The 55,878-nt window shown below is 70.7% G+C and carries 50 protein-coding genes, 5 tRNA genes and 1 pseudogene (1 of these 56 only partly in view); 20 read left to right on the top strand and 36 right to left on the bottom strand.

Annotation, left to right across the window (positions count from 1 at the left end):
• Positions 1–367, bottom strand: partial view of a lysophospholipid acyltransferase family protein gene (locus ACFYYJ_RS24185; protein WP_389135300.1) — the 5' end (the start) only. Its footprint begins 386 nt before the window's first position; 367 of the gene's 753 nt are visible here — the first part of the coding sequence; its start codon is at positions 365–367; the stop codon falls past the left edge of the window.
• A 208-nt stretch (positions 368–575) separates the two neighbouring features.
• On the opposite strand from ACFYYJ_RS24185, the pseudogene cofC reads away from it, so the two are divergent.
• Positions 576–1,163: pseudogene (gene cofC / locus ACFYYJ_RS24180) on the top strand (2-phospho-L-lactate guanylyltransferase); the annotation flags it as partial.
• Between the two features lie 333 nt (positions 1,164–1,496).
• Here the strand turns inward: cofC and ACFYYJ_RS24175 are convergent.
• From ACFYYJ_RS24175 to leuC, 4 genes are all read right to left on the bottom strand, one after another.
• The gene (locus tag ACFYYJ_RS24175; protein WP_384590586.1) at positions 1,497–2,168 is read right to left on the bottom strand and encodes an HU family DNA-binding protein; all 672 of its coding nucleotides are present in this window, start codon (positions 2,166–2,168) and stop codon (positions 1,497–1,499) included.
• Between the two features lie 144 nt (positions 2,169–2,312).
• Positions 2,313–2,540, bottom strand: a complete 228-nt coding sequence (locus tag ACFYYJ_RS24170) for a hypothetical protein (protein ID WP_384756201.1) — start codon at positions 2,538–2,540, stop codon at positions 2,313–2,315.
• 137 nt (positions 2,541–2,677) lie between these two features.
• A complete protein-coding gene (leuD, locus tag ACFYYJ_RS24165; RefSeq protein ID WP_385365954.1) occupies positions 2,678–3,271 on the bottom strand; it encodes a 3-isopropylmalate dehydratase small subunit in 594 nt (197 codons plus the stop codon).
• 3 nt (positions 3,272–3,274) lie between these two features.
• Complete coding sequence (gene leuC / locus ACFYYJ_RS24160) at positions 3,275–4,699, bottom strand: 3-isopropylmalate dehydratase large subunit (protein ID WP_384756206.1); 1,425 nt, start codon at positions 4,697–4,699, stop codon at positions 3,275–3,277.
• Positions 4,700–4,883: 184 nt separating this feature from the next.
• Here leuC and ndgR point away from each other — a divergent pair, with 184 nt between their 5' ends.
• On the top strand, positions 4,884–5,600 hold the full coding sequence (gene ndgR, locus ACFYYJ_RS24155) for an IclR family transcriptional regulator NdgR (RefSeq protein WP_073911130.1): 717 nt from the start codon (positions 4,884–4,886) through the stop codon (positions 5,598–5,600).
• A 159-nt stretch (positions 5,601–5,759) separates the two neighbouring features.
• Here the strand turns inward: ndgR and ACFYYJ_RS24150 are convergent.
• The 11 genes from ACFYYJ_RS24150 to ACFYYJ_RS24100 all read right to left on the bottom strand — a co-directional run bounded on the left by ACFYYJ_RS24150 (position 5,760) and on the right by ACFYYJ_RS24100 (position 10,440).
• Positions 5,760–5,832 (bottom strand) — tRNA-Glu (locus ACFYYJ_RS24150).
• A gap of 14 nt (positions 5,833–5,846) precedes the next feature.
• Positions 5,847–5,918 (bottom strand) — tRNA-Gln (locus ACFYYJ_RS24145).
• A gap of 24 nt (positions 5,919–5,942) precedes the next feature.
• Positions 5,943–6,015: transfer RNA gene (locus tag ACFYYJ_RS24140), tRNA-Glu, on the bottom strand.
• Between the two features lie 61 nt (positions 6,016–6,076).
• Positions 6,077–6,149 (bottom strand) — tRNA-Glu (locus tag ACFYYJ_RS24135).
• Between the two features lie 27 nt (positions 6,150–6,176).
• Positions 6,177–6,248, bottom strand: a tRNA-Gln gene (locus ACFYYJ_RS24130).
• Between the two features lie 85 nt (positions 6,249–6,333).
• Positions 6,334–7,062 (bottom strand): HAD family hydrolase, encoded by a 729-nt coding sequence (locus ACFYYJ_RS24125; protein WP_389135294.1) that lies wholly within the window; start codon positions 7,060–7,062, stop codon positions 6,334–6,336.
• Between the two features lie 10 nt (positions 7,063–7,072).
• Positions 7,073–7,285, bottom strand: a complete 213-nt coding sequence (locus ACFYYJ_RS24120; RefSeq protein ID WP_389135291.1) for a DUF4241 domain-containing protein — start codon at positions 7,283–7,285, stop codon at positions 7,073–7,075.
• Position 7,286: 1 nt separating this feature from the next.
• On the bottom strand, positions 7,287–7,748 hold the full coding sequence (locus ACFYYJ_RS24115; protein ID WP_389135288.1) for a DUF4241 domain-containing protein: 462 nt from the start codon (positions 7,746–7,748) through the stop codon (positions 7,287–7,289).
• A gap of 131 nt (positions 7,749–7,879) precedes the next feature.
• Positions 7,880–9,355: a glutamate--tRNA ligase gene (gltX, locus tag ACFYYJ_RS24110; RefSeq protein ID WP_385133654.1), complete on the bottom strand. Its 1,476-nt coding sequence runs from the start codon at positions 9,353–9,355 to the stop codon at positions 7,880–7,882.
• Complete coding sequence (locus ACFYYJ_RS24105; RefSeq protein WP_385133651.1) at positions 9,348–10,154, bottom strand: fumarylacetoacetate hydrolase family protein; 807 nt, start codon at positions 10,152–10,154, stop codon at positions 9,348–9,350. Before ACFYYJ_RS24105 ends, gltX begins: the two co-directional genes overlap by 8 nt.
• 97 nt (positions 10,155–10,251) lie before the next feature.
• The gene (locus ACFYYJ_RS24100) at positions 10,252–10,440 is read right to left on the bottom strand and encodes a hypothetical protein (RefSeq protein WP_384756289.1); all 189 of its coding nucleotides are present in this window, start codon (positions 10,438–10,440) and stop codon (positions 10,252–10,254) included.
• A gap of 564 nt (positions 10,441–11,004) precedes the next feature.
• Between ACFYYJ_RS24100 and ACFYYJ_RS24095 the strand changes: the two genes are divergently transcribed.
• The 8 genes from ACFYYJ_RS24095 to ACFYYJ_RS24060 all read left to right on the top strand — a co-directional run bounded on the left by ACFYYJ_RS24095 (position 11,005) and on the right by ACFYYJ_RS24060 (position 21,416).
• Positions 11,005–14,727 (top strand): nitrate- and nitrite sensing domain-containing protein, encoded by a 3,723-nt coding sequence (locus ACFYYJ_RS24095; RefSeq protein WP_389135283.1) that lies wholly within the window; start codon positions 11,005–11,007, stop codon positions 14,725–14,727.
• A gap of 9 nt (positions 14,728–14,736) precedes the next feature.
• Positions 14,737–15,150: a roadblock/LC7 domain-containing protein gene (locus ACFYYJ_RS24090; protein WP_008739864.1), complete on the top strand. Its 414-nt coding sequence runs from the start codon at positions 14,737–14,739 to the stop codon at positions 15,148–15,150.
• A 152-nt stretch (positions 15,151–15,302) separates the two neighbouring features.
• Positions 15,303–15,695 carry a DUF742 domain-containing protein gene (locus ACFYYJ_RS24085; protein ID WP_365166228.1) on the top strand — a complete coding sequence of 131 codons (393 nt, stop codon included), beginning with the start codon at positions 15,303–15,305 and terminating at the stop codon, positions 15,693–15,695.
• Positions 15,676–16,263, top strand: coding sequence for an ATP/GTP-binding protein (locus ACFYYJ_RS24080; RefSeq protein WP_254385735.1), 588 nt, complete (start codon positions 15,676–15,678; stop codon positions 16,261–16,263). Before ACFYYJ_RS24085 ends, ACFYYJ_RS24080 begins: the two co-directional genes overlap by 20 nt.
• Positions 16,264–16,554: 291 nt before the next feature.
• Positions 16,555–19,770, top strand: a complete 3,216-nt coding sequence (locus tag ACFYYJ_RS24075; protein WP_389135278.1) for a nitrate- and nitrite sensing domain-containing protein — start codon at positions 16,555–16,557, stop codon at positions 19,768–19,770.
• A gap of 10 nt (positions 19,771–19,780) precedes the next feature.
• Entirely contained in the window at positions 19,781–20,194 is a 414-nt protein-coding gene (locus ACFYYJ_RS24070) for a roadblock/LC7 domain-containing protein (RefSeq protein ID WP_030037347.1), read from the top strand.
• Between the two features lie 93 nt (positions 20,195–20,287).
• The gene (locus ACFYYJ_RS24065; RefSeq protein WP_385133643.1) at positions 20,288–20,848 is read left to right on the top strand and encodes a DUF742 domain-containing protein; all 561 of its coding nucleotides are present in this window, start codon (positions 20,288–20,290) and stop codon (positions 20,846–20,848) included.
• Entirely contained in the window at positions 20,829–21,416 is a 588-nt protein-coding gene (locus tag ACFYYJ_RS24060; RefSeq protein WP_073911148.1) for an ATP/GTP-binding protein, read from the top strand. Before ACFYYJ_RS24065 ends, ACFYYJ_RS24060 begins: the two co-directional genes overlap by 20 nt.
• Before the next feature lie 162 nt (positions 21,417–21,578).
• Here ACFYYJ_RS24060 and ACFYYJ_RS24055 read toward each other — a convergent pair whose 3' ends face one another.
• Together ACFYYJ_RS24055 and ACFYYJ_RS24050 are read right to left on the bottom strand one after the other, a co-directional pair.
• Positions 21,579–21,770, bottom strand: coding sequence for an acyl-CoA carboxylase subunit epsilon (locus tag ACFYYJ_RS24055; RefSeq protein ID WP_376656562.1), 192 nt, complete (start codon positions 21,768–21,770; stop codon positions 21,579–21,581).
• Positions 21,771–21,787: 17 nt separating this feature from the next.
• On the bottom strand, positions 21,788–23,371 hold the full coding sequence (locus ACFYYJ_RS24050) for an acyl-CoA carboxylase subunit beta (protein WP_384584871.1): 1,584 nt from the start codon (positions 23,369–23,371) through the stop codon (positions 21,788–21,790).
• Positions 23,372–23,645: 274 nt separating this feature from the next.
• On the opposite strand from ACFYYJ_RS24050, the gene ACFYYJ_RS24045 reads away from it, so the two are divergent.
• Positions 23,646–24,257 carry a YceI family protein gene (locus tag ACFYYJ_RS24045; protein ID WP_385132819.1) on the top strand — a complete coding sequence of 204 codons (612 nt, stop codon included), beginning with the start codon at positions 23,646–23,648 and terminating at the stop codon, positions 24,255–24,257.
• Between the two features lie 17 nt (positions 24,258–24,274).
• On the opposite strand, the gene ACFYYJ_RS24040 is transcribed toward ACFYYJ_RS24045, so the two are convergent.
• From ACFYYJ_RS24040 to ureA, 6 genes are all read right to left on the bottom strand, one after another.
• Entirely contained in the window at positions 24,275–25,639 is a 1,365-nt protein-coding gene (locus ACFYYJ_RS24040) for a hypothetical protein (protein ID WP_389135272.1), read from the bottom strand.
• 76 nt (positions 25,640–25,715) lie between these two features.
• Entirely contained in the window at positions 25,716–27,344 is a 1,629-nt protein-coding gene (gene cimA, locus ACFYYJ_RS24035) for a citramalate synthase (protein ID WP_385132824.1), read from the bottom strand.
• 430 nt (positions 27,345–27,774) lie between these two features.
• Entirely contained in the window at positions 27,775–28,395 is a 621-nt protein-coding gene (locus ACFYYJ_RS24030) for a TetR/AcrR family transcriptional regulator (protein ID WP_385132827.1), read from the bottom strand.
• A gap of 29 nt (positions 28,396–28,424) precedes the next feature.
• Positions 28,425–29,477: an agmatine/peptidylarginine deiminase gene (locus tag ACFYYJ_RS24025; RefSeq protein ID WP_389135268.1), complete on the bottom strand. Its 1,053-nt coding sequence runs from the start codon at positions 29,475–29,477 to the stop codon at positions 28,425–28,427.
• Positions 29,478–29,510: 33 nt separating this feature from the next.
• Positions 29,511–31,193 carry an urease subunit alpha gene (locus ACFYYJ_RS24020; RefSeq protein WP_389135594.1) on the bottom strand — a complete coding sequence of 561 codons (1,683 nt, stop codon included), beginning with the start codon at positions 31,191–31,193 and terminating at the stop codon, positions 29,511–29,513.
• A gap of 56 nt (positions 31,194–31,249) precedes the next feature.
• Positions 31,250–31,969: an urease subunit gamma gene (gene ureA, locus ACFYYJ_RS24015; RefSeq protein ID WP_385132831.1), complete on the bottom strand. Its 720-nt coding sequence runs from the start codon at positions 31,967–31,969 to the stop codon at positions 31,250–31,252.
• Between the two features lie 157 nt (positions 31,970–32,126).
• On the opposite strand from ureA, the gene ACFYYJ_RS24010 reads away from it, so the two are divergent.
• Complete coding sequence (locus tag ACFYYJ_RS24010; protein WP_389135263.1) at positions 32,127–33,563, top strand: cytosine permease; 1,437 nt, start codon at positions 32,127–32,129, stop codon at positions 33,561–33,563.
• 71 nt (positions 33,564–33,634) lie between these two features.
• Here the strand turns inward: ACFYYJ_RS24010 and ACFYYJ_RS24005 are convergent, their stop codons facing one another.
• The 4 genes from ACFYYJ_RS24005 to ACFYYJ_RS23990 form a co-directional block, all read right to left on the bottom strand.
• Positions 33,635–34,720 (bottom strand): branched-chain amino acid aminotransferase, encoded by a 1,086-nt coding sequence (locus ACFYYJ_RS24005; protein WP_389135260.1) that lies wholly within the window; start codon positions 34,718–34,720, stop codon positions 33,635–33,637.
• A gap of 226 nt (positions 34,721–34,946) precedes the next feature.
• Entirely contained in the window at positions 34,947–35,987 is a 1,041-nt protein-coding gene (locus ACFYYJ_RS24000; RefSeq protein WP_384754010.1) for a 3-isopropylmalate dehydrogenase, read from the bottom strand.
• An 89-nt stretch (positions 35,988–36,076) separates the two neighbouring features.
• A complete protein-coding gene (locus ACFYYJ_RS23995) occupies positions 36,077–36,208 on the bottom strand; it encodes a hypothetical protein (protein WP_385132839.1) in 132 nt (43 codons plus the stop codon).
• A 260-nt stretch (positions 36,209–36,468) separates the two neighbouring features.
• A complete protein-coding gene (locus ACFYYJ_RS23990; RefSeq protein ID WP_389135256.1) occupies positions 36,469–37,350 on the bottom strand; it encodes a LysR family transcriptional regulator in 882 nt (293 codons plus the stop codon).
• A gap of 98 nt (positions 37,351–37,448) precedes the next feature.
• Here ACFYYJ_RS23990 and ACFYYJ_RS23985 point away from each other — a divergent pair, with 98 nt between their 5' ends.
• Both ACFYYJ_RS23985 and ACFYYJ_RS23980 read left to right on the top strand, forming a co-directional pair.
• Positions 37,449–38,465, top strand: coding sequence for an NADP-dependent oxidoreductase (locus ACFYYJ_RS23985; RefSeq protein WP_389135253.1), 1,017 nt, complete (start codon positions 37,449–37,451; stop codon positions 38,463–38,465).
• A gap of 119 nt (positions 38,466–38,584) precedes the next feature.
• Positions 38,585–40,615: a phosphocholine-specific phospholipase C gene (locus tag ACFYYJ_RS23980; RefSeq protein ID WP_389135250.1), complete on the top strand. Its 2,031-nt coding sequence runs from the start codon at positions 38,585–38,587 to the stop codon at positions 40,613–40,615.
• 24 nt (positions 40,616–40,639) lie between these two features.
• On the opposite strand, the gene ACFYYJ_RS23975 is transcribed toward ACFYYJ_RS23980, so the two are convergent.
• Positions 40,640–41,206, bottom strand: coding sequence for a GNAT family N-acetyltransferase (locus tag ACFYYJ_RS23975; RefSeq protein WP_385510331.1), 567 nt, complete (start codon positions 41,204–41,206; stop codon positions 40,640–40,642).
• A gap of 85 nt (positions 41,207–41,291) precedes the next feature.
• On the opposite strand from ACFYYJ_RS23975, the gene ACFYYJ_RS23970 reads away from it, so the two are divergent.
• Both ACFYYJ_RS23970 and ACFYYJ_RS23965 read left to right on the top strand, forming a co-directional pair.
• Positions 41,292–41,993 carry a nitroreductase family protein gene (locus ACFYYJ_RS23970; RefSeq protein ID WP_385133494.1) on the top strand — a complete coding sequence of 234 codons (702 nt, stop codon included), beginning with the start codon at positions 41,292–41,294 and terminating at the stop codon, positions 41,991–41,993.
• A 46-nt stretch (positions 41,994–42,039) separates the two neighbouring features.
• Positions 42,040–42,963: a zinc-binding alcohol dehydrogenase family protein gene (locus tag ACFYYJ_RS23965; protein ID WP_389135246.1), complete on the top strand. Its 924-nt coding sequence runs from the start codon at positions 42,040–42,042 to the stop codon at positions 42,961–42,963.
• Between the two features lie 71 nt (positions 42,964–43,034).
• Here the strand turns inward: ACFYYJ_RS23965 and pruA are convergent, their stop codons facing one another.
• Together pruA and ACFYYJ_RS23955 are read right to left on the bottom strand one after the other, a co-directional pair.
• Positions 43,035–44,666: an L-glutamate gamma-semialdehyde dehydrogenase gene (gene pruA, locus ACFYYJ_RS23960; RefSeq protein WP_385365675.1), complete on the bottom strand. Its 1,632-nt coding sequence runs from the start codon at positions 44,664–44,666 to the stop codon at positions 43,035–43,037.
• 31 nt (positions 44,667–44,697) lie between these two features.
• Positions 44,698–45,624, bottom strand: a complete 927-nt coding sequence (locus ACFYYJ_RS23955) for a proline dehydrogenase family protein (RefSeq protein WP_385133500.1) — start codon at positions 45,622–45,624, stop codon at positions 44,698–44,700.
• Between the two features lie 160 nt (positions 45,625–45,784).
• Between ACFYYJ_RS23955 and ACFYYJ_RS23950 the strand changes: the two genes are divergently transcribed.
• Entirely contained in the window at positions 45,785–47,014 is a 1,230-nt protein-coding gene (locus tag ACFYYJ_RS23950; protein ID WP_389135241.1) for a PucR family transcriptional regulator, read from the top strand.
• 283 nt (positions 47,015–47,297) lie between these two features.
• Positions 47,298–48,272 (top strand): NAD(P)-dependent alcohol dehydrogenase, encoded by a 975-nt coding sequence (locus ACFYYJ_RS23945; RefSeq protein WP_385365679.1) that lies wholly within the window; start codon positions 47,298–47,300, stop codon positions 48,270–48,272.
• A 7-nt stretch (positions 48,273–48,279) separates the two neighbouring features.
• Here the strand turns inward: ACFYYJ_RS23945 and ACFYYJ_RS23940 are convergent, their stop codons facing one another.
• Entirely contained in the window at positions 48,280–49,197 is a 918-nt protein-coding gene (locus ACFYYJ_RS23940; RefSeq protein ID WP_389135238.1) for a hypothetical protein, read from the bottom strand.
• Between the two features lie 88 nt (positions 49,198–49,285).
• Entirely contained in the window at positions 49,286–49,867 is a 582-nt protein-coding gene (locus ACFYYJ_RS23935; RefSeq protein WP_389135235.1) for a TetR/AcrR family transcriptional regulator, read from the bottom strand.
• A gap of 102 nt (positions 49,868–49,969) precedes the next feature.
• Between ACFYYJ_RS23935 and ACFYYJ_RS23930 the strand changes: the two genes are divergently transcribed.
• Positions 49,970–51,520 carry an MFS transporter gene (locus ACFYYJ_RS23930; protein WP_389135233.1) on the top strand — a complete coding sequence of 517 codons (1,551 nt, stop codon included), beginning with the start codon at positions 49,970–49,972 and terminating at the stop codon, positions 51,518–51,520.
• Positions 51,521–51,752: 232 nt separating this feature from the next.
• Positions 51,753–51,971, top strand: a complete 219-nt coding sequence (locus ACFYYJ_RS23925) for a hypothetical protein (protein ID WP_385365684.1) — start codon at positions 51,753–51,755, stop codon at positions 51,969–51,971.
• A 425-nt stretch (positions 51,972–52,396) separates the two neighbouring features.
• Here ACFYYJ_RS23925 and serA read toward each other — a convergent pair whose 3' ends face one another.
• From serA to ilvN, 3 genes are all read right to left on the bottom strand, one after another.
• Positions 52,397–53,986, bottom strand: coding sequence for a phosphoglycerate dehydrogenase (gene serA, locus ACFYYJ_RS23920; RefSeq protein ID WP_385365685.1), 1,590 nt, complete (start codon positions 53,984–53,986; stop codon positions 52,397–52,399).
• Positions 53,987–54,252: 266 nt separating this feature from the next.
• On the bottom strand, positions 54,253–55,254 hold the full coding sequence (ilvC, locus tag ACFYYJ_RS23915; protein ID WP_384589487.1) for a ketol-acid reductoisomerase: 1,002 nt from the start codon (positions 55,252–55,254) through the stop codon (positions 54,253–54,255).
• Between the two features lie 99 nt (positions 55,255–55,353).
• Positions 55,354–55,878, bottom strand: a 525-nt coding sequence (gene ilvN, locus ACFYYJ_RS23910) for an acetolactate synthase small subunit (protein ID WP_376656536.1), incomplete at its 5' end; no start/stop codon positions are given.

The following is a 55,878-nucleotide window of genomic DNA, read 5'->3' as shown; positions in this document are numbered from 1 at the left end:
CCTCCGGGTAAAAGGCCACGCATTCGCCGCGCTCGATGGCGTCCACGGCGGCCCGGAATGCGTCCAGGGCGTTGGTGCTCTCGCGGTAGACCGGGATCTGCCCGCTGCCGCGCAGGATCGAGCCGACAAAAGGCACCTTGAAGAGGGCGGCCTTCGCGAGCAATCGGGGCACCCGGCCGGTGTTGTACTGGAAGTGCGCGTAGGAGAGCGGGTCCAGATACGAGTTGTGATTGACGGCGGTGATAAATCCGCCCTCGGCCGGAATGTGCTCCATTCCCCGCCAGTCCCGCTTGAAGAGCACTACCAGCGGCGGTTTTGCGATGACCGCAGCCAGGCGGTACCAGAAGCCGATTCTGCGGCGGGACACTCGGACACCTTCCTCTAGGACCGGTGCGCGGCTTGGGCACCTCGTCGGCCGGACAAGTGTGGCCCCCGGTCCGGTCTCTGTCGAGAACACCGTACGCCCCGCTCACGGCACACGACCCCGGGGCCGCCTCGGCCGAGGTGACAATGGTGGCCGAGCGCGCCGGAGGGAAACCCGAGGGAAGGGGGCGGCCACGAACGCCGTCTGGAGTCTGGTGGTCCCGCTGAAGCCTCTGGCGGTGGCCAAGAGCCGTCTCGCCGCGTCCGTGGGCGCGGCCCGTCCCGGACTGGCCCTGGCCTTCGCCCTGGACACCGTCGCCGGGGCGCTGGCCTGCGCCGCCGTCGCGGATGTGGTGGTCGTCACGGACGACGCGGCGGCCGGGGCGGAACTCGCGGGACTGGGGGCCAGGATCGTCCCGGACACCCCGGGGGCCGGTCTCAACGCGGCCCTGGCCCATGGGGTCCGGGCGGTGCGGGCGGGACGGCCGGGGGCGGCGGTGGCCGCGATGAACGCCGATCTGCCGGCGCTGCGGCCCCCCGAATTGCTACGCGTGCTCGATACGGCCGCCGCATTTCCCCGGGCATTTCTGGCGGATGCCGCCGGAATCGGGACGACCTTGCTTTCGGCGGCCCGGGACGTGGAATTGGCACCCTCGTTCGGGGGGCCGTCCCGGGCCAGGCATTCGGCCTCGGGAGCGGTGGAAATCGCACTGGCGGGCGTCGACAGCGTGCGGCGCGACGTGGACACGGCGGCGGATCTGCGGACCGCCCTCGCCCTCGGCGTGGGCCGTCACACGGCCCGATACAGTTCCGCTATGCAGGCGACCGCGTACACGTACGATTCCGAGACCCGAAGCGGCAGTGTGCTGCTGGACGACGGCACCCCGGTGCCCTTCGAGACAGCGGCCTTCGACGCGGGGGGCCTGCGGATGCTGAGGCCCGGGCAGCGGGTCCGGATCGAGACGGACGGCGAGGGCCCGGCGTTGCGGATCACCCTGGTCACTCTGCAGACCTTCTGAATTCCACTTCACCCACGCCCCTGACCTGCGAGAACGACGAGCAGCAGGGGTAACGCACCGCGGGCCGGCTCCCCCATGGGGAACCGGCCCGGCGTGTGTGACTCGTACCCCTGGTTACTTCTTGCGGGCGGTCGTCTTCTTCGCGGTGGCCTTGCGCGTCGTCGTCTTCTTGGCGGGCGCGGTCGTCTTCGCGGTGGCCTTCTTGGCCGCCGGAGCGGTCTTCTTGGCGGCGGCGGTGGTCTTCTTCGCCGCCGTCGCGGCCTTCTTGACCGCGGTGGCCTTCTTCGCCGGGGTGGCCTTCTTGGCCACGGCGGTCTTGGCGACGGCCTTCTTCGCGGTCGCGGTGGTCTTCTTCGCCACGACCTTCTTTGCGACCGCGGTCTTTGCCGCGGCCTTCTTGGCGGTGGTGGCCTTCTTCGCGGCGGCCTTCTTCACCGTCGCGGAGGCACCCCCGGTGAGGCTGCCCTTGGGCGCCTTCTTCACCGAGACCTCGCCGCCCTTGGGGAGCTTCTTGGTGCCGCTGACCAGGTCCTTGAAGCCCTGGCCCGCGCGGAAGCGGGGCACCGAGGTCTTCTTGACCCGGACGCGCTCACCCGTCTGGGGGTTGCGGGCGTAACGGGCCGGCCGGTCGACTTTCTCGAACGAGCCGAAGCCCGTGACCGAGACCCGGTCGCCCGCGACGGTAGCGCGGACGATCGCGTCCAGTACCGCGTCGACAGCGTCCGCGGCCTGCTGGCGGCCGCCCAGCTTGTCGGCAATCGCTTCTACGAGCTGCGCCTTGTTCACGTCTTCCCCTTCGGAGACTTCGCCAGAACGAATGTGTTCAAGCTTATTTCGCACGTTAGGCGGATATATACCGCAAATCAAACACGAAACGGGCTAATCACCCTAGTGCCGCAACGCCGGAGGACGTTACGGAGTTCCTTCGCATCAGTCGCCTTCAGGGAATCGACCCTCGTCGAGGTCCTTCATCAACCTGTCCAGGCGCCTTGCCGCATCGGCGAGATCGTGCTTCGCCGCGGCCGTGACGACCAACAGCTTCCGGGACAGCGCCATCCTTACGCCCTCCGGGACTTGCAGTGAGCGCACCCGTGTGTGTGCTTCTTTCAATCGGTCCGCGACGAGTTCGTAGAGCTCAAGTTGAGTGTCGCGTTCCATGCACAGATTGTGCCATCTGGGGCGAGTTGTCGCCTCACGGGGCCTCAACACACAGCTGTGCCCCCCACCATCCGGTGGGGGGCACAGTGTTGTCGATGTGATCACCCAAAGGCGAATAAGCGCTGATCAGGCAGGAATCAGGCCTGAACCGTGCGGGGCTTGAAGGCCGGGCGGGCGCTTTCGTACGTGGCGATGTCCGCTTCGTTCTGAAGGGTGAGCGAGATGTCGTCCAGCCCCTCCAGCAGTCGCCAGCGGGCGTTGTCGTCGAGCTCGAACTCCGCTGTGACGCCCTCCGCTCGGACCTCGCGGGCGACCAGGTCGACCGTGATCTCGGCGGTCGGGTCGGCCTCGGTCAGCTCCCACAGCTTCTCGACGGTCTCCTGCGGGAGAACCACGGTCAGCAGGCCGTTCTTCAGCGAGTTCCCGCGGAAGATGTCGGCGAAGCGGGCGGAGATGACCGTCTTGAAGCCGAAGTTCTGCAGGGCCCAGACGGCGTGCTCGCGCGAGGAACCCGTACCGAAGTCGGGACCGGCGACCAGTACGGTCGCGCCGGCGCGCTCCGGGCGGTTCGTGACGAACTCCGGGTCCTTGCGCCAGGCCTCGAAGAGCCCGTCCTCGAACCCGTCGCGGGTGATCTTCTTCAGCCAGTGGGCCGGGATGATCTGGTCGGTGTCGACGTTGCTGCGGCGCAGCGGGACGGCCCGGCCGGTGTGGGTGGTGAAGGCTTCCATGGTTCAGACTCCGGCGGTCGCGTCGGCGGCGGACAGGTCGGCGGGCGAGGCCAGGTGGCCCAGCACGGCGGTGGCGGCGGCCACCTGCGGGGAGACCAGGTGGGTGCGTCCACCCTTGCCCTGCCGGCCCTCGAAGTTGCGGTTGGAGGTGGACGCGGAGCGCTCACCGGGCGCCAGTTGGTCGGGGTTCATGCCCAGACACATCGAGCAGCCCGCGTGCCGCCACTCGGCGCCGGCCTCCTTGAAGACCTTGTCCAGGCCCTCTTCCACGGCCTGCAGGGCGACCCGGACCGAGCCCGGGACGACCAGCATCCGTACGCCGTCGGCGACTTTGCGGCCCTCGACGATCCCGGCGACGGCGCGCAGGTCCTCGATGCGGCCGTTGGTGCAGGAACCTACGAAGACGGTGTCGACCTTGATGTCGCGCAGCGGCTGCCCGGCGGTCAAACCCATGTACTCCAGGGCCTTTTCGGCGGCCAGGCGCTCCGAAGCGTCCTCGTACGAAGCCGGGTCGGGGACGTTGGCCGACAGCGGCGCGCCCTGGCCCGGGTTGGTGCCCCAGGTGACGAACGGGGACAGCGAGGCGCCGTCGATGACGACCTCCGCGTCGAAGACCGCGTCGTCGTCGGTGCGCAGCGTCCGCCAGTACGCGACGGCGGCGTCCCAGTCCTCGCCCGCGGGGGCGTGGTCGCGGCCCTCGAGGTAGTCGAAGGTGGTCTGGTCGGGGGCGATCATGCCCGCGCGGGCGCCGGCCTCGATCGACATGTTGCAGATGGTCATGCGGGCTTCCATCGAGAGCTTCTCGATGGCCTCGCCGCGGTATTCCAGGACATAGCCCTGGCCGCCGCCCGTGCCGATCTTGGCGATGATGGCCAGGATCAGGTCCTTGGCGGTGACGCCCTCGGCCAGCGCGCCGGTGACGGTGATCGCCATCGTCTTCGGGCGGGCCAGCGGCAGCGTCTGGGTGGCCAGCACGTGCTCGACCTGGCTGGTGCCGATGCCGAAGGCCAGCGCACCGAACGCGCCGTGCGTGGAGGTGTGCGAGTCACCGCAGACCACGGTGGTACCGGGCTGGGTCAGACCCAGCTGCGGGCCCACGACGTGCACGACACCCTGCTCGACATCACCCAGCGAGTGCAGCCGTACGCCGAACTCGGCGCAGTTCCTGCGCAGCGTCTCCAGCTGAGCCCGGGAGACCGGGTCGGCGATCGGCTTGTCGATGTCCAGGGTGGGGGTGTTGTGGTCCTCGGTCGCGATGGTGAGGTCGAGGCGTCGGACCTTGCGGCCGGCCTGGCGCAAGCCCTCGAAGGCCTGCGGGCTGGTCACCTCGTGCAGCAGGTGCAGATCGATGAAGAGGAGGTCGGGCTCGCCTTCGGCGCGCCGGACGACATGGTCGTCCCAGACCTTCTCCGCGAGTGTCCTACCCATCGCTTTCCCTCCGACCGGCCGGTTGTGCCGGCACTTCATAGAGATCTGTTGTGCCTGATCGCCCGTACCGCACGTCTCGGACAACGGCTCGGACCCAGTGGTTCGTGGACCCGCACATACAGACTCGCTTGTTCTTGGAAAATTTGAACTTGCGTTTCACAGTGTGAGACGCGAATATCGTTTCATGGACAACTCTAGCGGCGTCGGCGTTCTCGACAAGGCAGCTCTCGTATTGAGCGCACTGGAGTCCGGTCCGGCCACCCTCGCCGGGCTGGTCGCGGCGACAGGGCTCGCACGACCCACGGCACACCGGCTGGCCGTGGCACTGGAACACCACCGGATGGTGGCGAGGGACATGCAGGGCCGGTTCATCCTCGGTCCGCGGTTGGCGGAACTCGCCGCCGCGGCCGGCGAGGACCGACTGCTGGCCACGGCGGGACCGGTACTGACCCACCTGCGCGACGTGACGGGCGAGAGCGCTCAGCTCTATCGCCGTCAGGGAGACATGCGCATCTGCGTGGCGGCCGCCGAGCGGCTGTCGGGCCTGCGGGACACCGTCCCGGTGGGCTCCACGCTCCCCATGAAGGCCGGTTCGGCCGCGCAGATCCTGATGGCCTGGGAGGAGCCCGAGCGGCTCCACCGCGGCCTCCAGGGCGCGCGTTTCACGGCGACGGCCCTGTCGGGCGTACGGCGCCGCGGCTGGGCGCAGTCGATCGGCGAGCGGGAGCCCGGCGTGGCCTCCGTCTCGGCGCCCGTACGCGGGCCGTCGAACCGCGTGGTGGCCTCCGTGTCGGTCTCCGGACCGATCGAGCGCCTGACCCGCCACCCGGGCCGCATGCACGCCCAGGCCGTCATCGACGCGGCCGCCCGACTGTCGGAGGCCCTGCGCCGCTCCGGCTGATACCTGCCCTGTTTCATCCAACCCCCGGGCCCGGGGGCGCGTACGACGCCGCACACGTCCGAACACGCGCCTCCGGGCCCGTACTTGTAGGCATGCGGGCCGTGCCCGGACACAGCGAAGAGGCCCTCCGCGATGAACGCGGAGGGCCTCTTCTGTGCGTACCCCCGACCGGATTCGAACCGGCGCTACCGCCTTGAGAGGGCGGCGTGCTAGGCCGCTACACAACGGGGGCTTGCAGGTACTGCGCTGGGCTACCAGGACTCGAACCTAGAACAAAGGAACCAGAAACCTTCGTGTTGCCAATTACACCATAGCCCAAGGGTGGTCTAGACCAGACCACAGTACCCCCGACCGGATTCGAACCGGCGCTACCGCCTTGAGAGGGCGGCGTGCTAGGCCGCTACACAACGGGGGCCCTAGCGATCCTGCATCAAAATGTCCGGGTGCGACCCTGGAGATCTCGCGGGAAGGATCTGTACCCCCGACCGGATTCGAACCGGCGCTACCGCCTTGAGAGGGCGGCGTGCTAGGCCGCTACACAACGGGGGCTAAGCACTGCGTTACTGCTGCACTGCGCTGGGGTACCAGGACTCGAACCTAGAATAAGGGAACCAGAAACCCTCGTGTTGCCAATTACACTATACCCCACCGAAAGTCAAGCCCTTGGGGGATTTTCTTTCGAGTGGCGCCTCCGTCCGGCCTTTCGGCCCGCTCCGGCGGCGCAGAAAGAACATTACCGGATGCCTGACCGTGCTCCAAAACGGGTATCTGCGGCCAGCAGCTCCGGGAGCCGATCGAGGCCCTCGATCCTGTGTGCGCCATCGGGTCCCGGGCCCCGGCCGCCGTCCCGGTCGAGCCAGAAGGCCACCAGCCCGGCGTCGCGGGCGCCCCGCGCGTCGATCTCCGGCTGGTCCCCCACGTACGCCACTTCGCCCGGAGCCAGGCCCAGCGCCTCGCAGCCGGCGAGGAAGGCCGCCGCCTCGGGCTTGCTGACCCCGAGTTCGACGGCGCAGAGCAACACCTCGAAGCGGTCGCGCAGACCGAGGTCGCGAAGCTTGGGGTCCTGGTTGACGAGGGAGGAGTTGGAGAGCACCCCGTGTCGGTAGTCGACGGCGAGGGCGTCGAGCACGGGCACCACGTCGGGGAAGACCGTCCAGGCGGCCTTGTAGTGCGCGACGTACTGGTCGAACCAGGCGTCGGCCTGGCCGTCGGTCATCGCGGGCCGCCCCAGGAACTCCCGCACCCGGTCCCGCCGCTGCCCCTGGAAGGTGCCCTCGCCGGCCGCGAAGCGGGCCCAGTGCAGGTCCGTGATGCGCCGCCAGAGCGCGAGCGCCTCGACGGGGGTTCCGTACCGCTCGGCGATCCCCTCCGCCTCCAGGTGTCGCGCGAGCCCCGCGGCGTCGGCCCCGGTGTAGTCGAACAGGGTGTCGTCGATGTCCCAGAGCACGGCGCGGATCGGCATGGGGCCGAGGCTACGCCGCTTCCGTCTCCCGCGGAGGCACGACGAAGAAGTCCGTGACGAAGCAGGTGATCTCCCCGTCGGCGTCGCGCCCCACCCAGGTCGGGTACGAGCCGTCGCCCCAGCCGGAGGAGAAGGCCACGAGGTCGTGCCCCGCCTCGCCCTCGACGCGGTGGGCGCCGGGGGCGTGGCCCGTCTTCTCGAAGGCGTCCCACAGCGACCCCACGTCACCCTCGCAGTCGGGGAAGGACGCGTCGGCGGCGGCTTCGTAGAAGCAGCCCGATACCGGCGTCCACGCCGTAGCCGAAGTACTCGTCCTCCCCCAGCCCCGAGGGGTCCTGACCGCCCCGCAGGGCGAGCTCCCAGGAGGCGGCCGGGGTGTCGCGGATCACCAGCCGGGCCGCGGCCACCCTGCGGTGCCCCTCGCCGGGCGCGGGCGCGGGCTCCCCGGGCCCGGTGAGGGTGGCCATGGCGGCCTCCGCGCGGTGGCGGCCGGGCTCCACCTGCGCGGTGAAGGCCGACGGGTCGCCGCCGATGTAGACGAAGGGGTCGCAGGCCACGACGCGGCCGGTGGGCAGCCACAGGGAGCCCCCTTCGGCCACCGCGAGGGTGCCGCCGGACCCGTCCTCGTACGAGAAGGTGGCGCCGGGGGTGAAGTACCCGGCGAGGTCCGGGGCGGTCAGCGCCATGTCAGGGCCTTTCGTCCGGCTTCGGGGCGCCGTTCGGTCTTCGGGCGTGGACGACCCTGACGGTGGCCCCCGACAACGCCGCGGGGGCGGCGGCCGGAGGTCCGGCCGCCGCCCCCCGGGACGTACGGGTGTTACGCGGCGAGCTTCGCCAGGGCCGCGTCGATGCGGGCCAGGGAGCGCTCCTTGCCCAGGATCTCCAGGGACTCGAAGAGCGGCAGGCCGACCGTGCGGCCGGTGACGGCCACGCGGACCGGGGCCTGGGCCTTGCCGAGCTTGAGGCCGTGCGCCTCGCCGGCGGTCAGGACGGCCTGCTTGAGGGACTCCGGGTCGGACCAGTCGGCCGACTCCAGGTTCTCGCGCGCCGTGGTCAGCAGGGCCGCCGGCTCGCCCTTCATCGCCTTGTCCCAGGACGCCTGGTCCTCCACCGGCTCCTTCAGGAACAGGAAGTCGACGTTGGCGGTGATCTCGGAGAGGACCGTCACGCGGGTCTGGGCGTACGGCGCGATGCGCTCCCAGGCCTCGGCGTCGAACTCCTCGGGCGCCCAGTTGGCGTGCGGCGCCTGCAGCCACGGGGCGCAGCGGTCCGCGAAGACCTTCGGGTCGAGCAGGCGGATGTGGTCGCCGTTGATCGACTCGGCCTTCTTGAGGTCGAAGCGCGCCGGGTTGGCGTTGACGCCGTCGATGTCGAACTTCGCCACCATCTCCTCGATCGAGAAGACGTCCTGGTCCTTGGAGAAGGACCAGCCGAGCAGCGAGAGGTAGTTCAGCAGGCCCTCGGGGAGGAAGCCGCGCTCGCGGTACAGGTTGAGCGAGGCCTCGGGGTCGCGCTTGGAGAGCTTCTTGTTGCCCTCGCCCATCACGTACGGCAGGTGGCCGAAGGCGGGGGTGGTCTTGGCGACGCCCAGCTCGATCAGCGCCTTGTACAGGGCGATCTGGCGGGGGGTGGAGGAGAGCAGGTCCTCGCCGCGCAGGACGTGCGTGATCTCCATCAGCGCGTCGTCGACCGGGTTGACCAGCGTGTACAGCGGGGCGCCGTTGGCCCGGACGATGCCGAAGTCCGGCACGTTGTCGGGGGTGAAGGTGAGCTCGCCGCGGACGAGGTCCGTGAAGGTGATCGGCTCGTCGGGCATCCGGAAGCGGACGATGGAGGCGCGGTGCTCGCCCTCGTACGCCTCGACCTGCACGGTGGTCAGCTCGCGGCAGTGGCCGTCGTACCCGGAGGGCTTGCCGGCGGCGCGGGCGGCCGCGCGGCGGGCGTCGAGCTCCTCGGTGGTGCAGTAGCACCGGTAGGCGTAGCCGCCGTCGAGGAGCTTGGCCGCGACGTCCTTGTAGATGTCCATGCGCTCGGACTGGCGGTAGGGCGCGTGCGGGCCGCCGACCTCGGGGCCCTCGTCCCAGGTGAAGCCGAGCCAGCGCAGCGAGTCGAGCAGCTGGCCGTACGACTCCTCGGAGTCGCGGGCCGCGTCGGTGTCCTCGATGCGGAAGACGAACGTGCCGCCGTGGTGGCGGGCGAACGCCCAGTTGAAGAGGGCGGTTCGGACCAGGCCCACGTGGGGGTTGCCGGTCGGGGAGGGACAGAAACGTACGCGGGGGGTCGCGTTAGCCACGCTTGATCACCTTGTTGGTGAGAGTGCCGATGCCTTCGATGGTGACGGCGACCTCGTCGCCGACGTGTAGGGGGCCGACTCCGGCCGGGGTCCCCGTGAGGATGACGTCGCCCGGGAGCAGCGTCATGGCCTCGCTGATGTGCACGACCAGGTCCTCGATGGAGCGGACCATGTCGCTGGTGCGGCCGAGCTGGCGTTGTTCGCCGTTGACCGTGCACTGGATGGTCAGGTCGCTCGGGTCCAGATCGGTCTCGATCCAGGGGCCGAGGGGGCAGGAGCTGTCGAAGCCCTTGGCCCGCGCCCACTGCTTCTCGCGCTGCTGGACGTCGCGCGCGGTGACGTCGTTGGCGCAGGTGTAGCCGAGGATGACGTCCTTGACGCGCTCGCGCGGGACCTCGCGGCACATGCGGCCGATGACCACGGCCAGCTCGGCCTCGTGGTGGACGTCCTCGGAGAAGGAGGGGTACGCGATCGGGTCGCCGGGCCCGACCACCGAGGTGGAGGGCTTGAAGAAGGTGATCGGCGCGTCGAGACGGCCTTGATCGTCGACGATGGCGTTGCCGAGCTCTGCCGCGTGCTCCGCGTAGTTGCGGCCGATGGCCACGACCTTGTTGGGGAGCACGGGCGGGAGCAGCCGGACCTTGCTCAGCGGGACCTTCGTACCGGAGAGCTCGAAGTCCGCGAACGGGATGCCCTTGATGATGTCGAGGACGAGCTCGCCCTCGGCGCCCGGGGCTGCGTCGCCCTCGACCGCGCCGAAGGCGACATTTCCGTCGATCGAGAACCTGGCGATGCGCACGTGTTGCGTCTGCCCCTCTGTATTTCCGCCTGCTGGAGTCTGCGGACCCCAGGCTAACGCGGTGGGCAGCGGCGCTCCTCGCTGTTTCGCGCGGGCGCTACTGCGCCGGGGTGACGACCGGGGCGTCCATGAGGACCGTGCGGCGCGGGTTGGCCGTCTGGGTCGGCAGCTCGACGGCGTGCTCCGGCGCGGCCGGGGCCGCCTGCAGCTCCTCGGCGTCCTTGAGGTGCGCGAGGGTGGTGCGGCGGGGGTTGGCTATGTTGCGGAACATCGTGGTCGTCTTCATGGGGGTTTCAGGCCTCAGCTGGTCTGTGGGTGCCGGTTGACGCGGCCGTCAACCCTGTAAAGGGCAAGGCTAAACATCTAAATCCCTCGCCGAACCGGTAAGTAATGGCCACGACTATGTGAGTTTGCTCACCAGCGACCCGACAATACAGGCATAACGGGCAGTCAAAATGGGCCGAAGAAACGGACATTGCGCCACTGAATGTTCCATTCCGCTGCTGATCATCTCGACTGGGACACCTTGACAGCCCTGACGTTTGGGCGGTGTAAGTCCGGTTTCGACCGAAAGGGACTCCACGTCGCGTAGTGCCGCCGTCACATGCCGTCACCGACTCTCCGGGCCGACACGCGCACCTTGTTGGAGATCCGCCACTGTGCTGGAATTCGCGGGACCACCGCGGGAATCAACCGGCGCGCAGGTGGCGCGACTGGCGCCGAGCGCGGTGGCAGTCAGTAGGAGACGCGCCGGTCACCGACGACCGCCATGGGGCCGTTAGTGCCCCACGACTCGACACCGTTCCGCCGGTCTCCCGGTGGGGCGCCTGGTCCAGAGGTTGCGACGCTAGTGCAGGGACGATTCAAGAGGGACGGCAAGGGGTCTCCCCAGGCCCGCCAGGGCCGTGGAGATGCCGCCGCCGAGCAGGAGCCGCGCGGGACCGACCGTGGCACCTCGCCCCAGCACGCCCAGAACCGCGGGCCGGCTGTCGAAGGCGCGGGCCACGACGCCTCCGCCACGGTGAAGGCGAAGGGCCGCGGGAAGTCCGCCAAGGCCGCCAAGGCCGGTCAGACCGGTCAGGCCGAGCCGCAGGACACGGCGATACCGAAGGCCCCCAGCGGGCCCGGTTCCCGTCTCGCCATGCAGAACTGGCGAATCAGCACGCGACTGGTGTCGCTGCTGACCCTGCCGGTCGTCGCCGCCACCACGCTCGGTGGCTTCCGCATCAACGACTCGCTCAACGACATCGCGCAGCTCGAACACATGCAGCTGCTGACGACGATGACCCGGCAGGCCACCCACCTGGCCGCCCAGCTCCAGGAGGAGCGGGACATCTCGGCGGGTCCGCTCACGCTCTCCAGGGGCAAGAGCAACACCACGGTCGACGCCAAGCGCCAGGACACCGACAACGCGGTCAAGGCCTTCGCCGCCGCGACGGAGAAGGTCGACGACGTCGAGGGCAAGGACGACACCCTCAAGTCGATCCGCAACAACATCCTGCAGATCGGTCGTCAGATCGCGAACATCGGCGAGATCCGCGAGCACGCGTACGCCAGCGGTGCCCAGCAGACCGTCACCGAGTACAACGCGATCATCGTCTCGCTCCTCTCCCTCTCCCAGGACATGGCGCAGGCCACCTCCAACCCGGAGATGATCAAGCGTACGCGCGCCCTGGCGGCCTTCTCGGCCTCCAAGGAGTACGCCTCCATCCAGCGCGCGATCATCGCCGCCTCGCTCCCCGAGGGCACGGGCGGTCAGGGCTCGCTGAGGGAGAACGACCGCCTCTACGCGCTCTCCGCGCAGCGCGGTGAGGCGCAGGCGAAGAAGACCTTCGAACTCGTCTACCAGGGCCGGTCCGAGGAGCTCCTCGCCGCTCTCGGCGACGGCAACGCCGAAATCGCCAGCGCCGACCACTACGCGCGCCGCGTCCTCGGCAGTGAGACCCAGTTCGCCAAGGAGACGCAGTACCGCTCCTGGCTGGACTGGTACGACGCCGACGGCATCAAGCTCTCGGCCATGAAGCAGATCGAGCTCAGCCTCCTCGAGGACATGGAGCAGAAGGCCCGCGAGCTCAAGCAGGAGTCGCAGCAGGACGCCATCATCAACGGTGCCCTGATCCTCCTCGTGCTCGGCGTCTCCCTCGTCGGCGCCTTCGTCATGGCCCGCTCTATGATCCGCTCGCTGCGCCGCCTCCAGGACACCGCGACCCGCGTCGCCCAGGACCGTCTGCCCGAGCTCGTCAAGCAGCTCTCCGAGTCCGACCCGCAGGACGTCGACACGTCCGTGGAGTCGGTCGGCGTGCACACCCGCGACGAGATCGGCCAGGTGGCCGCGGCATTCGACGACGTGCACCGCGAGGCCGTCCGCCTCGCCGCCGAGCAGGCCCTCCTGCGAGGCAACGTCAACGCGATGTTCACCAACCTCTCGCGCCGTTCGCAGGGCCTCATCCAGCGTCAGCTCTCGCTCATCTCCGAGCTGGAGTCGCGCGAGGCCGACCCGGACCAGCTGTCCTCGCTCTTCAAGCTCGACCACCTCGCGACCCGCATGCGCCGTAACGGCGAAAACCTCCTCGTCCTCGCGGGCGAGGAGCCGGGTCGCCGGTGGACCCGCCCCGTCCCGCTCGTCGACGTGCTCCGCGCCGCCGCGTCCGAGGTGGAGCAGTACGAGCGCATCGAACTGGCCTCGGTGCCGGGCACCGATGTCGCCGGCCGAGTCGTCAACGACCTCGTGCACCTCCTCGCCGAGCTGCTGGAGAACGCCACCTCGTTCTCCTCGCCGCAGACCAAGGTCAGGGTCACCGGTCACGCGCTTCCCGACGGCCGTGTGCTCGTCGAGATCCACGACACCGGCATCGGCCTCTCCCCCGAGGACCTCGCCGCGATCAACGAGCGCCTCGCGGCGCCGCCGACCGTGGACGTCTCCGTCTCCCGCCGCATGGGCCTGTTCGTGGTCGGCCGCCTGTCCCTGCGACACGGCATCCGCATCCAGCTGCGCCCCTCCGACTCGGGTGGTACGACGGCCCTCGTCATGCTTCCGGTGGACGTCGCCCAGGGCGGCAAGAAGCCGGGCGGTCCGGGTGCTCCGGGCGGCCAGGCTCCGGCCGGTGGCCCGGCCTCGGCCGGACAGGGCTCCGTCCCCGGTGCGGCCGGGCGTCAGCCCGTCGGTGCCGCTCCGCAGCGCGGCCAGGTCGGCGCGGGCGGTCAGCGCGCCGCGCTGCCGGGTCGTGACGGTGCCTCCGGCCCGCAGCGTCCGCAGGGCGGCCGGCCGCAGCAGCCGGGCGGCCCGGGTCAGGGACAGGGCGGCTTCGGCGGCGGTGCCCCGACCGGTCCGACCGGCCAGGGTCAGGGACAGGGCGGCTTCGGCGGCAATGCGCCGCTCCCGGGTCGCGGTACGGCGGCCGGCGCGGGCGCCGGCACCGCGAACTTCGCGGGTGCCGGACTGTCCGGCGGCCCCCAGGCCCGACCGACCGCTCCCTCGGGATTCCAGCAGGGCAACGGCTTCGAGCGCCCGCAGCCGCCCCAGCAGCCGCAGCCGCCCCAGGCCCATCAGCCCCAGCAGCAGCCGCAGTCCTTCCAGCAGCCGGTCGCCCCCGCGGCGCCCGCGCAGAACGGTGGGCGGCCGCAGCTCCCGCCGCGCGGCGGTGCCCCGCGTGCGGAGCTTCCCGCCCCGCAGACCACCAGCTGGGGGGCCGACCAGGCACGCGGCCACGACGAGCTGTCGGGCCCCGGCTCCACGTCCGAGTTCGCCCGCCCCGACTTCAACGCCCCGCTCCCCCAGGGGAACGGCGGCAACAGCACGACCGGGCAGTTCGAGCGTCCCGACGTTCGGGGCTACCAGGACCAGTCGACCACCGGCCAGTTCGAGCGCCCGGGCGGTTTCCAGCCCCAGCGTCCGGGCGGCCCGGGTGTGGGCGGGTTCCCCCGTTCGCCGCAAGCCCCGCAGCAGCAGCCGCAGGCCCCGCAGCCCGGCGGCGACTACCTGCCCGTACCGCCTCCGCGTCCCGAGGCCCCGAGCCTGCCGCAGGCCCCGCAGCCCGAGGCCCTGCCTCCGGCGCCGGGCCACGGCCAGGACCGCAGCCCGATCTTCGACACGCTGGAGTCGAACTGGTTCCGCGAGGAGGGGCAGCAGCCCGCCACGCAGGTACCCGCCGTTCCCCAGCAGCCTCAGCAGTCCGCTCCGGCGGCCCCGCAGCAGCACCAGCTGCCGCAGCGCGGCCAGGAGCTCGCGGCCGAGCCCGCCCAGGCGACGACCGGCGCCATGCCGACCGTCAGCTGGAAGTCCTCACCGAACGACGAGCTGATGCGCCAGGCCGAGCGCGTGCGCCAGCCCGCCGCCGGCGGCATCACCACCTCGGGTCTGCCCCGCCGGGTTCCGCGGGCCAACCTCGTGGCCGGTACCGCGCAGCAGCAGGCGGACGCCCAGGCCGGCCCCCAGGTTTCGCGGGCACCCGATGATGTCCGCGGCCGTCTGACCAACCTCCGACGGGGTATCCAGCAGGGTCGCCAGGCCGGCAACAGTGGTCCGGCGACCGGCAGTTACCACATCGACCCCACTTACCAGCAGGAGCGTTAGTTGAGTTCGATGAGCCAGGCGGCACAGAATCTGAACTGGTTGATCACCAACTTCGTGGACAACACCCCCGGGGTGTCCCACACGGTGGTGGTCTCCGCCGACGGCCTCCTTCTGGCGATGTCCGAAGGCTTCCCGCGCGACCGCGCCGATCAGCTGGCGGCCGTGGCCTCCGGTCTGACGTCGCTGACCGCCGGAGCCTCCCGCATCTTCGAGGGCGGCGCCGTCAACCAGACCGTGGTCGAGATGGACCGGGGATTCCTCTTCCTCATGTCCGTCTCCGACGGATCCTCGCTGGCCGTGCTGGCGCACCCCGAGTGCGACATCGGCCTCGTGGGCTACGAGATGGCCCTCCTCGTGGACCGCGCCGGCAGTGTCCTCACCCCGGACCTGCGCGCGGAGCTGCAGGGAAGCCTGCTCATCTGACCGTCCATCTCCCGGTCGGCCGGTACTGCCGGCCGGGAGACCGGGGCTCCCCGCCCCGGTACCCAGTACCCCCAACAGGCCGTCATACCGTCCCCCCACCGGCCGCCCCGTCAGACGGCACGCTGACCACTGCTGTCCAGCCCGGAGGATCAATGACCCCGCCCCCCGCCTACCCCGATGCGTACGGAGATTCGTACTCGGAAGGCGAACAGCCGCTGGTGCGTCCGTACGCGATGACCGGCGGCCGTACCCGGCCCCGCTACCAGCTCGCCATCGAGGCCCTGGTCAGCACCACGGCCGATCCGATGCACCTGTCCGGCCTGCTCCCGGAGCACCAGCGCATCTGCACCCTGTGCCGTGAGGTCAAGTCGGTCGCGGAAGTCTCCGCGCTCCTGTCGATGCCGCTCGGTGTGGCCCGGATCCTCGTCGCCGACCTGGCGGAGGCCGGCATGGTGGCCATCCACCAGCCGGGCAATGGAGAGGCCGGCGGCACGCCGGACGTCACGCTGCTGGAAAGGGTGCTCAGTGGACTTCGCAAGCTCTAACGGCGGAGCGGCTCCCGCCCGCTCGACCACCTCGGCGAAGATCGTGGTGGCGGGTGGCTTCGGCGTGGGCAAGACCACGTTCGTCGGCGCCGTGTCCGAGATCAACCCGCTGCGCACCGAAGCCGTCATGACCAGCGCCTCCGCCGGGATCGACGACCTGACCCACACCGGGGACAAGACGACCACCACGGTCGCCATGGACTTCGGCCGCATCACGCTGGACCAGGACCTGATCCTGTACCTCTTCGGTACCCCCGGACAGGACCGCTTCTGGTTCATGTGGGACGACCTCGTCCGCGGCGCCATCGGCGCGATCGTGCTGGTCGACACCCGCCGCCTGGCGGACTGCTTCCCGGCCGTGGACTACTTCGAGAACAGCGGCCTGCCGTTCGTCGTGGCGCTCAACGGTTTCGAGGGGCACCAGCCGTACACGCCGGAGGAAGTCCGCGAGGCCCTGCAGATCGGCCCGGACGCCCCCATCATCACCACCGACGCCCGCCACCGCGCGGACGCCAAGAGCGCGCTCATCACGCTCGTCGAGCACGCGCTGATGGCGCGGCTCAAGTAAGACCGCTTCAACCACCGCCGGAGGGGCGGGCTGTGTCCTACGACACGGCCCGCCCCTTCGGTTCATAACGTTTCGACAGAGAATTGGGGGCAGTTGGCGACTGGGCGCGTTCGGTCGGTGCCGCTACGCGCACAACTGCCCCTATTTTTGCCGCAGGAAGCTCTTTATGTCCGATTTATGTGAGGCGTAGGTCTCGGGGAAAGGCCGGTTTCAACTGTTTGGAACACGGCCGTTAACCGTGCTGGAATTCAACGAACTAGCTAGTAGTACCGCCGAGAGGTTGTTGGTCGAGTGAGGCGAAGCAACGCAAGCCCCGCGGATGAACCCGCGCGCGGCAACTTCACCCCGCCGCCGCGAGCGGCCGCGTCGGTCGACGTTCCCGTGGCCCCGCCCGTGAGCAGCGGGAGCACCAGCAGGTTCTCCCCCCGCAACTGGCGCGTGCCGACCCGTCTGAACGCGATCCTGCTCGTACCCGCCCTCGTCGGGCTGGTCATGGGCGGTTTCCAGGTGAAGGGCTCGATCGACACCTGGAACGAGGCCAAGGACGCCGAGAAGATAGCCAGGGTCGTCCAGGCCGCCTCGGAATACAGCCAGGCGCTGCTCAACGAGCGTGACCTCACCGCCGAGCCCCTGCTGAGCGGCGACAACAAGAACGAAGTCATCTCCAAGGTCCGCGGGACGACCGACGCGGCCAAGGTGAAGTTCGACCGGGCCGTCAAGGACCTGCCCGAGAACCAGGGCATGGAACGTCGTCTGGACCTCTTCCGCGCGGAGGAGCCCAAGCTGACGCAGGTCCGCGAGAAGGCCTACCAGCAGGCACTCGAGACCGCGAAGAAGAACCTCCAGGCCGGCCAGCCGGGTCCCATCCCGACTGAAGAGGGTTACGTGCTCGTCGAGCACTACCTGATGCAGTTCTCGAACGAACTCGGCCTCGGTACCGGCAACGTGACCTCGTACGGCCGCATGGTCTACGCGATCGAGCTCGCCAAGGCGGCGAACTCGCTGCAGCGCTCCGTCGGCACCCACCTGCTGGTCCGCCCGAACCCCGACGAGAACATACGCAAGGGCCAGATCGTCGCCTTCTCCTCCTACGCGTACCTCGAGGAAATCGCCATCGGCGAGTACGTCGCGGCCGGTACCGAGGAGGACGTGAACCGCCTCAAGGAGGTCATGGCGGAGAAGTCGAAGGCGGGCGAGGCCCGGCTCACCGAGGCCAAGCGCCAGGCCGAGCAGGCCGGCGTCAAGTTCGTGCCGCCGCCGGCGGGGGCCAACGGCTCCCCGCTCGCCGGCATGACCGACGCGATCGCCAGCGGTGCGTCCAAGAAGCAGCTGGCCGACGGCGGCACCACGCCCGCCGCCTGGCAGGCCGCCGCCACCGCGAAGTTCGACGGCTACGACGAGGTCGAGAAGGAACTCCTCGACAAGGCCGTCAAGGACGCCGTCGCGGTCTCCGACGAGGCCCGCACCGAGGCCATCACCAACGGCGCCATCGTCGTCGTGGCCCTGCTCGCCGCCTTCATCCTCGCGGGTCTCATGGCCCGCCAGATGGGCCGCGCGATGCGCCGCCTGCGCTCCGCCGCCTTCGACATCGCCGAGCAGCGCCTGCCGTCGCTCGTCGACCAGCTCTCGCGCACCGACCCCGGCAAGGTCGACACCCGCGTGCAGCCGATCCCGATCGACTCCGCGGACGAGATCGGCGAGGTCGCACGGGCCTTCGACCAGGTCCACCGCGAGGCGGTCCGGCTCGCCGCCGAGCAGGCGCTCCTGCGAGGGAACGTCAACGCGATCTTCACGAACCTCTCCATGCGCAACCAGTCGCTGATCGAGGGCCAGCTGACCCTCATCACCGACCTGGAGAACAACGAGGCCGACCCGGACCAGCTGGAGAACCTCTTCCGCCTGGACCACCTGGCCACCCGTATGCGCCGCAACGGCGAGAACCTCCTCATCCTCGCGGGTGAGGAGCCCGGCCGCCGCTGGGACCAGCCGGTGCCCCTCGTGGACGTCCTGCGCGCCGCCTCCTCCGAGGTGGAGCAGTACGAGCGCATCGAGCTCTCCGGCGTCTCGGACGCCGAGATCCACGGCCAGGCCGTGACCGACCTCGTGCACCTCCTCGCCGAGCTCCTGGAGAACGCCACCACGTTCTCCTCCCCGCAGACCAAGGTCCGCGTCAACGCGACCCGTCTGCCGGACGGCCGCGTGATGGTCGAGATCCACGACAAGGGCATCGGCCTCACCGCCGAGGACTTCGCGGACATCAACCACAAGCTCGCCAACCCGCCTACCGTGGACGCCGCGATCTCGCAGCGCATGGGTCTGTTCGTGGTCGGCCGGCTGGCGGACCGCCACAGCATCCGCGTCCAGCTGCGCCCCTCGGGCGAGGCGGCCGGCACCACGTCGCTGGTCATGCTCCCGGACGCCATCACCCACGGTGGCGGTGGCGAGGGCATCCCGGACGACGACTTCACCGTCTCCTCGATGATCCCGCAGCAGCAGGCCCAGCAGGCCGCTCCGATGCGCACGGCGGCCGAGCTCGGCTTCGACGACTCGCGCTACGACCAGCCGGGCGCCGACGGCCGTGACCTCGACCCGGTCGGCCGCTCCCTCGTCCGCGAGGAGCGCCGTGCGGCGCTGGAGGCCCAGGCCCAGGGCGGCTACCCGCAGGACGGGCAGCCTCCGTACGAGGGCCAGGCCGGACCGGCCGGGCAGACCGGTTATCCGGAACCCCAGCCGGAACACGGGTACCAGCCGTACCAGGGCTACGAGCAGCAGCCCGAGCAGGGTTTCGAGTCCCCCTACGAGGCACAGCAGCCGCAGCAGGGCTTCGACGCGTACCAGCAGCAGGACTACGGCTATGCGGAAGCCGGCTACCAGGAGCAGCAGCAGGCCGAGCAGGCCTACGACGGCGGCTACGAGGCCCGGTCGGAGCAGGCCGAGTGGCCGGCGCAGAACTCCTACCAGCCCGCGTACGAGCAGGACTACGGCACCGAATCGGAATCGCCCTCCGTACCCGAACAGGCCCCGGAGCGCGTAGGCTTCGACCGTTCGGGCACCGCTGCGGACACCGGTCACGCGATGACCGGGGCGGGCCTGCCGCGGCGCGGCAGCCAGCAGCAGTGGCAGCCGGCACAGCAGGAAGCGGAGTCTTCCGGGTCCCTCTTCGAGCAGCGGCCGCCGCGTCAGCAGCAGCCCGCGGCTCCGGAGCGGGAAGCGGAGACCACGGATGGCAGCGGCGGCTGGCGCTCGGGCAACGACGAGCGCTGGCAGCAGGCCGCCAAACTCCGTGAGCCGAAGGCGGGCGGGGTCACCCCCTCCGGTCTCCCTCGGCGGGTGCCCAAGGCCAACCTGGTCGAGGGCGCGGCGGAGACGACCCCGCAGGGAGGCCCCCAGGTCTCCCGCGCCCCGGAGGACGTCCGCGGCAGGTTGAGCAACCTGCGGCGGGGTGTCCAGCAGGGACGCAACGCGGGTTCCGAGCAGTCAAGTAACAGCTATGACCAGGAGCGTTAGTGTGAGCGCGATGAGCCAGGCGGCGCAGAACCTGAACTGGTTGATCACCAACTTCGTGGACAACACCCCCGGGGTGTCCCACACTGTGGTGGTCTCCGCCGACGGCCTTCTGCTGGCGATGTCCGACGGATTTCCGCGCGACCGCGCCGATCAGCTGGCGGCCGTGGCCTCCGGACTGACCTCGCTGACCGCCGGAGCCTCCCGTATCTTCGAGGGCGGCGCCGTCAACCAGACCGTGGTCGAGATGGACCGGGGATTCCTCTTCCTCATGTCCGTCTCCGACGGATCCTCCCTCGCAGTGCTGGCGCACCCCGAGTGCGACATCGGCCTCGTAGGCTACGAGATGGCCCTTCTTGTGGACCGAGCGGGCAGTGTCCTTACCCCGGATCTGCGTGCGGAGCTGCAGGGAAGTCTTCTCAACTAACAGACAGGCAGTGTGTTTCGCGCCATCGCACCGTAGGGTGCGGTGGCGCGGTTCCACAGGGAGTACTGCGTTCTTGGAGTCGGAGGAGGAAACGTGACAACACCCGGAGGACATCCTTATGGCGGCGCTCAGCAGCAGCCGCAGGGTGGGCACGACCAGAACCGCTTCAACTTCCCCTCCGCTCCCAGCCGGCCCGTGCCGGAGCAAAACCCGTACCAGCAACAGCCGTACGGGCGGCCCCAGCAGCCTCAGCAGCCCTCCATGCCGGCGCAGCAGCCCCCGCGCGCTTCCCGGCAGCCGGCTCCCAAGGCCCACAATCCGCTGGTGCGTCCGTACGCGATGACCGGCGGCCGTACCCGGCCGCGCTACCAGCTCGCCATCGAGGCGCTGGTCAGTACCACGGCGGATCCCGCGCGTCTGCAAGGGCAGTTGCCCGAGCACCAGCGCATCTGCCGCCTGTGCCAGGAGATCAAATCCGTCGCGGAGATCTCGGCACTTCTCTCCATTCCTCTTGGTGTCGCCCGCATCCTCGTCGCCGACCTGGCTGAGGCGGGCCTTGTCGCCATTCACCAGCCCGGCGGCGACGAGTCTGCCGGCGGCCAGCCAGATGTGACACTGCTCGAAAGGGTGCTCAGTGGACTTCGCAAGCTCTAACGGCGGAGCGGCTCCCGCCCGCTCGACCACCTCGGCGAAGATCGTGGTGGCGGGTGGCTTCGGCGTGGGCAAGACCACGTTCGTCGGCGCGGTCTCCGAGATCAACCCGCTGCGCACCGAAGCCGTCATGACCAGCGCCTCCGCCGGGATCGACGACCTGACCCACACCGGGGACAAGACGACCACCACGGTCGCCATGGACTTCGGCCGCATCACGCTGGACCAGGACCTGATCCTGTACCTCTTCGGTACCCCCGGACAGGACCGCTTCTGGTTCATGTGGGACGACCTCGTCCGCGGCGCCATCGGCGCCGTCGTGCTCGTGGACACCCGCCGCCTGGCGGACTGCTTCCCCGCGGTGGACTACTTCGAGAACAGCGGCCTGCCGTTCGTGATCGCCCTCAACGGCTTCGACGGCCACCAGCCGTACACGCCGGAGGAAGTCCGCGAGGCCCTGCAGATCGGCCCGGACGCCCCCATCATCACCACCGACGCCCGCCACCGCGCGGACGCCAAGAGCGCGCTCATCACGCTCGTCGAGCACGCGCTGATGGCGCGCCTGCGCTAGCGGCGCCGCCCGAACCGGCGGAAGGCCCCCGTGTCGTACGACACGGGGGCCTTCCGCGTGCCGTACGCGGCTGCCGCACGCGGGTTCCGGTGCGCGGTTCGGTCAACGGCATGCGGAAGGCCCCGCACCCTCCGGGGTGCGGGGCCTTCTCGGCTTCGGGGCTCAGCCCTGCCAGCTGTGCGGGGCGCGGAAGCCCGGCGTGCGCTCCAGACGGCGCCAGCCGGCCTGGGAGCGGGGGGTGGCGGCGGTCTCGGGGGTGGCGGCGGCGCGGGCGAGCAGGATCGCGGTGATCGCGGCCAGCTCCTCGGGGGCGGCGTTGCCCTTTTCGACGCGCAGCAGGGTGTCGGTGCTCATCGGTGGCTTGTCTCCTCTTACTGCGGCGGATTGCCGTGCTTGCGGGACGGCAGGTCGGCGTGCTTGTTGCGGAGCATCGCGAGGGCGGCCACGAGGGTCTCGCGGGTCTCGGCGGGGTCGATGACGTCGTCGACGAGGCCGCGCTCGGCCGCGTAGTACGGGTGCATCAGCTCGGCCTTGTACTCCTTGACCATGCGGACGCGCATGGCCTCGGGGTCCTCGGCGTCCGCGATCTGCTTGCGGAAGATGACGTTGGCCGCGCCCTCGGCGCCCATGACGGCGATCTCGTTGGTGGGCCAGGCGTAGGTGATGTCGGCGCCGATGGACTGGGAGTCCATGACGATGTACGCGCCGCCGTAGGCCTTGCGCAGGATCAGCGAGATCCGCGGGACGGTGGCGTTGCAGTACGCGTACAGCAGCTTGGCGCCGTGGCGGATGATGCCGCCGTGCTCCTGGTCGACGCCCGGCAGGAAGCCGGGGACGTCCAGCAGCGTGATGATCGGGATGTTGAAGGCGTCGCACATCTGGACGAAGCGCGCGGCCTTCTCGGAGGCCTCGATGTCGAGGACGCCGGCGAGGTGGCCGGGCTGGTTGGCGACGATGCCGACGACCTGTCCGTCCATCCGGGCCAGGGCACAGATGATGTTGCGGGCCCAGCGCTCGTGGATCTCCAGGACGTCGCCCTCGTCGACGATCTCCTCGATGACCTTGAGCATGTCGTACGGGCGGTTCCCGTCGGCGGGGACCAGGTCCAGCAGGACGTCGCTGCGGCGGTCGGCCGGGTCGCTCGACTCGTGGACGGGCGGGTTCTCGCGGTTGTTGGAGGGCAGCATCGAGATCAGGTAGCGGACCTCGGAGATGCAGGTCTCCTCGTCGTCGTACGCGAAGTGCGCGACGCCCGAGGTCTCGGCGTGCACGTCGGCGCCGCCGAGGCCGTTCTGGGTGATCTCCTCGCCGGTCACCGCGCGGACCACGTCCGGGCCGGTGATGAACATCTGCGAGGTGTCCCGGACCATGAACACGAAGTCGGTGAGGGCCGGGGAGTACGCGGCGCCGCCGGCGCACGGGCCCAGCATCACGGAGATCTGCGGGATGACGCCGGAGGCCTTGGTGTTGCGCTGGAAGATGCCGCCGTAGCCGGCGAGGGCGGAGACGCCCTCCTGGATGCGGGCGCCGGCGCCGTCGTTCAGGGAGACCAGCGGGGCACCGGCCGCGATGGCCATGTCCATGATCTTGTGGATCTTGGTGGCGTGGGCCTCGCCCAGGGCGCCACCGAAGATGCGGAAGTCGTGCGCGTACACGAAGACCGTGCGGCCCTCGACCGTGCCCCAGCCGGTGATGACACCGTCGGTGTACGGCTTCTTGGCCTCCAGGCCGAAGCCGGTCGCGCGGTGGCGGCGGAGCTGTTCGACCTCCTTGAAGGAACCCTCGTCGAGCAGCAGCGCGATGCGCTCACGGGCGGTGAGCTTGCCCTTGGCGTGCTGGGTCTCGGTCGCGCGGTCACTGGGGCCGCGCCGCGCCTGCTCGCGCAGGGAGTGCAGCTCGGCCACGCGCCCGCGGGCGTCCGTGGGCTCGCTCGGGGTCTGGTCCACAACGGTCATGTACCGACCTTACGAAGCGGGTCGTCAAAATCCTCCGTTCATTCCGCACAGTCTCCGGAGTGTTCCGCTGTCCGGCCCGCACAGTACGGCGAAGGGATGCAAGGACTTCACCAGACGGGACCTTCGTCCTTTGTGTGACTTCCACAAAACCGCGTGACACACGGCAGAGATGTTGAAATTTGAACGGAATGGGCCTAACGTCGTTCTCGTTGAAGTCGTTGAACATTCAACAGAGCCCGTGCAGAGCGTGCGGGAACCTACCGAGGAGCAAGTCATGGGTCTCTTCACCCGCCGCAACCAGACCGCCGCCACCACCGCCCCCGCCGCTCTCGCGGTGGACCCGGCGCTCGCCGCCCTCACCGGCGACTACGCCATCGACCCGGCCCACAGCAGCATCGGCTTCACCGTCCGGCACGCCATGGTGACCAACGTCCGCGGCGCGTTCGAGGCGTTCGAGGGCAGCCTGCGCCTGGACGGCGCCGAGCCCGCCCGGTCCACCGCCTCCATCGACGTGACGATCGGCTCGGTCAACACCGGCATCGCGGACCGCGACGCCCACCTGCTGGGCAGCGACTTCTTCGACGCCGAGCTCTTCCCGAAGATGACCTTCCGGTCCACCGGGGCCGCTCAGCTGGGCGGCGACAAGTACCGCGTCACCGGCGAGCTGACCATCAAGGACGTGACGCGGCCGCTCTCCATCGACCTGGAGTTCAACGGCTCCGCCACCGACGTCTACGGCAGCGAGCGCGTGGGCTTCGAGGGCTCCGCCGAGATCCTGCGCTCCGAGTGGGGCCTGACCTGGAACGCGGCGCTGGAGGCCGGCGGTGTGATGGTCAGCGACAAGGTGAAGCTGACCTTCGACATCTCCGCGATCAAGCAGGCCTGACCGGAGCCAGGGGGCGGCTAGAAGCCGCCCCCGCCGTCGAACCCACCGCCACCGTCGAAGCCGCCACCGCCGCCGAAGTCCCCGCCCCCGAAGTCGGACGGGTTGAAGTCGGCCCCGGACACGTCGCCTCCGTCGAAGCCTCCGTCGAAGCCGTTGCCGCCGCCGTAATCGGAGGCGTAGGCGGGACTGGACATCATCGAACCGAGCATCGTGCCCATGAGCAGACCGGGCAGGATTCCGCCACCGAAGTAGCCGCCGGCCCAGGGACCGTACGCCGGGCCGGCGTCGTAGTAGGGGCGCGGCCCGTGTTCGGTGTCGACCGTGCGCACCGCCGGGTCCAGGCCGTCGCGCAGCCGTACGGCGTCCGCCGCGCAGACCGGCACGGTACGGGCGGCCCCGCCCGCGGGAGCCCAGCCGGCGTCCTCGGTGCTCGGTCCGTGGCGCGGGTCGAAGAAGCACGGCGAACGGCGCTCGGGCAGCGGCCTGCCCTGCCGGCGCGCGTCCAGGCGGGCCAGCGCGAACCGGCCGTCCTCCAGGGCCTGTGTGACCCCCTTGACCTCTTCCGGGTGCCGGACCGAGGCCATGATCTGCTTGGCCTTCTCGTACGAGTCGAGCCCCTGCTCGTAGTCCCCCCGCATGGCGTCGTCGGCGCCGGGCTCGCCGGGGTGGAAGTCGAGCCGTTCCAGTTCCTCGCCGAAGGCCGTGATGTCCTCGTCGACGACCACGCCGAGCCGCTCGATCGCCTCGCGCCGGGCCTCTTCCTTCTTCTTCCTGTTGCGCCGTACCAGCGCGTACGCACCGCCGCCGCCGACCGCGGCGACCGCGGCCAGGGCGATCAGGCCGCCGACGGGGGCGCCGGAGTCCGCGCCGGCGCCACCCCAGGAAGCCGGGGCGCGGCCCTTGGTCTGGCTCAGCGCCTGGTCCACGAAGTTGTCGAGCTGGGTGCCCGCGTCCGGCGATCCCACCTTCACCGCGTCGGTCAGGTTGCGCACGGCGTTCGTGGGCATGACGGCCCGGTCGGCCCCGGCGTTGAAGCCGTCGCCGAGCCGGATCGCGTAGAGCCCGGTGATCCCCGTCTCGGCACGGACCGCGCCGAGCACCTTGTCGGCGGGGAACTCGGCGGTGTTCGGCAGCACGGCGACGAAGACGGGCTTGTCCGCGTCCTTGATCTTCTTCGCGAGCGCGTCCGCCTCGGCCTTCGGCAGCTGCGCCTCGGCCCGGGGGTCGACGTAGACGGGCCCGCGCTTGAGGGCCTCCCCCACGGCGGCCACGCCCGTGTCGGCCGACGCCTGCGGGGCGACCAACAGGGCGGTCGCCGACAGGGCCAACAGCAGACCGGACAACGCCGATCCCATGCGTACGGATATCAGCCTGGTCCTCATACACATGAAGCTACCCGAACGGGCTAATCCTTGTGTGAATGGGACATAAGCCCGCCCTGACGGGCGGGCGACGGAACTACTCGGCCGGTTCCACACCCGCATGGAGGAGGCCGTACGTGAAGGCGTCCTCCAGGGCCTGCCAGGAGGCGGCGATCACGTTCTCGGCGACGCCGACCGTGGACCACTCGCGGCTGCCGTCCGTCGTGGAGATCAGGACGCGGGTCGTGGACTCCGTGCCGTGCTTGCCCTCCAGGATGCGGACCTTGTAGTCGATCAGCTCGAACTTGGCCAGCTGGGGGTAGAAGCGCTCCAGGGCGACCCGGAGCGCGCGGTCCAACGCGTTGACGGGGCCGTTGCCCTCCGCCGTGGCGACGATCCGCTCGCCCTTGGCCCACAGCTTGACCGTGGCCTCGTTGGCGTGGGTGCCGTCCGGGCGGTCCTCGACGATCGCGCGCCACGACTCGACCCGGAAGTACTTGCGGGCCCGGCCCTCGGCCTCCGCCCGCAGCAGCAGTTCGAATGAGGCGTCGGCCGCCTCGTAGGTGTAGCCCTGGAGCTCCCGCTCCTTGACCCGTTCCACGACCCGGGAGATCAGCGCGCGGTCCCCGTTGAGGTCGACGCCGAGCTCCTTGCCCTTGAGCTCGATGGAGGCCCGGCCGGCCATGTCGGAGACCAGCATCCGCATGGTGTTGCCGACCCGCTCGGGGTCGATGTGCTGGTAGAGATCCGGGTCGACCTTGATGGCCGAGGCGTGCAGGCCCGCCTTGTGCGCGAAGGCGGAGAGGCCGACGTACGGCTGGTGCGTGGAGGGGGTGAGGTTCACGACCTCGGCGATGGCGTGCGAGATCCGGGTCATCTCGGCCAGCGCGCCCTCGGGGAGGACCTGGCGCCCGTACTTGATCTCCAGGGCGGCGACGACGGGGAAGAGGTTGGCGTTGCCGACGCGCTCGCCGTAGCCGTTCGCCGTGCACTGGACGTGCGTGGCGCCGGCGTCGACGGCCGCGAGGGTGTTGGCGACGGCGCAGCCGGTGTCGTCCTGGGCGTGGATGCCGAGGCGGGCTCCGGTGTCGGCGAGGACGGTGGCGACGGTCGCGGTCACCTGGGCGGGCAGCATGCCGCCGTTGGTGTCGCAGAGGATGACGACGTCGGCACCGGCCTCGTGGGCGGCGCGTACGACGGACTTCGCGTACTCGGCATTGGCGCGGTAGCCGTCGAAGAAGTGCTCGCAGTCGACGAAGACGCGGCGCCCCTGGCCGACCAGGTAGGAGACGGTGTCGCGGACCATCTCCACGTTCTCGTCGAGGGTGGTGCGCAGGGCGAGCTCGACGTGGCGGTCGTGGGACTTGGCGACGAGGGTGATCACCGGGGCGCCGGACTCCAGCAGCGCCCGGACCTGCGGGTCCGTGGCGGCCGAACCGCCGGCGCGGCGGGTCGCGCCGAAGGCGACGAGCTGGGCGTTCTTGAAGTCGATCTCCGCCTGGGCGCGGGCGAAGAACTCCGTGTCGCGGGGGTTGGCGCCGGGCCAGCCGCCCTCGATGAAGCCCACGCCGAACTCGTCGAGGTGCCGGGCGATCGTCAGCTTGTCGGCGACGGTGAGGTTGATGCCCTCTCGCTGGGCGCCGTCGCGCAGGGTGGTGTCGAAGACGTGGAAGCTGTCGTCCAGGCCCCCGGACAGCACGTGTGCCGCCTCTGGTGTCGTCGTCATGCTGATCTGACTCCTGTCGGATGAGTGGTTCCGGGTACCCGGGATCCACTGCCCCCATCATCGCGCGCGTTCACGTCCCGGCATGGATGGTGCCGGGAAACGAAAAAACCTCTCGCGGGTGCGAGAGGTTTGCGCGCGGGTCTGGGGCACGGTGGCCGCATCCCGCGAAGGTCTTCCACGGTTCAGCGGCCACTGAGGACCGGCGCGCTGCTGGCGATAATCATGAGCTGAGCAGGCACGCTCGCAGTGTGCCACACCGCTCGCCGCGTATGGACGGGGGTCTCAGCATGCGGTCACCGCCGGCCTGCCCGGCGATACCAGGAGCGGCCCGGCTGCCGGATCGCCCGCAGGGCGATTCCAGCCCCGCCGGCGTTTGAGGCGCGGGGTCCGGGGCGGAGCCCCGGCAGCGGCGCCGCGGGCGGAATGCGGGCTACCCCTCGGGGGTGAGGGCTTCCGTGAGGTATTCGCGGACGTGGTCCAGGATTTCCGCGCGGTCGACCGTCGGCAGACCCACCGCCAGTTGGATGCTGAAGCCGTCCAGCAGCGCCCGGGTGCGTGCCGCGAAGCGGTCGGCGTCCACCGGGCGGAACTCGCCGCGCGAGATCCCCTCCGCGAGAAGGGCCACCAGGTCGCGGTGCCAGGCGCCCTCGATGGCCGCCTGCCGGTCGCGTTCCTCGGGGCCGGCGTTCTGGGAGCGGTTCCAGACCTCCAGCCACAGCGTCCAGTGCGGGTCACGGGCCCGCGTGGGCACGTAGAGGTCCACGTACGACGCCAGCCGCTCCCGCACCGGACCGCGCCGGGACAGCAGGGCGCGCCGCTCGGTGCCCAGTTCCGCCTCGCTCCACTCCAGGGTCTGCAGCAGGAGCTCGTCCTTGCTGCGGAAGTAGTAGAGGAGGTGGCCGCTGCTCATGCCGACCTCGCGGCCCAGACCGGCCATGGTCAGGCCTTCCAGCCCGCGCTCGGCGATCGTGGCCATGGCGGCGACGAGTACGTCCTCGCGCGGGGGCGCGTTCTTGCGCGCCGCCCGTACCGGTACTCCACCCGCCGCCATGGTCACTCCTTCGAACGTGGTGCCTCGGGTCAGACCTTCGGCTGCTGCTGGGTGATGCAGTGGATACCGCCACCCCCGGCGAAAATCGTACGTGCGTCGACGAGGGTCACCGTCCGCTCGGGGAACAGGCCGCGGAAGATCTCGGCGGCCTCCTCGTCGCGCGGGTCGTCGAAGGAGCACAGGACGACGCCGTCGTTGCACAGGTAGTGGTTGATGTAGGAGTAGTCGACCCACTCCCCGTCCTCTTCCAGCACGGTCGGCGCCGGGATCTCCACGACCTCCAGCCGCCGGCCCTGCGCGTCCGTGGAGGCGCGCAGGATGGCCGCGATGGTCTTGCAGCGCTCGTGGTCCGGGTGGGCCGGGTCGGGCTGGCTGTGGACCATGACGACGCCCGGGCGGGCGAAGGCGGCGACGATGTCGACGTGGCCCTGCGTGCCGTAGGTGCCGTAGTCGCCGGCCAGGCCGTACGGGAGCCAGATCGCCTTGGTGGTGCCGAGGTGGGCGTGGATCTCCTGCTCGACCTGCTCGCGGGTCCAGTCGGGGTTGCGGCCCTTGCCCAGCTGGACCGTGTCGGTGAGGAGCACGGTGCCCTCGCCGTCCACGTGGATGGCGCCGCCCTCGTTCACGAGCGTGGTGCTGTAGGTACGGGTGCCGACCACGTCCGAGACGTGCCGGGCGATCTTGGAGTCGTGCTCCCAGCGGGCCCATTCCTGGGCGCCCCAGCCGTTGAAGGTCCAGTCGACGGCCGCCAGCTCGCCCGCGTCGTTGGTGACGAAGGTCGGGCCGATGTCGCGCATCCAGGCGTCGTCGAGGTCCCGCTCCACCAGCACCAGTTCGTGGCCGTCGGCCCCGCCGACGATGGCGCGGGCGCTCTCTGCGTCACCGGGCGAGACGACGAGGGTCACGGGCTCGTACGTGCGCACCGCGCGGGCCACGGCTCCCCAGGCCTCGCGGGCCTCGGCGAGCTCCTGCTCGTTGGTGAAGGTCGGGTTGGGGCTCGGCCAGGCCATCCAGGTGCGCTCGTGGGGCGTCCACTCGGCGGGCATCCGGAATCCGTCGTTCACGGGCTTGTTCGTGGTCATGAGGGGTCCTTACGGGCTTACGGGCAAGGCTGCTTAGAGGAAATACAGGCGGTTGAGGGAGACCGACTCGGCCGCTTCGGAGCGCAGCGGTTCCCCGTCGAGGGAGACGAGGCCGCTGCGCGCGTCCACATCGACCGCGCCCACCCGGGAGTTGAGGAGCAGGTCCTTGGGGCCGATGCCGCGGGTGCCGCGGACGGCCACCCTGCGCCTGCGGGTCGGCATCTCGTCGCTGCCCAGGGCCGCCGCGGCGGCCGAGACGAAGGCGACGGAGATGTCGGCGGCCGTGGCCCCGTACGAGCCGAACTGCGGTCCGAGGACCAACGGTTCGCAGGTGTCGGTGGCCGCGTTGGGGTCGCCGGTGACCCCGTACGCCGGGAAGCCCGACTTGAGGACCAGCTGCGGCTTGGCGCCGAAGAACTGGGGGCGCCACAGCACGATGTCGGCGAGCTTGCCGACCTCGATGGAGCCGATCTCGTGGGCCAGGCCGTGGGCGATGGCCGGGTTGATGGTCAGCTTGGCCATGTAGCGCAGCACGCGGGCGTTGTCGTCGCCCTCGCCGTCGCCGTCCAGGGGGCCGAGCTCGCCCTTCATCTTGGCGGCCATGGCGAAGGTGCGGCGGATGGTCTCGCCCGCGCGGCCCATGCCCTGGGCGTCGGAGGAGGTGATGCCGATCGCGCCCAGGTCGTGCAGTACGTCCTCGGCGCCCATGGTGCCCGCGCGGATCCGGTCGCGAGCCATGGCGGCGTCGCCGGGCAGGTCCGGCTTGAGGTCGTGGACGGAGACGATCATGCCGTAGTGCTCGGCGACCGCGTCCCGGCCGAAGGGCAGGGTGGGATTGGTGGAGGAGCCGATGACGTTCGGCACGCCCGCCATCTTCAGCACGTTCGGGACGTGCCCGCCGCCGCAGCCCTCGATGTGGAAGGCGTGGATGGTCCGGCCCTCCAGTACCCGCAGGGTGTCCTCGACGGAGAGGCACTCGTTCAGGCCGTCGCTGTGCAGGGCGACCTGTACGTCGTGCTCCTCGGCCACGCGCAGCGCGGTGTCCAGGGCGCGGGTGTGGGCGCCCATGTCCTCGTGGACCTTGAAGCCGGAGGCGCCGCCCTCGGCGAGGGCCTCGACGAGGGGGGCCGCGTCGGAGGAGGAACCGCGGGCGAGGAAGCCGATGTTGACGGGCCAGGCGTCGAAGGCGTTGAAGGCGTGCTTCAGGGCCCACGGGGAGTTGACGCCGACGCCCCAGACCGGGCCGAACTCCTGGCCGATGATCGTGGTGACGCCCGCGGCGAGCGAGGCCTCCATGATCCGCGGCGAGAGCAGGTGGACGTGGGTGTCCACGGCGCCGGCCGTCGCGATCAGGCCCTCTCCGGAGACGATGGACGTGCCCGTGCCGACGACCACGTCGACGCCGTCGAGGGTGTCGGGGTTGCCGGCCCGGCCGATCGCGTGGATCCGGCCCTCGCGGATGCCGATGGAGACCTTCCGGATGCCCAGGACCGCGTCGATCACCAGCACGTTGCTGATGACCACGTCGCAGGTCTCGCGGACCGCGGCGGCCTTCAGGTGCAGGCCGTCACGCGCGGTCTTGCCGAAGCCGGCCAGGAACTCGTCCCCGGGCTTCTGCGCGTCGGATTCCACCCGGACGGTGAGTCCGGAGTCTCCGAGCCGCACCCGGTCCCCGGCGCGGGGGCCGAAGACGGAGGCGTACTCGTGGGGGTCGATGTGGCGGCTGCCGGGGGCGCAGTGCGCGCTGTGGTCGGTGTGGGGGGTCTGACGGCTCACGCCTGGTCTCCTTCCGGGGCGCCTGCGGTGGTGTCGGCCACGCCCAGGTAGCCGCAGGCGGCGGCCCGGCGCAGGGCCTCGGCCTTGGCGCCGGGGGCGTCGAGCGGGCCGTCGACCAGGCCCGCGAAGCCGATGGCGACGCGGTCGCCGCCGATCGGGACCAGGCCGACCTCGCCCTCGCCGTGGGGGTCGAACCGGACGGACGAGCCGGCCGGTACGCACAACCGCATGCCGTAGGCGGCGGCGCGGTCGAAGTCGAGGCGGGGGTTGGCCTCGAAGAAGTGGAAGTGGGAGGTGACGCTCACCGGCACGGGGGCGGTGTTGCGCACCCGCAGGTGCAGCACCGGTTCCGGCTGGGGGACGCCGGGGCCGGGCACGACCGCGCCGGGGGCGTCGTCGCCGAGCCGCACGGCGCCCTGGACGGGCGACGAGACCACCGCGAGCCGCGAGCCGTCGTCGAAAACGGCCTCCACGTGCACCTCGGTGACCACGTCGGCCACGCCGGGCAGGACGTCGTCCGGGCCCAGCACGCCCCGGGCCTCCTCGATCGCCTCCGCCAGCCGCTTGCCGTCGCGCGCCGCCTCGCAGACCGTGTCCGCGATCAGCGCGGTGGCCTCGGGGACATTGAGCCGCAGGCCCCGGGCCCGGCGGGCCCTGGCCAGTTCAGCAGCGCTGCGGAGCAGCAGCCGGTCGCGCTCCGTAGGGGTCAGCCGCATGCCGATCCACCACCTCTTGAGTCGATGGGTTAGAGCATCACTCTAACTCTTCATTTCCTCGCAAGGAATCATTGACCTGGGACCAGGGAGTAAGTCACATTGAGTGTCGCTCAAACAAAAAGTTCAACCATCCCCGCCGTGCCAAGGGAGTCCCCCCATGCCCATCGAACAGCGCGGAGTCGACACCATCCCGGAGGAGGAGCGGACGAGCGGTCCCCGCGACCTGATCTCGATCCTCCTCGGCTCCAACCTCTGCCTCGGTGTGATCGTCTTCGGCTGGCTGCCCCCGTCCTTCGGGCTGGGCCTGTGGCCATCGGTCACCGCCATCGTGACCGGCACCCTCGTCGGGATCGCCTTCACCGCGCCGCTGGCACTCGTCTCCCTGCGCACCGCCACCAACCTCTCCACCTCCAGCGGCGCCCAGTTCGGCGTCCGCGGCCGGCTGGTCGGGTCGATCGTGGGTCTGCTGCTGGCGCTCGGCTACACCGCCCTCACGCTGTGGATCGGCGGCGACGTGATGGTCGGCGTACTGTCCCGGCTCACCGGCCTGCCGGACACCGGCGTCTCGCGTGCCGCGATGTACGGCGTACTCGCCGCGTGTACCGTCGTCGGGGCCGTCTTCGGCTACCGACTGCTGCTGCGCATGAGCAAGGTGCTGTCCATCGGCATGGTGGTCCTGCTGGCCATCGGCATCTACGCGTACGCCCCGGACTTCACCACCGCCGCGCCGCCGGAGACCTCCTACCTGCTGGGCTCCTTCTGGCCGACCTGGCTGCTGGCCGCCGTCGCCGCCGGCCTGAGCGGTCCCGTCGCCTTCATCACCCTGCTCGGCGACTACACCCGCTACATCTCCCCCACCAAGCACAGCTCCCGCAAGGTCCTCTGGGCCACCGTCCTCGGCCTGCTGGTCGGCCTGCTCGTCCCGCAGCTGTTCGGCACCTATACCGCGCTCGCCGCCAAGGCCGGCGCCGACTACGCGGGGCCGCTGGTGGAGGCCTCCCCGTTCTGGTACCTGGTTCCGCTGCTCGTCGCGGCCGCCGCAGGCTCCGTGGGCAACGCCGGACTGATGCTCTACTCCATGGGCCTCGACCTGGACGCGATCGTCCCGAAGGCCACCCGCACCAAGGCCACCGTGATCGCCGCGTCCGTGGCCACCGCCTTCGTCTTCATCGGCTCCTTCGAGTGGGACGTCCAGTCCGCGATGACCTCGTTCGTGCTCGTGCTGACCGCGATCGGCACCCCGTGGGCCGTGATCACCCTGATCGGCTTCGTGCGCAGCCGCGGCCGGTACGACGCCGACGCCCTCCAGGTCTTCAACCGCCGTTCGGTGGGCGGGATCTACTGGTACCGCGGCGGCTGGAACCTCGCGGCCACCGCCTCCTGGGCCATCGGCGCCGGCGTCGGCCTGCTCGCGGTGACCACCCCCTTCTACGAGGGCCCGCTGCTCGCCCTCACCGGCGGCGTGGACTGCTCCTTCGTCCTCTCCGGCCTGGTCGGCGGCCTGGTCTACACGGTCCTGACCATCCGCACCGCCCCGGCGGCCGTCCCCGCGCCGGCCGCCGAGGAGCCGGAGCCGGTGGCCGCCGCCGCCTGAGCCGGGCCCGTACGCACGAAGGGCCCGCCTCCCGATCGGGAGGCGGGCCCTTCTCGTGTTCCACCGAGGGACTAGCCCAGCGGGTGCATCCAGCCGTGGGCGTCGGAGGCCTGACCGGTCTGGAGGTCCAGGAGCGCCTTGCGGAGCTTCATGGTGACCTCACCCGGCTCGCCGTCGCCCTGGATCCAGTTGGCGCGCGCGGACTTGACCGAGCCGACCGGGGTGATCACGGCCGCCGTGCCGCAGGCGAACACCTCGGTGAGGGTGCCGTTCGCGTTGTCGCGCTCCCAGTCCTCGGTGGTCAGGCGGCCCTCCTCGGCGGTGTAGCCGAGGTCGCGGGCGATGGTGAGGAGGGAGTCGCGGGTGATGCCCGGGAGGAGCGAACCGGTGAGCTCGGGGGTGACGATGCGGTCGCCGTACACGAAGTACAGGTTCATCCCGCCCATCTCCTCGATCCAGCGGTGCTCGACGGCGTCGAGCCAGACCACCTGGTCGCAGCCGTGCGAGGCGGCCTGGGCCTGGGCGACGAGGGACGCCGCGTAGTTGCCGCCGGTCTTGGCCGCGCCGGTGCCGCCCTTCGCCGCCCGGACGTACTCCTCGGAGAGCCAGACCGAGACGGGCTTCACGCCGCCGGGGAAGTACGCGCCGGCGGGCGAGGCGATGACGATGAAGAGGAACTCGTTGGCCGGGCGGACACCGAGCCCGACCTCGGAGGCGAACATGAAGGGCCGCAGGTAGAGCGAGGCCTCGCCGGAGTCCGGCACCCAGGCCCGGTCCTGCTGGACGAGGACGTCGCAGGCCTCGATGAACAGCTCGGTCGGCAGCTCCGGCATCGCCATGCGGCGCGCGGAGGCCTGGAAGCGCTCGGCGTTGGCCTGCGGGCGGAAGGTGGCGACGGTGCCGTCGGGCTGCTTGTACGCCTTGAGGCCCTCGAAGATGGTCTGCGCGTAGTGCAGGGTCATGTTCGCCGGGTCGATCGACAGCGGCGCGTACGGGACCAGCTCTGCGTCGTGCCAGCCGCGCCCCTCGGTCCACTTGATCGTCACCATGTGGTCGGTGAAGTGGCGGCCGAAGCCGGGGCTGGCCAGGATCGCCTCGCGCTCCGCGTCGGACAGGGGGTGCGAGGAGGGCTTGAGCTCGATCGTGGGCGTCGTCATGAGTGCTTGTCCTTCACCGGTTGTGTATGGCGGACCGCGCTCACGGCGTACTAGGACGTCCGAGCATCCCCGCATTCCGCGGCCTCGCGTTCGATTATCGCGCAAGCGGAGGCTTCGTAGAAGCGGGGAGAGCGGCCCAGGGGAGATGGTGGCACCCGGGGCCGCGCAGGAAAAGCCGCCGGGTCGCCTGTGTGACCCGACGGCTTCCTGGAATGGTGCAGCCGGGTCAGCCGGCTACTCGCGCGGCGAGTGCGTCGCCGATCGCGTCGGTGGAGCGGAAGGTGCCGTCGCGCTCCGCGAGGTCGGCGGAGACCGCGTCCTCGATGCGGACGGCCTGGGCCTCGTAGCCCAGGTGACGCAGCAGGAGGGCCACGGAGAGGATCGTCGCGGTCGGGTCGGCCTTGCCGGTGCCCGCGATGTCCGGGGCCGAGCCGTGGACGGGCTCGAACATGGACGGGAAGGCGCCGGTCGGGTTGATGTTCCCGGAGGCGGCGAGGCCGATTCCGCCGGTCACGGCGGCGGCCAGGTCGGTGAGGATGTCACCGAAGAGGTTGTCCGTCACGATGACGTCGAAGCGCTCGGGCTGGGTGACGAAGAAAATCGTCGCGGCGTCGACGTGCAGGTAGTCGGTGGTGACCTCGGGGTACTCCTGGCCGACCTTGTCGAAGATGTTCTTCCACATGTGGCCCGCGTACACGAGGACGTTGTTCTTGTGGACCAGCGTCAGCTTCTTGCGGGGGCGGGCGTTGGCCCGCTCGTACGCGTCACGCACGACGCGCTCGACGCCGTACGCGGTGTTGATGCTGACCTCGGTGGCCACCTCGGCGGGGGTGCCGGTGCGCAGGCTGCCGCCGTTGCCGGTGTACGGGCCCTCGGTGCCCTCGCGGACCACGACGAAGTCGATCTCCGGACGGCCGGCCAGCGGGGTGGCCGTGTTCGGGAAGAGCTTCGACGGGCGCAGGTTGATGAAGTGATCGAAGGCGAAGCGGAGCTTCAGCAGCAGACCGCGCTCCAGCACGCCGGACGGGACCGAGGGGTCGCCGATGGCGCCCAGCAGGATCGCGTCGTGGTGCTTGAGGGCTTCGAGCTCCGCGTCCGGGAGGGTTTCACCGGTGCGGTGCCAGCGCTGGGCGCCGAGGTCGTACTCCTTGGTCTCCAGCTTCACATCCTGGGGCAGGACCGCGGTAAGGACCTTGAGGCCCTGAGCCACGACTTCCTGGCCGATGCCATCACCGGGGATCACTGCGAGATTGATGCTGGTCGACATGGCAAAACCGTACTCCCTGTCCCAGCCCTCAGACACATTGCGTCCACCATGTGGACGCGTGGCCGCAATATGTCCGATGAGCGGGTTGATCAGTGGCCGGTCGCCCCGCCGTTGTCACGGCGGTCGAGCGCGCGCTGGAGGGCGGCGGCGGCGTTCTTGCGGTCGACGTCGGCCGTGGAGGAGCGGCGGACGCGACGGGCTGCGGTGGTGGTGGTCTTCATGGGTGATCGACTCCTTGAGATCACGGCGTGGCGGGGCCACGGATGAGGGGTTCCTTCAAGGCGCCGGAAGAGGCGGGGGGCAGTGCGCCGCAGGGGTTGCCTGCCGGGGCGCGCGCCCTCTACCGCCATTCGCCTGATTGGCGAGACGTTCGGCTTCTACCAAGCTAGGGCAGCTCCGGCTGTCTGTCTCCGCAATTACTCGGACTTCCTACTATCTGAGACGCGCAGCCGCCCGGAAGGGCGCTCCAGAGGCTCCGTTTTCAGCCGTTCGTGGAGCGGAGTTCCCTGATCAGAGCCCTTACGGCGAGGGTGGAAGCCGATTCCGGAGTGGTGACGTATCCCACGCGTCTCACCGGCCCCTCGGGGCCCAGACAGGTGACGTCGACGGCCTCGGTCGCCTCCCGGAGCGACAGCTCGGGCATGATCGCCATGCCGAGGCCCCGGCCGACCATGGTCAGCACCATCGCGTCGTCCTCCGCCTTGACGGTGGCTCGGGGGATCCAGTCCTGCGCCAGCCACCAGGCCCGGGTGTACGAGCCGCAGTTCTCGTCCCAGTCCATCAGGGGCAGCGCCTTCGGTTCGGGGTGCCCCGCCGGGTGCACCAGGGAGTACGCCTCCTCCACCAGCACCCCGCTCAGCAGACCCGGCGGCAGCCCCTGTGCGACGCCCAAGGTCGCGATGCCGAGGTCCGCGCGGCCCGCGGCCACCTCCCCCGCCGCACCGGGGCCGATCTCCCGGACCACCCTGACCTCGGGGCGGATGCCGGGGTGGCGGGCGGTGAGCCGCTCCAGGGCGGGCGGCAGCAGGTGCAGGGCCGCGCTGCGGAAGGCGGCGATGCGGAGCACGCCCTCCACCGGGTCCGCGCCGCGGCCCGTGCCTCGCACCTCCGCGCCCATGACCTCGTACAGCCGCAGGATCCGGCGGGCGTGGCCGACGGCCCGTTCCCCGGCCGCCGTGGGCGAGGCTCCGCCACGACCGCGCTCGAAGAGGACCGCGCCGAGCTTGGTCTCGCTTCCGCGCACCGAGTGCGAGACGGCCGACTGGGTGAGGCCGAGCGCGACCGCCGCGGCGGAGAAGCCGCCGCTGTCGGCCACGGCGACCAGGACCCGCAGTTCCCGCGGCGCCAACTCGCCGGCTGTCATGGCCTTCACCTCGTTCTATGAGCGCTGTTCATGGATGTGCCGCTTCCATGAACCGAACCCCCTGCCCGGCCCGGTGATTCCTTCCTAGCGTCTGCGCCATGACCACGAACACCAGCGCGTACGCCGTCCACCAGATCGCCCGCCCGACCGGTTTCCCCTCCGCATCCGACTTCGCGTACGTCAGCGCCCCCGTGCCCGAGCCGGCGCCCGGCACCGCCCTCGTGCGGAACCTGCTGCTCTCCGTGGACCCGTACCACCGCGGATTGATGGACGGCGGCGAGGGCGGTTTCGCGCTCGGAACCCCGCTCGAAGGTCGCTCCGTGGGCCGGGTGATCGCCTCCCGCGACCCGGGCCTGGCCGAGGGCGACCTCGTCTTCCACCGCTCGGGCTGGCGCACGCACGCCCTGGTCACCCTGGGCTCCGACGGCACGCGCAGGCTGCGCGGCCACGAGGGCGTCCCCCTGGAGGCGTACCTCTCGATCCTCGGCGGCACCGGCCTGACCGCGTACGCCGCGCTGACCCGGACCGCGGGCCTGCGCGAGGGCGAGGACCTCTTCGTCTCGGCCGCGGCGGGCGGCGTCGGCACGGCCACCGGCCGCATCGCCCGACTGCTCGGCGCCCGCCGGATCATCGGCAGCGCCGGATCGGCGGCGAAGGTCCGCCACCTGACCGGGGCGCTGGGCTTCGACGCCGCCTTCGACTACCACGACGGGCCGGTCGGCGAGCAGCTCGCGAAGGCCGCCCCCGACGGCATCGACGTCTACGTGGACAACGTCGGCGGGGAGCACCTGGAGGGCGCGATCGACGTGCTGCGCGAGTACGGACGGATCGCCTGGGTCGGCGGCCTGTCGATGTACAACGGCGACCGGTCCCCGGCCGCGCCCCGCAACCTCTTCGAGGTCGTACACAAGTCACTCCGACTGGAAGGGGTATTGGTTCGCAATCACACCAATCTCCAGGACGAGTTGGAGGACTTCCTCGTCCCGCACCTGCGCAGTGGCCGGATCGGCACCGACACCACCGTTGTGCAGGGCTTCGATCACACGGTGGACGCCTTCCTGGGCATGTTCCGGGGGGACAATCTGGGCAAGATGCTCGTGCGGATCGACGACTGAATCCAGCCACCCGGATGTTCACCGAGTTCTTACCGCACGGATGTAGACCTTTGCATCGGCTGCCGCCACTCTTTGCGTCAATGTGCCAACCGGGCACTGGAGTTGGAGGCGAGGACTCAGTGACACCGATCAGCCGCAGAGGTTTCGTGGGAATCGGCGCGGGGCTGGTGGCCGGGGCGGCCCTGCCCCCGCTGCTGCCGACGACGGCGGCCGCGGCCGCCGCGACCGGCACCATCACCGATGTGAAGCACGTCGTGATCCTGATGCAGGAGAACCGCAGCTTCGACCACTACTTCGGCAAGCTGAAGGGTGTCCGCGGCTTCGGCGACCGCGCCGCCGGCAACATACCGGGCGGCTGGGGCACCTTCAACCAGTACAACTGGGGCGCCCGCCAGTACCCGTGGAAGCTGTCCGCCACCCCGGCGGCCGGTGGCGCCGACAGCGAGACCCTCGCCCAGTGCACCGGCGACCTCCCGCACAGCTGGAGCTCGCAGCACGGAGCCTGGAACAAGGGCCGGATGGACAACTGGGTCACCGCCGTCGGCAAGACCCACACCCTCGGCTACCTCGACCGCGGGGACATCCCCTTCCACTACGGGCTCGCCGACAACTACACGATCTGCGACGCCTACTTCTGCTCCACGCTCAGCGCGACCGGCCCCAACCGCACCTTCCTGTGGAGCGGCAAGGTCGACGCGGGCAGCAAGGACGGCGGCGACGAGTCCGGGCTGACCTGGGAGACGTACGCGGAGGCCCTCCAGCGGGCCGGCATGACCTGGAAGGTCTACCAGAACGCCCAGGACAACTACGGGGACAACGGGCTCGCCTACTTCAAGAAGTTCACCGACGCCAAGCCGGGCGACCCGCTGTGGGACCGCGGCATGGGCTCCGTGCCCAAGGTGACCGGCTCCACCCCGGACGACATCGCCGCCGCCATCCGCGCCGACGTGGTCGCCGGAACCCTCCCCCAGGTCTCCTGGGTCGTGGCGAACGAGGCCTTCTCCGAGCACCCGTACGCCCCGCCCGGCGACGGCGCGCACTTCGTCGACCTGGTCTACCGGGCGCTCGCCGCGAACCCGGAGGTATTCGACTCCACCGTCCTGTTCCTCAACTACGACGAGAACGACGGCTTCTTCGACCACGTGGCGCCGCCGATCGCCCCGCCGGGCACCCCCGGCGAGTACATCGACGGGATCCCGGTCGGGCTCGGCTTCCGCGTCCCCATGATCGTGATGTCGCCGTGGACGCGGGGCGGCTGGGTCAGCTCCGAGGTCTTCGACCACACCTCCGTACTGCGCTTCATGGAGACCTGGACCGCCGCCCTCGGCACCCCCGCGACCTGCCCGAACATCAGCGCCTGGCGCCGCAAGGTCACCGGCGACCTGACCGGCGTCTTCGACTTCGCGCATCCGGTCTACGGGGTGCCCGCGGGCCTGCCCGGCACCGCCAAGGTCATCGGCCAGTCGACCTGCGGCCCGCTGCCCAACCCGGCGCCGCAGGACAACGCCCTCCCGGCGCAGGAGCCCGGCACCCGCCCGGCGCGGGCCCTGCCGTACCAGGTGAACGGCAACATGGACCGGCTGGAGTTCGGCGCGGCGGGAAAGATCCTGGCCTGGTTCTCCATGACCAACCAGGGCACCGAGGCGAAGCGGCCGGCGCACTTCTCGATCCACCCGCACCAGTACCGGGACACGGCCGCCTGGCAGTACACGGTCGACCCGGGCGCCACGTCGAGCGACTACTTCAACATCGGACTCGGCAGCGGCTCCGGCAAGTACGACATCTCGATGTACGGCCCGAACCGCTTCCTGCGCCGCTTCCTCGGCGACGCCACGAAGCCGGGCAAGTCCCTGGAGGTCGCGGCCCGTTTCGCCGTCGAGGCGGGCACGGGCAAGACCGCGATCTGGTTCAAGATGACCAACTCCTCTGCCTCGCCGGTCACCTTCACGATCCGCTCGAACGCCTACCGCGCCGACGGCCCGTGGACCTACACCGTCGCCGCGAACTCCTCCACGGAGGACTACTTCAACGCGGTGGCGTACAGCAGCGGCTGGTACGACTTCACGATCCTCGCCGACTCCGACGGCACCTGGTCGCGCCGCTACACGGGCCACATCGAGACGGGCGCCCCGAGCATCTCGGGCTCCTGACGCTCCCGGTCCCACTGGGGAGCCCTAGAGCACGTCCCCGTCCCGCCAGTCGAAGTCGAGCCGCCCGGCGGGGTCCAGCCGGACCCCGCCGGGCGGCACCCACACGTACGTGGAACCCTCCTCGTCGGCGAGCCGCACCGGCCCGCCCGGCGAGAGCGCCCCGACCCGCCCGCCCCACGCCCGCCAACCGCGGCCCTCGTACAGCGCGGCCCCCGCCTCGGAGGCCGAGAGGGCGCCGAGCACGTAGGCCCGCGCCACGACCCGCTCCAGCCCGTCCATGACCTGCCCGCCGAGCCCCCGGCGCCGCAGGCCGGCCCGCACGGCGACGGCCTCGACGTATCCCGTGCGCAGGGCGCGCCCCTCGTGCACGACCCGCCGCTGGACGACGCTGCCGTGGGCCACGAGCCGGCCGTCCTCGCGGATCAGCACGTGCATCCCGCCGAGGGCGTGCTCGTGGTCCTCGTCGGAGAAGTCCCCGCCGAAGGCCTCGTCGAGCAGCTCGCGCACCTCCCGCAGCTCGCCGTCGGTCAGCTCCGAGGTGTGCGCGGTCCGCGTGTCGGTCATCCCGGGACCGTACCAAGCGGTCCGCATGCCGGACGCGGAACGCCGTGCGTCGGCCTCCATTGGGCCGACGCGGCTCTGGCGGTCTGGACCATTGCCTCGGCAGACTCGCTCCATGTCGCCCGATACCGAAGCGTGGACCCCGATCCACGGCCTGCCGTACCGTCCCGCCCCCTACCGCCCCGCACGGATGCCCGGCGAGGAATCCCTGGCACGCGCCGCCGAGTTGCGCGCGCGGATGGACGAGCGCAGGACCGTACGCCACTTCTCCCCCGACCCCGTGCCCGAGCAGGCGGTCCGCGACGCCATCGCGTGCGCCGCGACCGCTCCGTCCGGGGCGCACCAGCAGCCGTGGACCTTCGTCCTGGTCAAGGACCCCGCCGTGCGGGAGCGGATCCGCGCCGCCGCCGAGCAGGAGGAGGAGCTCTCCTACGACGGCCGTCTCGGCGACGAGTGGCTCGCGGCCCTGCGCCCCCTCGGCACGGACTCCGTGAAGACCCACCTCACGGACGCCCCGGCCCTGATCGTGGTCTTCCAGCAGCGCTACTGGCTCGGCCCGGACGGTACGAAGCGCAAGCACTACTACGTGGACGAGTCGGTCGGCATCGCGGTCGGCATGCTGCTGTCCGCGCTCCACCTGTCCGGCCTGGCGGCGCTGATCCACACGCCGAGCCCGATGCGCTTCCTCTCCCGGGTGCTGGGCCGCCCGGAGAACGAGAAGGCCTTCGCGGTGATCCCGGTGGGCTACCCGGCGGACGACTGCGAGGTCCCGGACCTGGTCCGCAAGTCCCTCGACCAGGTCATCGTGGAGGTCTGACGCACTACCGTGGGGACCTTCCACAAGATCCACATCGGGAGGTCCCTTGCTCCGCATCCGCTACGAGGTCAACGGCGGCCCCGAAGTCCTCTTCGCCGAGAACGCCACCGTGCCGGAACCGGCATGCGGTGAGGTGCTCGTGCGGACGGAGGCCGTCGGGGTGACCTTGCCCACCGTTCGCAAGGTGCGGGAGGGAGCCGGGCCGATGCCGTTCGGGGGCGAGATCGCCGGGCGGGTCGCCGCCGTTGGCGAGGGGGTCACCGCTTTCTCCGTCGGCGACCGCGTCACCGGGCTGTGCTTCGTGGACGCCTACGCCGAGTTCGCCGTGCTGAACACCGCGATGACCTCTCCGATCCCCGACGGCGCGAGCGCCGTCGAGGCGGTGGCCCTGGTCCGCAGCGGGTTGGTGGCACGCGGGGCCTACGAGGCCGCGCGGGTGGAGCCCGGGGAGTCCGTGCTCGTCACCGCGGCCGCGAGCGCCGTGGGGACGCTCGCCCTGCAGTTCGCCAAGGCGGGCGGGGCGGGCCGTGTCGTGGCCGCCGTCAGCAGTGCGGGCAAGGCGGACTTCGTGCGTGCCCTGGGCGCCGACGAGGTCGTCCTGTACGAAGACGCCGAGTGGGGAGCCCCCTACGACGTGATCCTCGACGGCGTCGGCGGCGGCCTGCTCGGTCCCGCCGTACGGGCCCTGGCGACCGGCGGCTGGCTGGTGGCCTTCGGCTCCGGCGGCGGCACGGTGGAGGCGTACGAGCTCCTGGTCCGCGGCGCCTCGGTGATCGGCTTCCAGATGCGGGCCATCGCCACGGGGAAGCCCGAGCTGTACGACCTCTGGCGGCGCGAGCTGTGGGAGCTGCGCGACGCGGGCACCCTGCGCACCGCCGTGCACGAGGAGATCCCCCTCGCCGAGGCGGCCCGGGCCCACGCCCTGATCGAGCAGCGCCGCAACCTGGGCAAGGTCGTGCTCGTCCCCTAGGGCCGGAATGGGGACCGCCCCCGCTCCGGACTTGGGGGTTCCGGAGCGGGGGCGGGGTTCGACGGGGCCGGTCAGCCCATGTGGGGGTAGCCGTACTCGGTCGGCGGGACCAGGGTCTCCTTGATGGAGCGGGTCGAGGTCCAGCGCTGGAGGTTGGTCGCCGCGCCGGCCTTGTCGTTCGTGCCCGAGGCGCGACCGCCACCGAAGGGCTGCTGGCCGACGACGGCGCCGGTGGACTTGTCGTTGATGTAGAAGTTGCCCGCCGCGAAGCGGAGCTTCTCCATCGCGTCCGCGGCCGCGTAGCGGTCGGCGGCGATGATCGAGCCGGTCAGGGCGTACGCCGAGACGGACTCCATCTGGGCCAGCATCGCGTCGAAGTCGGCGTCCTCGTAGACGTGCACGGCGAGGATCGGGCCGAAGTACTCGGTCGTGAAGACCTCGTTCTCCGGGTCGGTGCACGCGATGACGGTCGGGCGGACGAAGTAGCCCTCGGAGTCGTCGTACGTGCCGCCCGCGATGATCTCGCAGGTCGGGTCGGCCTTCGCACGGTCGATCGCGGCCTTGTTCTTCGCGAAGGACCGCTCGTCGATGACGGCGCCGATGAAGTTGGTCAGGTCGCGGACGTCGCCCATGGCGATGCCGTCGACCTCGGCCGCGAAGGCCTCCTTGAAGCCGTCGTTCCAGATGGAGGCCGGGACGTAGGCGCGCGAGGACGCCGAGCACTTCTGGCCCTGGAACTCGAAGGAGCCGCGGGTCAGGGCGGTCTTCAGGATGGCGCGGTCCGCGGACGGGTGCGCGACGACGAAGTCCTTGCCGCCGGTCTCGCCGACCAGGCGCGGGTAGGACTTGTACTTCTCGATGTTGTTGCCGACCGTCTTCCACAGGTACTGGAAGGTCTTGGTCGAGCCGGTGAAGTGGATGCCGGCCAGCTCGGGGTGGTTCAGGGCCACCTCGGAGACGGCGATGCCGTCGCCCGTCACCAGGTTGATGACGCCCTTCGGCAGGCCGGCCTCCTCCAGGAGCTCCATGAGGAGGACCGCGGAGTGGGTCTGCGTCGGGGACGGCTTCCACAGGACCACGTTGCCCATGAGGGCGGGGGCGGTCGGCAGGTTGCCGGCGATGGCCGTGAAGTTGAACGGCGTGATCGCGTAGACGAAGCCTTCCAGCGGGCGGTGGTCGCTGCGGTTCCACACGCCGGCGGAGTTCGCGACCGGCTGCTCGGCCATGATCTGGCGGGCGAAGTGGACGTTGAAGCGCCAGAAGTCGACGAGCTCGCACGGGGTGTCGATCTCGGCCTGCTGCGCGGTCTTGGACTGGCCCAGCATGGTCGAGGCGGCGAGCTTCTCGCGCCACGGGCCGGCCAGCAGCTCGGCGGCGCGCAGGATGATCGCGGCGCGGTCGTCGAAGGACATCGCGCGCCAGGCCGGGGCGGCGGCCAGGGCGGCGTCGACGGCCTCCCGCGCGTCGGCCTCGGTGGCGTTGGCGTAGGTGCCGATGACGGACTTGTGGTCGTGGGGCTGGACCACGTCGAAGCGCTCGCCGCCGCCCATCCGCTTGACGCCGTTGATCGTCATCGGGAGGTCGATCGGGTTCTCGGACAGCTGCTTGAGCTGCGCTTCGAGACGGGCGCGCTCGGCGCTGCCGGGGGCGTACGAGTGGACCGGCTCGTTGACCGGAGCGGGGACCTGGGTCACTGCGTCCATGGCTCTGCTAACTCCTTGACCTGGTTCTGGACTAGTTCTTGGTGATCATCGAGCGGAGGAAGAAGAGGAGGTTGGCGGGCTTCTCCGCGAGGCGGCGCATGAAGTAGCCGTACCAGTCCGTCCCGTACGCGGTGTAGACGCGCATCCGGTGGCCTTCGGCGGCGAGCCGCAGGTGCTCCTCGCTGCGGATGCCGTAGAGCATCTGGAACTCGTACTCGTCCTGCTTGCGCCCGGCCGCCCGGGCGAGCTCCTGCGCGATGGAGATCAGGCGCGGGTCGTGCGACCCGATCATCGGGTAGCCCTCGCCCTCCATCAGGATCTTCATGATGCGGACGTACGCCTTGTCGATCTCGGCCTTGTCCTGGTAGGCGACCTCGGCGGGCTCCTTGTAGGCGCCCTTCACGATCCGGACGCGGCTGCCGGCGGCGGCCAGGCGGCGGGCGTCGGCCTCGGTGCGGAAGAGGTACGCCTGGATGACGCAGCCCGTCTCCGGGAAGTCCCGGCGCAGCTCCTCGTGGATGGCGAACATCGAGTCGAGGGTGGTGTGGTCCTCGGCGTCGAGGGTCACGGTGGTGCCGATGGCCGCGGCGGCCTCGACGACCGGGCGGACGTTGGCGAGGGCGAGCTCGTGGCCGCCTTCCAGCGCCTGGCCGAACATCGACAGCTTCACGGACATCTCGACGGTCTCGCCGAGGCCGAGGACGTCGAGGTGCTCGATGAGCCGGAGGTAGGCGTCGCGGGCGGCGTGCGACTGGGCCACCTCGGTGATGTCCTCGCCGACGACGTCGAGGGTGACCTCCAGGCCCTTGCGCGTGAGGTCCTCGACGATCGGGATCACCTGCTCGACCGTCTCACCGGGGATGAACCGGTTCACCACGGGCTTGGTCACCGGGGCGGCAGAGACGATTCGGCGCATCTTGTCGCTGCGCGAAGCGGCGAGGATCACGGGACCCAGCACGGGGGCACCTCCAGCGGGTGGCAGAAGAAAAGCTCAAGTAAAACCTCCGTGAAACCTAAGGATCGCTTCGATGCTCTGCCATCGACAGCTGTCACGCATCCGTGTCCCGGATCTCATACATCTGTCTGAAGAGCCGTCGCGCGAGTGGGAGAATGGCCGGGTGAAGGGCGATTACCAGGACCTGGTGGACGAGATCTCGGCGCTGCTCGGCGCCCCGGCGACCCTGGAGAACCGGGACTTCCGCCTCATCGCCTTCGGCGCGCACGACAGCGAGGACGACTCGGCGATGGACCCGGTCCGGACCAGGTCGATCCTCACGCGGCAGTCGACGGCGGCCGTCCGGTCCTGGTTCGAGGGGTTCGGCATCGCCCGCGCCACCGGGCCCGTCCGGATCCCGGCGGCGCCCGACGCGGGGGTCTTCCGGGGGCGGATCTGCCTTCCGGTGCGCTACCGGGGCATCGTGCAGGGGTACGTGTGGCTCCTCGACCAGGAGCCCGGCAAGCCCGGCCGCCCCTCCCCCGGCGCCCGTTCCTCCTCCCCGGCTCCCTCCGCCGGCCCGAGCGCCGCGGCACTCGACGCCGCCATGGAGGTGGCCGAGCGGATCGGGGTCCTGCTCGCCGAGGAGGCGAAGGCGGGGGCCGACCTCTCGCGGGAGTTCCTGGCGGTGCTGACCGCGGGGCGGGGCTGGCAGCAGGACATGGCGGTGTCCGCGCTGCGGCTCGCCCTCGGCGCGGGCGGGGACGGGCTGCACGCGGCGGTGTGCGTGGCGCCGTGGCCCGGGGAGGCCCCGGCGTCGGTGCCGGGCGCGGCGGCGGTGTGCGTGGTCCCGCGCGGGGCGGGCGGAGCCGACGGCGCCGCGTCCGGGGGCGGCGACCTGGCGGTACTGCTGCGGCTGCGCTCGCCCGACGCCCTGGATCCGGCCCTGACGGCGGTGACCCGACTGCTCCCGGGAGCCGCCTCGCCCGGCGTGCGCCCCTCCACCGCCGGCGTGGCCGAGCCGATCCGGGGTCTCGGCGCGCTGCCCGCCGCCTGGGAGCAGGCGGTCGCGGCGGCCCGCGCGGCCGCGGCGCAGCCCCGGCTCGGCCGGGTCGCGCGGTGGTCGGCCATCGGCCCGTACCGGATGCTGGCAGCCCTCGCCGCCGACCCCGTCGACGATCCGGCGGCCCGCGCCCTACTGGACCCGGCCCACCGCGAACTGGCCCGTACCGCCGAGGTGTTCCTGGACTGCGCGGGGCAGGCGGGGCGCGCGGCCGCGGCGCTGGGGATCCACCGGCAGACCCTGTACTACCGGATCTCGCGGGTGGAGCAGCTGACGGGGCTGGACCTGGACGAGGGCGAGGACCGGCTGTTGCTGCACATGGCCCTGAAGACGGCCCGGCTGCACGGCTGACGACGGGGGCGGATCCGGCCGACGTAGGGGTGGTCCCTAGGGCCTGTCGTCAAACTCCCGTCGTCGCCCGGAGGGCGGCCCCGCGGCGTCTGGTGCGTGCTCTCGGTGCGCCGGGTGGAAGCCCGCGTACTGGACGTACTTGGCTTTCGCCCGGTGCGGCGAGAGCGCGTGCCAGGCGTCGCGGGGCAGACGGGAGTTTGACGACAGGCCCTAGGGGCGGTCCCCGATACCGGAACGCCCCCGGGTCCCCTAACGTCGCGAACACCTGACGTACGGAGGCCAGATGAAGGCGATCGTCCAGGAACGGTACGGCTCGTCCGACGTTCTGGAGTTCAAGGAGGTCGACCGCCCGGCCCCCCGGGACGGCGAGGTGCTCGTACGGGTGCGCGCCGCCTCGGTCAACGCCCGTGACTGGCACGTCATGCGCGGCGATCCGTACGTGGCACGCCTGGCCTTCGGACTGACCGGACCCCGGCAGCGGATCCAGGGCACCGACTTCGCCGGGGTGGTGGAGGCCGTCGGCGAGGGGGTCACCGGACTGCGTCCCGGTGACGAGGTGTACGGCGAGGCCGACGGGGCGTTCGCCGAGTACGTGTGCGCTCGGCAGGACGTGGTGGGCGCGAAGCCGGCCGGCCTGACCTTCGAGCAGGCGGCGGCGGTTCCGTTGGCCGGGAACACCGCCCTGATGGGCCTGCGCGATCTGGGGCGGCTGCAGCCGGGGCAGCACGTCCTGGTCAACGGCGCCTCGGGCGGCGTGGGGACCTTCGCCGTACAGATCGCCAAGGCGCTCGGCGCGGAGGTGACCGGCGTGTGCAGCACGCGGAACGTGGACCTGGTCCGCTCGCTCGGCGCGGACCACGTCGTCGACTACAAGCGGGAGGACTTCACCCGGACGGGCCTGCGGTACGACCTCGTGCTCGACCTGGTGGGCAACCGTACGCTGGCCGACCTGCGGCGTGCTTCGACCCCGACCGGCGCCCTGGTGCTGTCTGGCGGTGGCGTGTCCGAGGGCGGCAGCCTGTTCGGCCCGATGGGCCTGATCATCCGCGGGAATCTCATGTCCCGCTTCGGGCGAGCGCGGATCCACGTCCTGACGGCGAAGCAGAGTGCGGACAACCTGGCGGCGCTGCGCGAGCTCGTCGAGCGGGGTGCGGTCACTCCGGCCGTCGACCGGACCTACCCGCTGAGCGAAGGGGCCGAGGCCGTCCGCTACCTCGAAATGGAGCACGCGAGCGCCAAGGTCGTCATCACCTGTTGACGGGCCTTCAGCGGCGCCGGGGCCCCTGCTCCAGTGGTGCGCCGCTCTCGGAATCCAGGACGAGCCGCTCCCCCACCGGCCGGGCGAGGGTGACGGGGACCCGCTGCTGCAGCATCAGCGCGGGGCAGGCCCCGTCCCGGCCCGCCTTCTCGCCGGGCAGGATCCGCCCGGCGAGAACCACGGTGTCCGTGCCTTCGAGGACGTCCACGGCGACCCCTCCGTCGCAGGCTCCATGACCTGCCGTCACCTCGAAGGAGGTGGCGTCCGGGGGTGCGGCCGAACGGCCGAACAGCGGGGCAGTGCCCCCGTCGAAGGTGCGCAGCGGCTCGATCGGGGGCTTCGGGAGCTCCTGCGGCCGGATCGCGATCCGGGTGAGGGGCGTGTCGTAGCCCTCGACGGTGAACGACCACGCGGGCACCCGGGCCGGGCCGCGGCTGGTGCGCACGGTGGTCTCTCCGAAGGCGATGGCCGTGACGGACAGAACGCGATCGGGCCGCGCCTCGCCGCCCTTCGCCCCGCCCTGCAGTTGTCCGTACGCCTCCCGGGCGGTCAGCAGGGGCAGGGTGAGCTCGGCGCCGCCCGCGTCCCAGCGGACCGGGGTGGCGGACGGCGGGCCCTCGGGCAGCGCGGCGCGCAGGACGAAGTTCCCGTTGACCGCGGCGGCCTTGTCCTCGCCCGAGCGGAATCCGCCCGCCGGCGCCCAGTCCTGCTCGTCCAGCGGGTGGAAGCCCTCCCGCCACTGCGCGAGTGCCGCCGAGCCCTCCCAGGCCGCCGCCACCCGCTCCATGCGCGGCCGGGTGTCGGCGGGGGCGACCGGCTCGCCCCGGCTCCCACCCCCGGGTGCCGTTCCGCATCCGGCCGCCAGTACCACCGCCACCACCGGGCCGCACAGCGCCGCCGCTGTTCCGGTTCTCCCCGCCGCCATCGCGACTCCCCCTCGTCCCGGTCCGATTCGAGGATGGGACGGAGCCGGCCGGGCGGCGGTTCCGCCTCCGCTTTCCCCGCCGGGCGCCCTACTCCGCCGGGCGGCCCAGCGCGGCGGTTGCGGCGGCCCGCATGCCCTCGGTCAGCTCCTCGGCGCTCGGCGCCGACTTCGGGTCGAAGAGCCACTGGAGCATGAGACCGTTCAGCAGCGCCTGGTAGAAGGCTCCGAGCGTCTGCTCCTCCCGCTCGGTGATCCCCTCCTCCGGGTTCCCCGTGAGCATCGCGATCAGGCCCCGGCGCCCCTCGGTTTGGGAAGCGGCGAGCATGGCCCGCAGGTCCGGCATCCGGTCACCGGCCAGGGCGACCTCCACGCTGGCCGACCAGACCGGACCGGCTTCGCCGCGGTGGGCCAGGAAGCCCTCCCAGACCCCTTGGAACCGCTCCAGCGAGCCGCCCTGGCCCTGCACACCGTCCTTGAAGACATCGCCGAGTTCCTGCATCAGGGCGATGAAGGCCTCGGCCAGGAGGGCGTCCTTCGAGCCGTAGTGGTAGCCGATCGAGGCCAGGTTCGCGCCCGACGCCTTCACGATGTCGCGCGCGGTCGTGCGCACGAACCCCTTCTCCAGCAGGCACTTCTTGGCGCCTTCGAGCAGATCTTCGCGATGTCCCATGGCGTCACCGTAGCAAGACGCACGTCACAGACGGAAGTCCAAGACGGTCGTCATGTACATACGTCATAGACAATCGTTTATGACGTATGTACATTGCTCCTCATGACGAACCCCAGCGCCACCGCGCGACTCGCCGGCCGCCGCGAATGGACCGCGTTCACGGTCCTCCTGCTGCCCCTGCTCCTGGTCTCGATGGACGTCTCCGTCCTCTACTTCGCCATCCCCGCCATCACCGAGCAGCTGGACCCGAGCGCCACCCAGCAGCTGTGGATCTTCGACAGCTACGCCTTCGCCCTCTCCGGCCTGCTGATCACGATGGGGTCGCTCGGGGACCGGATCGGCCGCCGCAGGCTGCTGCTGATCGGCGCGACCGCCTTCGGCCTCGCCTCGGTCGGCGCCGCGTACGCCACGAGCGCGGAGATGCTGATCGCGGCCCGCGTGCTGCTCGGGATCGGCGGCGCCACCCTGATGCCCTCCACGCTCGCGCTCATCCGCAACCTCTTCCAGGACGACAAGCAGCGCGGCAAGGCCATCGCCATCTGGTCCGGGGCCATGACCGGAGGCATCGCCCTCGGCTCGGTGCTCAGCGGTGTGATGCTGAACCACTTCTGGTGGGGCTCCGTCTTCCTGGTCAATGTGCCCGCGATGCTGCTCCTGCTGGTCCTGGTCCCCGTACTGGTCCCCGAGTTCAAGGACCCGGCCCCCGGCCGCTTCGACCTGCTGTCCGTGCCGCTGTCCATGGCCGCCGTACTGCCGGTCGTCTACGGGCTCAAGGAGATCGCCGCCGAGGGCTTCGAGCCCCTCTACGCGGGCTGCCTGCTCGTCGGCCTGGCCTTCGGGTACGCCTTCGTCCGCCGGCAGCGCACCCGGGAGGACGCGATGGTCGGCCGGGCGCTGTTCAGGGGACGCGGCTTCGGCGCCGGCATCGGCCTCAACACCATCGCCGCCTTCGCCATGATGGGCTCGGCCTACTTCACCACCCAGTACCTGCAGTCCGTGCTCGGCATGGGCACCCTGGAAGCCGCGCTGTGGAGCCTGGCCCCCTCGGTCGTCATCGGCGCCGCGGCCCCGGTCTCCGCCGCCCTGGCCCAGAAGACGGACCGGGCGTACGTCATCGCCGGCGGGTTCGTCCTCGCCGCCGCCGGGTTCGCCCTGATGGCCCTGGTCGGCACCGACTCGCTGTGGCTGCTGCTGATCGGCGCCGGGGTGCTCGCCTCGGGCATCGTCACCGTGATGTCCCTCGTCTCCGACATGGCGCTCGCCTCGGCCCCCGCCGAGAAGGCCGGTTCCGCCGCCTCCCTGCTGGAGACCGGCCAGGAGTTCGGCGGCGCCCTCGGCATGGCGGTCCTGGGCAGCCTGGGCACCGCGGTCTACCGCGGGGACCTCGCCGCCGCCGACCCGGCCGCACGGGAGACCCTGGGCGGAGCCGTGGCCGTCGCCCACCGGATCGGCGGGGAGGCTGGCGGGCAACTGCTGACCCTGGCCCGGGAGGCCTTCGTCCACGGAATGCAGTACGCGGCCTGGGGCGGCACGGCGCTACTGCTCGCGGCAGCACTCCTCGCCGCGGCCCTGACCCGGGGATCCGGCGCCCCCACCCCGACCCCGGCAACCGCATCCGACCCCACCGACACCCCCAGCCCCGCCGGCGTTTGAGGCGCGGGGTCCGGGGCGGAGCCCCGGGGAACGGAGGAAGGGCGGGCAGGGGACGAGCCCCGCAGCCGGCACGGATGTGGCACGGGCTTCCATCCGCTCTGACGGGTCTCGTCACCGACCCCGCATCCGACAACACCGTCACCCGAATGGCCCAACGTGACGTGCCACCCACATGGGTGAAGATCAAGCTGGCTAGTGCCCCATCCGAGGCAATCTGTGAAAGGCGAACCAAATGCGCATTAGACGAATCCTCGCTGCAGTCTTCGCCACGGCAGCCCTCGCCGGACTCGGCTTCACAGGCGCCGCCACCGCCACAGCAGCCACCGTCACCGTCACCCCGGCCAGCGTCACCCCGGGTGAGTGCACGGACAACGGCGGAACGATCGACCGGTCGACGCCCGTGCTCCCGACCTGCAGGGGCGGTATGTACGACGGGCAGACGGTCGACTAGACCCCACCAGGGCCCATTGCGAAAGTGGATCGTCGCCCCGCAGCCACGCGTTGCGGGGCGACTCCCTCGCGAGCGTTCTCCCTCGGCTGACCGCTCGACGTACCTGGGAGGCGTGACGATCGCACACGGGCCCGATGAGGTCGGCGGGAGCGGCTTGGGCTGGCGCTGCCATGGGGCGAGAGATCGGGGCCCGTACGTTGGTCGCGAATCGGGCAGTCTCCCGGGCAGCAGCCTGTCCGGCCACACCCGGGGCCCCCTCGACGCAGTCGCTGCCGAACTCAACAGCCGCCGCGCAAGACGCTCGGCTGGGAAACCCCAGCCGAGCGCCTGTCTGAACTGCTCGCCACCACACGTCGGTGATCACGTGTTGCGACGACCCCTGGAATTCGCCGATCCCCAGGGCCCTGCCATTGGCCAGTGACCGGTCAGCCGAGGCTGACGGTGCGCGCGGAGACCGCGCCGATCTCGGTGGCGATGTCCGCGAGGACGTTCGCCGGGACCTCGGCGTCGACGGTGAGGATGGCGAGCGCCTCGCCGTGCTCCTCGGCCCGGGCGACCTGCATGCCCGCGATGTTCAGACCGGCCTCGCCGAGCAGCTGGCCGACCTTGCCGACCACGCCCGGGCGGTCGGTGTAGCGCAGCACGACCATGAAGTCGGCGAGCGCCAGGTCCACGTCGTACTCGCCGACGCCCACGATCTTCTGAAGGTGCTTCGGGCCCGCGAGCGTGCCGGAGACCGACACCTCCTGACCGTCCGACAGGGTGCCGCGCACGGTCACCACGTTGCGGTGGTCCGGGGACTCCGAGCTGGTGGTCAGACGCACCTCGACGCCGCGCTCCTGCGCGAACAGCGGGGCGTTGACGTAGGAGACCGTCTCGTCGACGACGTCCTCGAAGACACCCTTGAGCGCGGAGAGTTCGAGCACCTTCACGTCGTGCTGGGTGATCTCGCCGCAGACCTCGACGTCGAGGCGGACCGCGACCTCGCCCGCGAGGGCGGTGAAGATGCGGCCGAGCTTCTCGGCGAGCGGCAGGCCCGGACGGACGTCCTCGGCGATGACACCGCCCTGGACGTTGACCGCGTCCGGCACGAGCTCCCCGGCGAGGGCGAGGCGCACGGACTTGGCGACCGCGATACCGGCCTTCTCCTGGGCCTCGTCCGTGGACGCGCCGAGGTGCGGGGTGCAGACGACCTGGTCGAGCTCGAAGAGCGGGGAGTCCGTGCAGGGCTCCTTCGCGTACACGTCGAGGCCGGCGCCGGCGACGCGGCCCTCCTTGATGGCCGAGTACAGGGCGGCCTCGTCCACGATCCCGCCGCGCGCGGCGTTGACGATGCGGACGGACGGCTTCACCTTGTGCAGGGCCTCGTCCCCGATGAGACCGAGGGTCTCGGGGGTCTTGGGCAGGTGCACGGTGATGAAGTCGGCGACCTCCAGGAGCTCGTCCAGCGCCAGCATCTTGACGCCCATCTGGGCGGCGCGGGCGGGCTGCACGTAGGGGTCGTACGCGACGATCTTCATGCCGAAGGCCGACATGCGCTGGGCGACCAGGACGCCGATGCGGCCGAGGCCGACGACACCGAGGGTCTTCTCGCTGAGCTCGACACCGGTGTACTTGTTCCGCTTCCACTCGCCGTTCTTCAGGGCGGTGTTGGCCTGCGGGATGTTGCGGGCGGTCGCGACGAGCAGGCCGCAGGCGAGCTCGGCGGCCGTCACGATGTTCGAGGTCGGAGCGTTGACGACCATCACGCCGGCCTTGGTGGCGGCGGAGACGTCCACGTTGTCCAGACCGACGCCGGCGCGGGCGACGACCTTCAGCTTCTTCGCCGCGGCGATGGCCTCGGCGTCGACCTTGGTGGCGGAGCGCACGAGGATCGCGTCGACGTCGGCGATCGCGGGCAGCAGCTCGGCGCGGTCCGCGCCGTTGCAGTGCCGGATCTCGAAGTCCGGACCGAGCGCCTCGACGGTCGCGGGCGACAGCTCTTCGGCGATGAGTACGACAGGTTTCGAGCTCACGTGGGTCATCCTCACAAGTCCAGTGCGGACGGCCGTCCCGACGGCCGCAGGCGGTGGAGGGGGTAGCCGCGTGGAAGACGCACGACACTGTGGGCCTGACGCGTATGTGTTGAGCAGTGTAGTGGCGACAGCGGACCGGATTTCCGCCTGTACGGAAGGATCACCCGTCCGTGGTTGGCCGCGTTGGACAAGCCGGGCCCTCGCGGGCCCTCCGGTGATGCGCGGCGGGGCCGGGACGCAGCGTCCCGGCCCCGTCACTCAGCCGATCAGCTCTCGTCGCTGTCGACCCAGCTCATGAGCTTGCGCAGCTTCTTGCCGGTGGTCTCCAGCAGGTGCTCCGAGTCGGCCTTCTTGTACTCGTTGTACTTGGGCAGACCGGCCTTGTACTCGGCCATCCACTCCTCGGCGAACTTGCCGGACTGGATCTCCTCCAGGACCTTCTTCATCTCGGCCTTGGTGGCGTCGGTGATGACGCGCGGGCCGGTGATGTAGTCGCCCCACTCGGCGGTCTCGGAGACCGACCAGCGCATCTTCTCCAGGCCGCCCTCGTACATGAGGTCGACGATGAGCTTCAGCTCGTGCAGGCACTCGAAGTACGCGATCTCGGGCTGGTAGCCGGCCTCGGTCAGCGTCTCGAAACCGGCCTTCACCAGCGCGGAGGCACCACCACAGAGGACGGCCTGCTCACCGAACAGGTCGGTCTCGGTCTCCTCGGTGAAGGTGGTCTTGATGACACCGGCACGGGTGCCGCCGATACCGGCCGCGTACGACAGCGCGAGCGCGAAGGCGGAACCGGTGAAGTCCTGCTCGACGGCGGCGATGCACGGGACGCCGCGGCCTTCCTCGTACTGGCGGCGGACCAGGTGACCCGGGCCCTTCGGGGCGACGAGGGCGACGTCCACGTTGGCCGGGGGCTTGATGAAGCCGTAGCGGACATTGAAGCCGTGGCCGAAGAAGAGCGCGTCGCCCTCCTCGAGGTGGTCCTTGATGGACTCCTCGTAGATCTCGGCCTGGAGCGGGTCCGGGGTCAGGATCATGATGACGTTCGCCCACGCGGCGGCCTCGGCCACGGGGACGACCTTCAGGCCCTGCTCCTCGGCCTTGGCCTTGGACTTCGAGCCCTCCTTCAGGCCGACGACGACGTCGACGCCGGAGTCACGGAGCGACAGCGCGTGGGCGTGGCCCTGGCTGCCGTAACCGATGACCGCGACCTTGCGGCCCTGGATGATGGACAGGTCGGCGTCGTTCTCGTAGAACAGCTCGGCCACTGGGATATCTCCTTGGTGCGCTGGTGTTGCACCCACCGTACGGCGGGGAACGGAATCTGAGTTTTCGGTCTCGCTATGCGAACGTGCCGTGTCGACGCGTCAGGCGGTGCGGTCGAGCGCCCGCAGGCTGCGGTCCGTGATGGACCGGCCGCCACGCCCTATGGCGATCGTGCCGGACTGGACGAGCTCCTTGATGCCGAAGGGCTCCAGCATCTTGAGCATCGCGCCGAGCTTGTCGGCACCGCCGGTGGCCTCGATGGTGACGGCCTCCGGGGAGACGTCGACCGTCTTGGCGCGGAACAGCTGGACGATCTCGATGATCTGCGAGCGGGTCTCGTTGTCGGCGCGGACCTTCACCAGAACGAGTTCGCGCTCGATGGCGTTGTGCGGCTCCAGCTCGACGATCTTGAGCACGTTGACCAGCTTGTTGAGCTGCTTGGTCACCTGTTCGAGCGGAAGGTCCTCGACATTCACGACGATGGTGATGCGGGAGATGTCGGGGTGCTCGGTGACACCGACCGCGAGGGAATCGATGTTGAACCCGCGGCGGGAGAACAGCGCGGCGATCCGGGCGAGGATGCCGGGCGTGTTCTCGACCAGGACGGAGAGCGTGTGCTTGGACAT

The organism is Streptomyces sp. NPDC002467 (assembly GCF_042889825.1).
Classification (GTDB): Bacteria; Actinomycetota; Actinomycetes; order Streptomycetales; family Streptomycetaceae; genus Streptomyces.
The sequence above is the reverse complement of the archived record's forward strand: the minus strand, read 5'-3'. Positions and strand labels throughout refer to the sequence as shown.

Bases quoted from the DNA above. Each gene is read 5' to 3' on its own strand.
- ACFYYJ_RS24170 (WP_384756201.1), bottom strand. From the start codon at position 2,540: ATGGAACGCGACACTCAACTTGAGCTCTACGAACTCGTCGCGGACCGA.
- leuD (WP_385365954.1), bottom strand. From the start codon at position 3,271: ATGGAAGCCTTCACCACCCACACCGGCCGGGCCGTCCCGCTGCGCCGC.
- leuC (WP_384756206.1), bottom strand. From the start codon at position 4,699: ATGGGTAGGACACTCGCGGAGAAGGTCTGGGACGACCATGTCGTCCGG.
- ndgR (WP_073911130.1), top strand. From the start codon at position 4,884: ATGGACAACTCTAGCGGCGTCGGCGTTCTCGACAAGGCAGCTCTCGTA.
- ACFYYJ_RS24125 (WP_389135294.1), bottom strand. From the start codon at position 7,062: ATGCCGATCCGCGCCGTGCTCTGGGACATCGACGACACCCTGTTCGAC.
- ACFYYJ_RS24115 (WP_389135288.1), bottom strand. From the start codon at position 7,748: ATGGCGCTGACCGCCCCGGACCTCGCCGGGTACTTCACCCCCGGCGCC.
- ACFYYJ_RS24100 (WP_384756289.1), bottom strand. From the start codon at position 10,440: ATGAAGACGACCACGATGTTCCGCAACATAGCCAACCCCCGCCGCACC.
- ACFYYJ_RS24090 (WP_008739864.1), top strand. From the start codon at position 14,737: ATGAGCCAGGCGGCACAGAATCTGAACTGGTTGATCACCAACTTCGTG.
- ACFYYJ_RS24085 (WP_365166228.1), top strand. From the start codon at position 15,303: ATGACCCCGCCCCCCGCCTACCCCGATGCGTACGGAGATTCGTACTCG.
- ACFYYJ_RS24070 (WP_030037347.1), top strand. From the start codon at position 19,781: ATGAGCCAGGCGGCGCAGAACCTGAACTGGTTGATCACCAACTTCGTG.
- ACFYYJ_RS24055 (WP_376656562.1), bottom strand. From the start codon at position 21,770: ATGAGCACCGACACCCTGCTGCGCGTCGAAAAGGGCAACGCCGCCCCC.
- ACFYYJ_RS24050 (WP_384584871.1), bottom strand. From the start codon at position 23,371: ATGACCGTTGTGGACCAGACCCCGAGCGAGCCCACGGACGCCCGCGGG.
- ACFYYJ_RS24045 (WP_385132819.1), top strand. From the start codon at position 23,646: ATGGGTCTCTTCACCCGCCGCAACCAGACCGCCGCCACCACCGCCCCC.
- ACFYYJ_RS24040 (WP_389135272.1), bottom strand. From the start codon at position 25,639: ATGAGGACCAGGCTGATATCCGTACGCATGGGATCGGCGTTGTCCGGT.
- cimA (WP_385132824.1), bottom strand. From the start codon at position 27,344: ATGACGACGACACCAGAGGCGGCACACGTGCTGTCCGGGGGCCTGGAC.
- ACFYYJ_RS24030 (WP_385132827.1), bottom strand. From the start codon at position 28,395: ATGGCGGCGGGTGGAGTACCGGTACGGGCGGCGCGCAAGAACGCGCCC.
- ACFYYJ_RS24025 (WP_389135268.1), bottom strand. From the start codon at position 29,477: ATGACCACGAACAAGCCCGTGAACGACGGATTCCGGATGCCCGCCGAG.
- ureA (WP_385132831.1), bottom strand. From the start codon at position 31,969: ATGCGGCTGACCCCTACGGAGCGCGACCGGCTGCTGCTCCGCAGCGCT.
- ACFYYJ_RS24010 (WP_389135263.1), top strand. From the start codon at position 32,127: ATGCCCATCGAACAGCGCGGAGTCGACACCATCCCGGAGGAGGAGCGG.
- ACFYYJ_RS24005 (WP_389135260.1), bottom strand. From the start codon at position 34,720: ATGACGACGCCCACGATCGAGCTCAAGCCCTCCTCGCACCCCCTGTCC.
- ACFYYJ_RS24000 (WP_384754010.1), bottom strand. From the start codon at position 35,987: ATGTCGACCAGCATCAATCTCGCAGTGATCCCCGGTGATGGCATCGGC.
- ACFYYJ_RS23995 (WP_385132839.1), bottom strand. From the start codon at position 36,208: ATGAAGACCACCACCACCGCAGCCCGTCGCGTCCGCCGCTCCTCCACG.
- ACFYYJ_RS23990 (WP_389135256.1), bottom strand. From the start codon at position 37,350: ATGACAGCCGGCGAGTTGGCGCCGCGGGAACTGCGGGTCCTGGTCGCC.
- ACFYYJ_RS23985 (WP_389135253.1), top strand. From the start codon at position 37,449: ATGACCACGAACACCAGCGCGTACGCCGTCCACCAGATCGCCCGCCCG.
- ACFYYJ_RS23975 (WP_385510331.1), bottom strand. From the start codon at position 41,206: ATGCGGACCGCTTGGTACGGTCCCGGGATGACCGACACGCGGACCGCG.
- ACFYYJ_RS23970 (WP_385133494.1), top strand. From the start codon at position 41,292: ATGTCGCCCGATACCGAAGCGTGGACCCCGATCCACGGCCTGCCGTAC.
- pruA (WP_385365675.1), bottom strand. From the start codon at position 44,666: ATGGACGCAGTGACCCAGGTCCCCGCTCCGGTCAACGAGCCGGTCCAC.
- ACFYYJ_RS23945 (WP_385365679.1), top strand. From the start codon at position 47,298: ATGAAGGCGATCGTCCAGGAACGGTACGGCTCGTCCGACGTTCTGGAG.
- ACFYYJ_RS23940 (WP_389135238.1), bottom strand. From the start codon at position 49,197: ATGGCGGCGGGGAGAACCGGAACAGCGGCGGCGCTGTGCGGCCCGGTG.
- ACFYYJ_RS23935 (WP_389135235.1), bottom strand. From the start codon at position 49,867: ATGGGACATCGCGAAGATCTGCTCGAAGGCGCCAAGAAGTGCCTGCTG.
- ACFYYJ_RS23930 (WP_389135233.1), top strand. From the start codon at position 49,970: ATGACGAACCCCAGCGCCACCGCGCGACTCGCCGGCCGCCGCGAATGG.
- ACFYYJ_RS23925 (WP_385365684.1), top strand. From the start codon at position 51,753: ATGCGCATTAGACGAATCCTCGCTGCAGTCTTCGCCACGGCAGCCCTC.